Here is a 57,671-nt window from a genome sequence, read left to right as displayed (position 1 = left end):
GGCTCTTAGGCTTAGTAATTTTGCGCAGTGCAGCATAGTGAGGCCGTCGAGACTCAGGTCTCACAATAAAGCCGTCAGTCGAACCGACACGACGGAACCGTGCATGATGTGATGAGCGGTGCGCAACCGCATGGGGCAAGGCGAGTCATGACGAAGCACATTCCCCTCGGGGATATCGATCGTTCAATGCAACGCAAGCGGGTCACTTTGCCGCTGGCCCCGCCGCTCGAACTGCGCCGTCTGCAGATCTATCTTGCTCTCATGCTGGCCGATGCCGCAGCGATCGTCCTTGCCGCCGCGCTGGGCGGAGCGATTTTCGACAGCGCGTTCACCCAGCAGCACTCGATGCTGCACGCGCAATTGCTGGTCCCGGTCTACTGGACGGCAGCCCTCAGCCTGCAGGTCTACAATCTGGGTGCCTTGCTGCGGCCGAACCTTGCCCGGTTGCGCGCGGCTGGCGCACTCGTCGCGGCAGAAACCGTGCTGCTCTACATCGGCTTCGTCACCAAGCGGACCGAGGACTATTCGCGATCATCCACGCTGGTTTCGCTGCTGCTGTGTCTGATGATCCTGATGGCGGTGCGCTCGCTGTTCAGGCCGCTGATCCAGGCGCGTTGCGGCCGATCCGGGGTGAACCTGCTGGTGATCGATGATGGCGGCAGCGCGGTGCAGGCGCCCAACGCCTATCAGATCAATGCCGCCGAACATCATCTTACGCCGGATTTGTCCAACCCGCACATGATGGACCGCATCGGCCTGTACATGACGAACATGGACCGGGTGCTGGTCACCTGCCCGCCCGAACGGCGCGCGGCATGGGCCCTCGTGCTGAAGAGCGCCAACATCCTTGGCGAGATCGTCGACACCGAAGTGGCCCGGCTGGGCGTGCTTGGGGCGCGGCGCGAACATGGCTATGGCGCGCTGGTGGTGGCCAGCGGCCCGCTCGGCTCGCGCGCCCGTGCGGCCAAGCGCCTGCTCGACATCACCCTTGCCGGAAGCGCGGTGCTGTTCCTTGCGCCGCTGCTGGCCACCGTTGCGGTCCTGATCAAGCTTGAGGACGGCGGACCGGTGTTCTTCGTCCAGCAGCGCACCGGGCGCGGCAACCGCTTCTTTCCGATCTTCAAATTCCGCTCGATGCGGGTGGCCCAGCTTGATTCGACCGGAGCGCGGTCGGCGGCCAAGGACGATGACCGCATTACCCGGATCGGACGCTTCATCCGGTCGACCAGCATCGACGAACTGCCGCAGCTGTTCAACGTGCTGCGCGGCGAAATGAGCATCGTCGGCCCTCGCCCGCACGCCATCGGCTCGCTGGCGGGAGAAAAGCTGTTTTGGGAAGTCGACAACCGCTACTGGCTGCGCCACTCGCTCAAGCCGGGTCTGACCGGTCTTGCCCAGGTCCGCGGCTTGCGCGGCGCGACCGACAGCGAATCGGATCTGGCCCTGCGTCTTCAGGCCGATCTCGAATATCTGGACGGTTGGACGATCTGGCGCGATGTGCTGATCATCATCAACACCCTGCGCGTGGTCGTGCACGATCGGGCGTTCTGACCGGTTTTACCGGACAGATTGGCCGATCACTCGGCTCTCGCGGCCTATTTGACCGGCAACTGGCAAAAGTCACCCGGACCGGCAGAGCGGACACGCTCGGCGCGCGCCTTTGGCGAGCGATGGGTGGGAAGGCGCAGAAACCCCAGCACTTCGCGCCGGGCATAGCGGTCGAAGAAATCCGCCGCCTTGTTGGTGTCGTAGCCTGCGCAGCGCAGCAACTGGGCACCGGCCAGATCGGCCGCATCCTCCATGTCGCGCCGCTGGGCCAAGTCGCGCGCTTTGAGATCGCCATGCAGGACGTGGCCGAGTTCGTGTCCCGCCAGCAACGCCAGCTCATCATCGCTTGCGGTAAAGTCCATCAATCCCGTCGAAACCGCGACATTGTGGCCATCGCTGTGCGCTTCGATGGCATCGTTGGCCACCAGAACGAAGCGCGCCGAACAATGATGGACCGGAACAAGCGTGATGGTCAGCGCCTGACCGCCCCGGCGTAGCGCGATCGTCATCGGCTGATCCGGCTTCTGCCCGGCGACGAAATCGGCCAGCGTATCGGCCGCAAGCGCATCGTCATACGCGGCTGCAATGATCGTTTCGACAGGCCGCCCGGCGATGGCCACGACCTCGTCACCCGGCCGCACATCCGCCCGCTCGGCCGGGCTGCCGGTAGCCACGGCGGCGATGACCGGGGCGCTGCCAAGGCCTACAGCCGCAGCAAGTTCCGGCCAGACCGCCTTGGGATAGGCACGCCGGTCGTCGAACGTCACCCCGACGTCTGCGGCCATCGCCGGGCAGCGATCACCCGCAGCCGCACGCAAGCGCCATTCCATCTGGCCCAGCCGGGCAAGATCCTGCCGCAATTGGGATGGCCAGCCCGGCATCGGCGCCTTGGGTGCCGCTGCCACTTGCGTCGCGCTGGCGAGCAGGAACAGGCCGACCGCAGCGCAGCTTGCGATTTTGCCGAAACGCTTGCCGACCGGGCGCGGAGCGGACGGGGATATGATCATTGGCATCAGCATGTCCCGGCAGCGTATCGAAGATGATCATGGACCGCCAGTGGGCCGCGCGATGGTCCCGATCGGGCCTTACCGCTCAATCCGGCGTGGCGACCGATTGCGCCAGCCCCAGTTCCGCCAGCCCCGGTTCCACTAGCCCCAGTTCCGCTAGCCCCAGTTCCACTAGCCCCAGTTCCGCTAGCCAAGGTTCGACGCGGGCGAAATGGTCGTTCCACGTCGGCCCGCGCCAGGCCGTTGCCCCAGCACGACGCTGCATGGTTTCCGGTCCATCGGTCAACAGCATCTCAAGCGCAGCGGTCCAGCCCGCCACGTCGTGCGGATCGAGGAAGATCGGCACATCACCGGCAATCTCGCGATAGACCGCCAGATCGCTGGCCACCACCGGCACCCCTTGCTGCAGTGCCTCGATCACCGGGATGCCGAAGCCTTCGGTGAAGCTGGGCATCAGTACCGCGCGTGCGCCCTCGATCAGGCCGAGCAGCGTCGCATCGTCGCACCGGCCCAACTCGTGCACCCGGTCGCGCAAGGGGCCCTGCCCATCAAGCCGTTCGAACACCGCATCAGCCCGCCAGCCGCGCTGTCCCACCAGCACCAGGTCCGGCGCGGCGTCACCCAGGCGGGCCAGCAGCGCTTGCCACACATCCAGCAGCAACGCGTGGTTCTTGCGCGCCTCGATCGTGCCGGTCATCAGGAAATACGGGCGCGTCCGAGCGGCGGGTCGGGGCTGCGTGACCGGCAGATCGGTTCCCAGCCAGGCCACCAGACCGGGCGGCACCGGCATCCCCAACGCATTGGCAAACGTCGCAAGTTCGTCGAGAGTCGCCTGGGTATTCCCGATCACCCCATGCGCACTGGCCAGCGCCTGAGCCATGCGCTGGCGATGCCGGTCCGCTTCGCCTTCGCGGCAGAATTGCGGATGCGTCAGCGGGATGAGATCGTGGATCAGGAAGACCGGGCGCAGCCGTTTGCGCGCCAACCACTGCGGCAGGCCAGCCGCATCAAGCCCGGTGTGGCCGACGTTGAGATAGATCAGCCCCGCCAGACCACGTTGGGGCCGGTCGAGCGCCGCGCCCGCCAGCAACCGGACCAGTTCCCGCCGGAAGGTCGGTCCGCCCCGGCGCAGCAACGCATAGAGCGCATCGCTGCGCGCAGGCGACAGCACGACGCGCAAGCCCTTGCGCAGCAGCACTGCGCGTGACCGCGAACCGAAGTGATCCATGTAGGCAAGGCACACCCGGTCGATCCCGGTCGGCAGCCTGCCCGTCCACACCCGCCACACCAGCCGGCTGGCATCGAACAGGAACGGACGGTCGACTGAGCGTGCGAGCAAGGGAGATCCGTCCAAATCAGCAGGAAACGTGCCCTAGCGCGCGGCTGGTCAGCTTGACAAGCCATCACCGCAGCGCAACATCGCGGCGCACAGCGCGAACAGCACACCGAACCCGGAGCTTGAAGTCCAGTGATTGCGGCAAAGGCGCGCCAACACCTGATTCTGGCGGTTTTCACGGTTTCGCTGCTGGTGAATCTGTCGGCGGCCTTGCGCAGTCCGCAATGGCTCGCCATCCCGGCGGCGCTGATCGGCTGGTATCTGGCGGACTTGCTGTCCGGGCTGATCCACATGCTGATGGACTATCGCCCCTGCACCCCGGGCAAGCGGCTGAACGACCTGTTCTTTTACGAAGGATCGCGCGAATCCGACCACTATCAGGCGCTGCTGCGCGAACGCATGGCCACGATCGGCCCGTTCGAGCGGATTTCCTATGACTTCAAGAACCATCACCCGCGCCCGGATGCGTTGGGGCGCAGGCCGGTCTGGCGGCTGATCGGATCGACCGTGATTGTCGCTGCGCTGCCGTTGTCGCTGGTCGGCAACGTGGCGCAGGCGCTGCTGCCGGTACCGGGCTGGATCATGGCGGGCCTGGTCACGTTCCTGATCGGCGGCGGCTTTGCCCAATACTTCCACGGCTCGCTGCACCGGGCGCAGAACCCATGGTTCATAACCGCGCTGCGATGGGCGGGCCTGTTGATGACGCCTGCCGCGCACCAGTTGCACCATGATACGCTGCAGCGTGACTTTGCCACCAACTGCGGCTGGTCGAACCCGGCGATCAACCTGCTGTTCAGAACGCTGCGCGCGCGCGGCTATCTGGCAGATGCCGGGCTGGTGCCCTCGGCCTGACGGGCGGCACGGCGGACCGGCACCTTGCGCATGTCCCGGACCGCGGTCTCGGGATCGGCGAGCAGCCGCTCGACACTGTTACGGACCAGAATTCTGACGCCCGATGCGCTGGCGAGCCCGCCACGCACCAGACAACTTGCGTGGAGCACTTTCTTGAACGCGGCATAAAGCTTGCGGTCGGGAACTTCGGGCGCGGTCCAGAAAAGATCCAGTCCGCCCTGATGGGTCACGCCCGGCAGGTCATAAACCGCATCGCCCAGCACCGCCACCGGCAGTCCGGCCTCCAGCGCGAGCGTGCCCGAGGTGCTGTTGACGCAGACCATGCCTTGTGCGGTCTTGGACAGCGATTGCAGATCGCCACCATCAAGGTGCAGCACCCGGTCGCACACGCCCAACCGGGCGCAACGACGCTCAAGATAGGCGCGCCAATTGCGCTTGCCGCTATCCAGCGGGTGTTCCTTGACCAGCAACAAGGTGTCGGCCGGCGCGAACGCGGCAAAGCTTTCCAGCACATAATCCACCGCGACCGGCATCGAGCCGAACGGTGAATGCGCGCGGATCTGATAGTCGCCGGTCAATTGCAGCGGAAACAGGAAGAACTTGCGCCCTGCGATCTGCGCCAGCGTGGCTTCGGCCTGCCGGGCGCGGCGCTTTCTGCGCGCGAACTTCATCAGCCAGCGGATGCCGTCCATGGTGATCGAGCCCTGACGGTGGCTGGTATAGAACGGAAACCGCAGCTTGCCCGTCACCACGTGGTGATAATGCCAGTAACTGTCCCGCGCGCGCCGCTTGAAGGCCGACGTGATCGGCGGCAGATCGGGAATCGGCGGCAACCAGCGCGCGGCGGCCTCGATCAGCGAAGGGTCGCGCGGCAAGGGCGAATGGCCGTTCACCCCGTCGCGTTCCAGCGTCATCCAGTCGGGACGGATATACCCTTCCTCGAACACGTGGATATGGATGCCGCGCAACTGCGCCATGCGCAGCGCAACTTTGTGCATGGGGCGGCAATCGCCATAGACCACCAGATCGGTTATGCCATTGGAGCGTACGAACCGGTCGAATGCCATCGGCCAGCCGCGCTGCGTTCCGCGATAGTCGGTCGAGCCATGCGGCCAATCATACCGGTCCCCCCCGGATAGATTGATGCGGTGAACCCCCAGCCCGTGCTCACGCAGCGCATCTGCCAGCAAGCGGAAGAACGGCCCCGGCGGCCCTTGCAGGAACAGAAATTCCCGCCGGATCGGAGTAATCGCGTTCATCGCTCCCCTCCTGACACTGCCTGCATCGTTCGGTTTAGCCACCCCTGCCAGCGGCGCAACGCGATCAATGGTGAGGCCACATGCGCCTGCCCCGCCGCCATGCGCCGCACCAGCAGTTCCGGCCCACACGGCAAGCGGGTAAGCGGATCGACATAGCGCGGGTAAGCGAGCAGCGTGGCGGCCACCAATTCATCCAGCGAACGCCGGCGGGAACGGCGCGCGGGCACCGGGGCAAGATCGCGGGTCAGCCCCCAGCCCGCATAGAACGGTGTGCCGTGCGTGGTCACATCCTTGCCCCGCAGCAAAGCCTCGAACCCGGCGAGCGATGTAATGACGTGCAACGCGTCGACCGAATTGATGAGCGGCAGAATCGGGGCTTCCTGTGCGATTTCATCAGCCAGACGCATGACGTCACCGATTGCTACCTGCCCTTTGCGGTGACCAGCCTCGACATCCGGATGCGGCTTGTAGATGATCCAGGCATCGCCCTCAATGGCGCGTGCCCGCTCAAGCAACTCCAGATTGGACATACCGGCCCCTCCGGTCAGGATCGAGCGATCATCCTCGACTTGCCCGGTTACCAGCACATGACGACGGCCATCTCTTGCCCGTCCTGTACTGGCGCCGCCCTGCCCATACTTGCTGACGGCGCCACGCACGATCGCCTCGCGCAATGCCGCCGCACGTTCGCGCGTCGCGGGCGAAACTTCCGTCGACTCCAGAATGCTTTCGAGATCGCTTGGCCCGCTCGCGTCGAAATAGATGCCCGACCGGTCGGCGATGATCGACAGTGGCGGTACGCAGTCGGCCCCCAACCCCGATGACCGGATGAAGCCATCCTCGACCTCGGCAATCGCCACCCCGCGTCGGGTCAGATCATCGAGCACTGCCGGACTGGTGCGCGATCGCCATGCCAGCACCTGCTGATCAGGTCGCAAACCGGCCGGCACCTGCCGGGCATGGCGAACCGCGCCGCTGCCGTCCCACAGCAACGGATCGCACGTCACGCGTTTCCAGCGGGCCACGCCGAACACCGCCGCGACATCGCGGTTGCTGTCGATCAGGCGTCGCCAATCGGCAAGCAAGGCGACGGTCCGTGCCAGATCGGACGGCTCATCGGTGAACGGATCGACCCACTCGCGTTGCGCCAGCGTGCGGGCGGTCAGCCCCACCGCATCGGTGGCGCTGGCAACGAAGGGGCCATCGCCGAACACCCGCAAGGCCGTACCGCACAACCCGGCCACCAGCGCCAGTTCCTGCCCGGCCCCGGCCCAGACCTCGCCTGTATGACGCGCCAGCCACCAGGGATCGCAAGTATAGGCGATGCAGCGATAAAGATCCGGCGCCGCCAGCCCCACCGGTCCGTACAGCACCGCCGGACGGTTGCCGAGCGCCTCGAGCATTTCCGCCAGTTGCGCCTTGTCATCGGGCGCCAGCAGCACGCCTTCGGCCGGGTCGAGCGGTGGCTGCGCGCCCCAGAAGGTGCCACCGACCCGCGCCGCAACCAGCGCTGCGACAGCCCCTGCATCAAGCGTGGCGTTTCCATCCCGGCTGATCGCCTTTGCCCGGTGCCCCGGGAAAGGCGGAATACGCAGAAAATCGGCTGGCACGCGCGGCTCAGCCCGTGACCGGATCGGGCGTGGGATACCCCTTGACCACGGCATCGATCGCCACGAGCTGGCGCAGAAACGGCTCAAGCTCGGCCAACGGCAGCGCGCTTGGCCCATCGCACAAGGCGCTGGCCGGATCGGGGTGCGCCTCGACAAACAGACCCGCGATGCCGACCGCGATCCCGGCACGCGCCAGCGCAGAAGCCTGCTTGCCGCGCCCATCGGCACTGTCGCTGCGCCCGCCCGGTTTTTGCAGGGCATGGGTCACGTCGAACACGACCGGCGCCATCGGTTTCATCAGGTCGATCCCCAGCATGTCGACCACCAGATTGTTGTACCCGAAACTGCTGCCGCGTTCGCACAGCAGTACCCGCTGGTTGCCCGCTTCGGCGCATTTGATCAGGATGTGGCGCATTTCCTCGGGCGCAAGGAACTGCGGTTTCTTGACGTTGATCACCGCGCCTGTGCGCGCGATGGCCACCACCAGATCGGTCTGTCGCGCAAGGAATGCGGGCAATTGCAGGATATCGGCCACTTCGGCCACGGCCGCGGCCTGATAAGGCTCGTGCACATCGGTCAGCACCGGCACCCCGAAGCGATCCTTCACTTCGGCCAGCAAAGCCAGCCCGTGTTCCAGCCCGGGCCCGCGAAACGAGCGGATCGAACTGCGATTGGCCTTGTCGAAGCTGGCCTTGAACACGAACGGCACGCCCAATGCCCGGGTCACGCCGACGAAATGTTCGGCCGCTTGCAGCAGCAAATCGCGGCTTTCGATCACGTTGATCCCGCCGATCAGCACGAACGGCCGATCGTTGGCGAAAGTGACCGCATCGGTCAGGCTGATCGAGCTTGCCGTCATCAGCGGATACCGCGCTGGCGCAAGACCGCTTCGATCGCGGGAATATCTTGCGGATTGTTCAATTCGATGCAGTCCCAATCCAGCGGAGCGAATTCGACCACGCGGATCGGCTGCCCGGTTTCGAGGAAGCGCAACTGCTCCAGACCCTCCAACTCCTCAAGCGGCGAAGGCGGCGTCGCGACATAGGCCGCCAGCGCCGCCGGTCGATAGGCATAGACGCCGAGGTGAAGGTGCACGTGCGCATGGCCATCCGGGCGCTCGGGCGCGACATGCGGCACGACCCGCTTGGAAAAGTACAGCGCCCGGCGCTGCGCGTTGAACACCACGGTCGTCCCGCCGACCCGTCCGACCGCCTGATCGCCGACAAGGTGGGCATAGAGCGAGGGTGAACAGCGCACCGCCGGTGTCGTCATCACGGCCTCGGCGTCGGCCGCCAGCGCTGCGACAAGATCGCGGACCACGAAATCGGGCGTCAGCGGCGCATCGCCCTGCAAGTTGACGACGATCGGCGCGACCGGCCCGAGCGAGTCGATCGCCGCCGCGCACCGCTCGGTGCCATTGCGGCACGCGGCCGGCGTCATCACCACCTGCCCGCCGAACCCGTGAACCGCATCGGCGATACGGTCATCATCGGTCGCCACCCAGACTTTTGCCCGATCGGCGATGGCGCAGGCGGCCATCCAACTGCGCTCGATAAGCGGGCGCGCAGTTCCGTCCGCGCCGCGCAAGGGCGCAAGCGGCTTGCCCGGAAAGCGCTGCGAGGCATGGCGCGCCGGGATCAGAATGGCGAAATCGTGGTTCATTGATCAATCACAGGGCCGAACCGATACAGGCCTTTGCGCTTTGCCCACTGTGCGCCATCGCACAATCAGGCCAGACCGAACCGCAAAAGGTCGTGGATATGAATGATCCCCGCCGGCCTTCCCGCGGCACCATCGTTCGGCTCCACCATGACGAAGGCGGCCGTGATCTGGTTGTCGTTCAGGAACATCAACGCTTCGCCAGCGGTCATGTCCGCCGGCAAGACCTTGGGCATCCGGGTCATGACTTCACCCGCGCGGGCGGATTGAAGCACCGCAAAATGGCGCCGCAGATCGCCGTCGGTGATCACGCCGACCAGCCCTCCGCCCGGATCGGTAACCCCGACCAACCCAAAGCAGCCCCGGGTCATCACCGCCACCGCCTCACACATGTCGGCATCGATCGGTACGAGCGGCAAGCGCTCGGCGGCATGCATCACCTCGGCCAAAGGGGTGAGCGCAAGGCCGATGCTACCGGCCGGGTGAAGCGCCTGCAGCCGCTGGCGCGACACGCCGCGAAGATCCATGACGGTCATCGCCAGCGCATCGCCCAGCGCCAGTTGCATGGTGGTTGACGTGGTTGGCGCGCCGCTGGTGGCGCAGGCTTCCGGCACTTGCGGCAGGATCAGCGGAATGTCGGCATAGCGGATAAGGTGCGATTCGCGCTGTGCGGCCATGCCGATGATGGGAATGCCGCGCTTGCGGGTGTATTCGAGTACCGCGCGCAACTCCGCCGTGTTGCCCGAATTGGACAGCGCCAGCAGCACGTCCCCTTCGACCAGCATTCCCAGATCGCCGTGCGCGGCCTCACCCGGGTGGACGTGAATGGCCGGGGTGCCGGTAGCAGCGAAGGTGGCAGCCAGCTTGCGCGCGATGTGGCCGGACTTGCCCATGCCGGTGATGACAAGTTGCCGCCGCAATCGGGCAATGGCGTGGCAGGCATCGACGAAGTGCGCGTTCAGGCTTTGCTCAAGCAGGCCAAGCGCCGCAGCTTCGGCCCGAATGACCGCCCGTCCGCGTTCCAGAACCGGCTGCACGGCAAGATCCGCATCGTGAGCCAACCGGTCGATCAAGCGAAGCCTCCTTGCAAGATATTTCGCAGATGCGAAGTATCAGACGAGCCGGTTTTTAACCACCATCAGCACGCTTGCAACCACAGATGCCACCAGATTGCCAATTGTTAAGCCGAACTACTTAGGGACTGACGGCAGTCCGACCGTTACGTGCGACGAGCCGTCTTGCGCCGCAGCATCCGCAGCAAGATCACCCGCGCCACCTGCCATTCGCGACGCGCAAAGGCCCAGCGCAGCAGTTCGCGGTGTTCGCTTTTCGCCAGAATCCGGGGTTCGATGCCGGCCAGCAAGCGCGCGGATGCTGCACCATCGATCAGGTCGACCAGATTGAACACGCCATGGAAGCCGAAGGGAGAGCCTGTCTTCGGTTCGCGCTCGAAGGCAAAGCGGCGGGCCAGCGCCTCGGGCGCAAAGCGGATGCCATGGGCGGCTTCCAGCCAGCTGCGGGCGGTGCGGCAGATGAGTTTGTCTTCGGTCGCGCCGGAGTCGGCGAACCTTTCCGGCAAAGCCCGGCACACATCGAGCAACCGGCGAGAGCGCAACGAAAATCCGCCGTTCCCGACTCGGCAATCGTCGTCGAAATGCGGCCAGACAGCGCCGATGTAGTCATGATCGAGAAACGACGGCTCCCATGCAGCCGGATCGAGTACATAGCCGTCCCATTGTACCGACAGGGCGTGGCTTGTGGACACGTGGTCGGCCAGTTCGGACAACATGAACCGGGAGTATGCGTCGCGCGTGGTAAGTGGCGCGATCGCGTGCCAGGCGACTGCATCGGCGATTACCGCAGGTGGCGGCTTATCGCTGCACCATACCGCAGCGCCGAACCGCACCCTTTCGAGCGAGCGGTGCATGGCATGCGCGGTGGCCTCGATCGCCACGCTGGTGACGGCAACCAGCGTGACCTCGGGCAGATGCAGACGTTCATCGCTCACGATGACGGTGCTCAAAAAGCCATCTGGCATTGCTCGCTTTGCCAACGGAACAGCGGGCTGAACCACGGATCGCGGTATCCCACGGTCCCCCACCGCGCGCGCAAGGTTGCCGTTTCGCGATCGAACCGCGCCTGCTGCGTGGCATTTCGCGCGATGCCGCGTGTCTTTGATTCATGATGGATCAGCGTGGCGGCAGGCACGACAAGGTTGATCAGCCCCACCTGCTGCAACCGCAGGCAAAGATCGACATCGTTGAAATCGACAGAAAAGCTCTCTTCATCCATGCCGCCTGCCGCAAGATACTTCTCCCGCTCCACCACTAGGCAGGCCGCAGTCACCGCAGAAACCCGCCGCCTTGCCGCGTGCCAGTTCGCCAGCTCGGGTTCGTCGGGGTGCACGCCCTTCTGGACGTGCCCGGCCGAACCGCCAAGGCCGATGGCGATCCCGACGTGCTGGATCGTGCCATCGGGGTAAAGCAGCCGCGCCCCGACCGCGCCGATCCCCGGCGCGACAGCCTCGCGCACCATGCTGCGCAGCCAACTGCCATCAAGCGGTTCGACGTCGTTGTTGAGCAGGCAGACCAGCCGCCCCCGCGCCATATGCACGCCCAGATTGGTCAGCGCGGCAAAGTTGAACTCCCCCGGACAAGGCACCACCCGCGCCCGCCCACCGCGCACCAGTTCGGCAAACAGGGCGTGGGTTTCGGGCTCGACGCTGTCATTGTCGAGCACCAGCACCTCGACCTCGGCAGGATAGTCGAGGCGGCTTATGCCATCCAGACACGCCTGCAGGATGCCCGCCTGATCGCGCGTTGGCACGATCACGCTCACGCTCGGCCAGGGACTGTCAGGCGTGGCCGGACACCGCAGCCCGAAGTCCGTCAACAATTGCTGGCGCACGCGCTCATCGACCAGTGGTCGACCTTCTGCGAGATGGGTCAGGATCAATGGGAGATGTACAGGTGTCAGCGCGCCAAGGCGCTGCACCAGCGCCAGTTGCAGCGCAACGACGCCGCCACCATCGGCCTGCGCTCCGGCCAGAGTCGGGGATGCCAGCACCGCCTGCGCCGCATCGATCCGCACCAGCGCCGCACTTCCGAGCAGATCCAGTTCTTCCAGCAACAAGCTGTCCCAGTCGGGCTTGACGACGGGATCGGTACGCCTGCCCGCCGCCAGACTGTCGCTGTCCCAATAGAGCAGCGGGGAGGCAGCCACGCCCTCGCCCGCAAACGCGTTCGCCAGAATGCCGCCAAACGCGCGTTCAACGCGGTCACCCGCGCGCAACGCCAGCAGGTGGCTGCACCCGGCCTGATGGGCCAGCCGGACTACGCTTTCCAGATCGGCGGGTGCACCCGATTGGCGGCTGAAGATCACCCCATCGGGAAACGCGTCGATGAACGAGGTCACACTGGCGGACCGTCCGGCGCGATCATCGTCGACCACGAGGCAGGCCACCTTGGGCGCGGTGCGAGGGCGGCCATCGACGCCCTGCGGTACCGGCTGCGACCAGTCGGCAAGCAATGCCGGTTCGGCCCGCGCGATCCAGCCGTCATACCAGTCCGGACAAGCCTTTGCCGCAGCGTTGAGCCGGTTCAGCCCGCGCACGCGCCTGCCGCGCAGCATGTCCCACATGCCGCCAAGCGCCAACCGGGGATCGCCGCGCAAAGCCAGCCCCGCGATGGTGCGCAACGCGCGCCAACCGCGGCCACTGTCGCGCTGCGGCCCCGTCAGGGACACGCGGTTCAGGCCGACGGGTTCAGAACCTTGCGATCCTTCCGCACTCACCGCCTGCGCAACCGGCGCAACAGCAACCAGCTTGCGGCCCGATGGCGTCTCAGCATCGGCGTTCGCGACTTCGGCCTTGTCGCCGATGGCCTGTCCGGTCAGGGTCGCCTCAGTGCGCCGTGCCCCACTGCCAAGAGGATCAGGACGCACCAGCGGGCCGATCAGTTCTTCAGCACCTGGACAGCGCTTGTGACGGTGACCAGTGGCGTGAACAGTTGGCTGATGATCTGGATCAGCTTGCTCGGCTGGTTGGCGCGGGCATTGCCGATATAGAGCACGTCCTTGTCGCGCATCTGGAACCGCTGTGCGAGGAAATAACTGCCCGCCTGCATCATGTTCAGATGGTAGACCACCGGCCGTTCGGCCCCATCGGCACCGGTCTCATAGCGGAACACGAACAAGGCGCGCGGATCGCCGACGTTGGGATTGGTTCCGCCTGCCTGCGCGATGGCTTCGGCGAGCGTCACCACGGGAGCGGCGAACGGGATCAGATCGACCCGCCCCGATGCGCCCATGACCGACCACGAACGCGGCGCCCGGATGACAGTGATTCGATCGCCGGGGTAGACGCGCGGCTGCGCGGGGTCAGCCAGCAGATCGCTGAGCCGGAAGTCGGCTTCCTGTGCGCCCCGGCGGACCCGCACCTTCAGATCCTTGGATTCGCCACGCCACCCGCCAGCGAGCGCGATTGCATCGGGCAGCGTTTCCTGGTTGGTCGTCAGCACCAGCCTGCCTGGCTTGGCGATCTCGCCTCCGACGATCACCGAGTTCGTGACCACCTCGCGCAGCGTGACCAGCACTTGCGGGTTCTGCGACATGCCGTGCAGCGACTGGCGGATCAGGCCGCCGATTTCTGCGGTCGAACGCCCGGCCACATGCAGACGGCCGCCATAGGGCACAAGAATGTCACCCCGGTCATCCACCTTGGTGGGGGGAAGCCGCTCCACCTTGACCGCGCTGTCGAACGCTGCCGCCGCAGCTAGCGATGCGGCGGGAGTCGATCCGAACAAGGTCACCCCGGCTTCATAGACCGCGACATCGAGCACATCGCCGGGCCCGACCACATCGGTTGCAGGCGTTGGCAGATCGGCAAGCGTCGGTCCCTTGGGGGGCTGGGCCGCCTGCACCACGCCGGCGTCCGTCACTTCGACGATCTGAATCTGCGGGCCGGTTTCCGCACGGGCAACCGACGCACGAATCTGCGACCCGGTCGGCCCGCTTTCGGGGAGCGAAGCACAGGCGGTGCAAAGCAAGGCAAGACCAAGAACCAGCGAGCGACGCAGCGATGCCGGCCGGGATCGGTTATCTCTGCAGGAATGCATAAAAAATCGGGAGCCTTGTGGTGAATGCGTTCATGAGTCCGCGCCCTACCACCCGAACACGAGTTGGGACAACGCCTGTTTCCCTCCAAATCTGAGAAGACTTGTTCAGCAAGAGGTGGATTCTTGTCAGGCTTGATGCCAAACCCAAACATGTAAGCTGCTCAGATTCCGAGTCATACCCATTAAAGCGCATACCTGTTTAAACACGGCGGCCAAGCTCGCCGGAATTCGCCATACGACTGCCTCGAGCCGGGGCGCTGAACAGGACTTGTCCGGACAAACCCCGATGCGCCGCGTGTTGCTTTTCCTATTAGTGTGCCTGTTGCGTCCGCGCGCCATGGCAGCAGCAGCTTGGTGGTTCGTGTGCGGCCGTCGGGTCCGGGCACGCAACATCGCAATACGGGCAGCGGGCTCAACGGCACTGAGCTACCAGATCTGGCTGGCCACGAATGAGCAGCCTTGCCCGGCAAACCCGGTTGCGGCGGAACGGACGGCCAGTTTTTCCATTCTGCTGCTGGGAGACGCAGCCGACAAGCGCCTCGTTGCAGTCACCCTGCAGTCCTTGCAGCGCCAGCGTGGACCGTACCGATGGGAATTGCTGGTGCGGTCGGCAGGGGATGAAGCGGTACAGCGTCAGCCGCAAGACCCGCGGATCAGGTTGATAGGGGCGAGCACGGCCAGGGACTGGGTCACTGAAGCCGTAACCTGCGCTACGGGCGAATGGGTGATCCCCCTCCACGCTGGCGACAGGTTGGCAGATGATGCCCTGGCGGCACTGGATTCGGCGGCGGCGCAAGCGCAAGCCTCCGTCATCTATGGAGATTGCGATCTCGTTTCGCGGTGGGGACTGCGCAGCCAGCCATGGTTCAAGCCAGCGTTCGATATCGAACGGTTCCTTGCACAGGATACCATTTCGCAGGCATGCGCGATCGCATTGCCGACAGCCCGGGCGGCCGCCACGGCGGCGCACGGCCATGCCGGCTGCACCGCCTACGCGATGCTGCTCGACGCAGTGATCTGCCAGCAAGCGAGCGTGCTCCACATCCCTCGCATTCTGGTCCATGCGGCAAGGCACAGGCACGAGGATGCCGTGATTGCCCGCCAGACGGCCGTTGCCGCCGCCGCCCGGACCGGCGGACAAACCGCCGCCCTGAACGGTATCGCACACGTCACGCCCGGGCCGTTCGGCACCTTGCAAGTGCACTACCCCTTGCCTGAGCCTGCACCGCACGTGACCATCGTGATCCCCACCAGGGATCGGGCGGATATACTGCGCACCTGCGTCGAAAGCCTGATTGCGCTCACCCGGTATCCGGCGTTCGACGTGTTGATCGCAGACAACGACAGCCGCGAGGCCGCTGCGCTGGCGTACCTAGACCAGCTGACCTCTCGGCTCAACGTGCGTGTCATGCACTGGCCAGGTCCATTCAACTTTTCGGCAATCAACAATTTCGCGGTGGCCCAGACCCGGGCCGACTATGTTTGCCTGCTCAACAACGATACCGAAGTGATCGATGCCGACTGGCTTCACGCCTTGATGTCAATGGCAGTTCGGGACCATGTCGGGGCGGTCGGACCCATGCTGCTTTACCCCGACGGCACGATCCAGCATGCCGGAATAGTCATCGGCATGGGTTCTGCCGCAGGGCACGCGCATCGCCATCAGGCCCCCGAAGAGCGGGGATACTTTGCGCAAGCACATGTCACCGGCCGGGTCAGTGCGGTGACAGCGGCGTGTCTTGTCGTCGCCAAGCACAAGTATGACGCTGTTGGCGGACTTGACGCCACCGATCTTCGCGTCGCCTACAACGACGTCGACTTCTGCCTGAAACTGCAGCAGGCAGGCTGGCAGAATATCTACGTCCCCTATGCCCGGCTCATCCACCATGAATCGAAATCGCGTCCGAGTGATCTGTCGACCGGCCAACTGGATCGATACAGGGCCGAGCTTGCGACTTTGCAGGAACGTTGGGGGACCGCCGACTACATCGACCCCGCGCACCACCCGGTTCTGGATCGTGCCAGCGAAATCTACCAGATCGACCTGTCCGCTCACCTTTCAGGCGCACCGCGATGACCCGATTTTCTGATCTTCTGCCCGGCGTTCCCCCGCTGGAGACACCCTATTTCGAGCAATTGCTACCCGAACTGGATCTTACCGTGTCCGAAGCGGTGACCGCACGCGCGCTGCACGAAAAAGGGTACGCCACCATCGACTTTCCCGACCCCGAAATCGCGCAGCGGATCGATCGGATCAAGTCGCACCTGGCACCACAATTCGGCATCGACCCGGCCAACCCTGCCGGTGTCGGGGCACAGGGCCAGCGGGTCCAGGACGCCTGGCAATTCGACGATGACGTGCGGGCGATCGCCACCAACCCGGCCATCATCGATCTGCTATCGCGGCTATATGCGCGGCCTGCCTTCCCGTTCCAGACGCTGAACTTTCCGGTCGGCACGCAACAACCGCTCCATAGCGATTCGATCCACTTTTCCAGCCAGCCAGAGCGGTTCATGTGCGGCGTATGGCTGGCTTTTGAGGATATTCACCCCGATGCCGGTCCGCTGAACTATTGTCCCGGCTCGCACAAGTGGCCGATCATCACCAACACCATGCTCAATCGACCACGCCATGACGAAAAGGGCCCTGATGCCCAAGGCCCTTACGAAGGCGCCTGGAACGCGATGGTCGATACCAGCGGTCTGCCGGTCGAACGCTTTCTGGCGCGCAAGGGGCAAGCGCTGATCTGGATGGCAAACCTGTTGCACGGTGGCAGCCCGCAAGCCGACCCCAACCGGACCCGGTGGTCTCAGGTGACACATTATTACTTCAAGGACTGCACGTATTACACGCCGGCTTTCTCGACCGAACCGCTCGGCAAGCTCGACTTGCGCAGGATTGTCGACATTAGCACCGGTGAAGTGGTGCCAAGTCGCCTGTTCGGTGAAGAGCTTGCCGTTCCCGCGGTGGGAAAAGGCAGACGCATCTGGCCGCTCAGGCGCAGGGCGACCGCCGCAGCGCCCAAGCCTGCAGCTCCCGAGCGTGCCGAACCAGCGCAGCCACAATTGCCAGCCGACTTCGACAGCGCCACCTATCTCGAACTCCATCCGGATGTGGCCGCCGCTGGCGAGGATGCTGCCTCGCATTATGCGCGCTATGGCAGGCGCGAGGGGCGCAAATATCGTTGAAAGCATGGGTGCCTGCGCCGGTCACAGCCACCGGGGCAAACCAGATTGAGGAAGATGACACGATGGCGATGATGGGTCTTGCGCGCAAACTGGTGGGCGCCAGAAGGCGGCCTTTGGACGCATCCCTGGCCTATCAGGATCATCTCAAAGCGATGCTCCGGCTGCACCCGCATGACCGCGACCTTGCCTTTGCCGAAGGTGTCGGATCAAAGACCGTCGAACTGTTCCGGTCACAAGGCGATGGCCATGTCGCCGTGTTGCGCCATCACGGCCTGACCGATGGCATGGCGGTCTACGATCTGGGCTGCGGCTGCGGCCGAACCGCCCAGGCATTGGTGCGGTCGGGCTGGCAGGGCCGATACATCGGCGCTGACATCGTACCTGGCTTCATCGACGAGTTGCGCCGCAAATGTCCCGGCTATGTCGCGCACGTGCACAAGGCACCGACGCTGTGCGCGGACGACGCCACGCTTGACATCGTGTACCACTGGTCGGTGTTTACCCATCTGCCACCCGAGGAATGCTTCCTGTATCTCGAAGATTCCTGGCGAGCGCTCAAGCCAGGCGGGCGCACGGTGTTCTCGTTTCTCGAAATCGGGGAGCCGCTCCATCAGGACGCCTTCATGGCGCGCGTCCGCCTGCTTCGCGCGGGCAAGCCGACCGGGTTGCTCGACACATTCCTTCACCGCGACTGGATTTGCCATTGGGCCAGGCAGCTTGGATTTTCAGAACCCTCATTCACCAACGGCGCGGACGAAAGCCATCACCCGGCCTTCTGGCAAACCCTGGTCGCAATGCAAAAGCCGGCTGCCTGAATTGACCCGGCTTCAGAACGCGGTCCATTCTGTACCATCGCATTTCACGAACGTCGGGCGGGTGCCGCCTCCGGCCCTGATGGACTTGCGGGCGCCCGTCGTCCGTGGGGCATCGGTCACAAATGCGATCATGCCGCCGCCTGCGTTGCCACCACATCGTGGAAGATCGGCAAACCGGGCCGGTGCCAAGGCAAGCACTTGCGTATTGGTCGCAAGATAGCGCGCTCCTGGCGATCCTATGGATCTGCTCAGATCCGAACCTGGCAAAAGATCGCCGCCGACAAATGCGCCATCGGCTCCGCGAATCTTCGCCACATCGACGCCGGCCGGATCCACCACCTCCAGGTAGTTTTTCCAGGTCGCAGGGCCGATACTGGCAATCCGCAAGCCCGCCGACAGACCATTGCCATCGGCCGCCTGCAAGACCAGCCCATATTCGCCACCATCTCGCGGATTGACGACCCCCAGTTGCGTGCGCACCGCGCGCAACGGGCGCCCCGCCTCGTCGGCGGCGAATGTGTAGGACTCGAGCGTCGTCGCAAAGCCGTTACGCACTCCGACATTGGCGAGCATTGCGGCCGTGTCGCCGTGCGCCTGCCGGATCCAGACGCTCAGGCCATCGGCTTCGCCGGTGATGCCAGAACGCGCCCATTCGGGCCGGACATTGACGAGGGAAAGCGCGTAACTGCCGTTGGCGGCAGTCGAAATGCCAGGACCCGATGGCGGCCCTTTGCCGGCATCCTTGACCTCGATCGTGCGCGCGATCTGTGCGGCGCGGCGGACACCGGAAAGCACCACGCAGGTCCGCTCGCGCGCCGTCGCTCCTGTTCCGTCCGGCGCGATGCCAACCAATCCGCCAGAGCGAGCGGGTTCATGTTCCGGCTCGCAAGGGGTTTCCACGGCATCGGCATTGGGCAGATCAGCAACGGTCGTGGGGGTTGGATGCGCCTGCGAAATCGCACCGCCCGTGGCCATGGCAAATACAATCGCGGCAGCGCGCAGCGTCGTCGGCAAGGTGCCCGGAAAGATCAACATTAGGCTCATCCTGGTGGCATTTCGCTATGGGCAGGCACGGCTTTGACGGGTACTTGCACAGCACCCGCTCCTGCCGGACTACTTGCCCTGCCGGAATGCAATCGACTAGTGGGGGACCGTCGGCGAGAGCCTCGGGCTACCCTTGTGCAGTGCATCATTTGATCATAAAGCTCCGAGCGGGGTCAGCCTGGCTCACGAACAAAGTGTCGGAAAAATGGATATTTCTAGCCCCACCCATTTTGTAAAGAGCTCGCCAGCAATCGGCAGTTCGACCATTGGATTTTTTCGCAAGCGCCGTTGGTTCATCCTGTTCGTGATCATGCCGACCTTGTTCGCAGCGATCTATTACAGCGTTATCGCGTCCGACATGTATGAATCCGAAGCTCGGTTCGTCATCAAGTCACCGGCCGCCAAGCAGCCACAGGTCTCGAGCATCGCCAACCTCATCCAGTCGACCGGCCTGTCGTCGGGGTTGGAGCAGACCAATGAGGTTCTAGACTATATCAAGTCGCGTAACGCGCTGCAGGACCTGGACAAGGAAGCCAACGTGAGGGCGCTCTTCACCCGCCCAGACATAGACTGGTTCAGCCGGTACCCGATGCCCCTGCGCCAGGATCGCTTCGAGAACCTGTTCATCTACTATGGCAAGATGGTCTCGGTCCGGATGGACCATGACACGAATTCTGCCGTGTTGACGGTGAAGGCCTTCACCCCGCAGGACGCGCGCGACCTCAACCAGCGGCTTCTGGGCTTGAGCGAGGCGCTGGTCAACCGGTTGAATTCGCGGGCACAGGCCAAAGCCATCGGAGAAGCCGAGGCGCATGTACGCGACGCCCAGGCGCGCGTCCGCAATGCCCGGCTGGCGCTGCGCACCTACCGGAATTCGCAGGATGTGCTCAATCCAACCGCCGAAGCGACCGGCGTGCTCGAGGTGTCGAACAAGCTGATTGCCGAACAGGCGACGTTGCGCGCTCAACTGGCCACGATGCAGCAAGTGGCGCCGCAGAACCCCGCAATCCCGGCCTTGCGCAGCCGCATCGAATCCATCGGCACCCAGATCGCCGCACAAAAGGGGCGCGCGGTCGGGACTGACTCGGGCCTGGCGTCGAAGCTCACGCAGTACGAGACGCTGCAGGTCGAACAGGAGTTCGCGACGCAGATGTTCACCTTGGCCAGCGCCACGCTGGAACAGGCGCGCACCGAAGCCGTCAAACAGCAATACTATCTCGAGCGCGTGGTTGAACCCGACCAGCCCGACATCGCCATGTATCCCAAGCGTTTGCTGAACATCCTGGTGGTAGCCGGCGCATCCATGGCGCTCTACCTTATCGGCTGGATGCTGATCGTCGGCATTCTCGAACACGCCCCCGAAGACTGAGCGGCCGATGGAAAAAGCCCTTAAGGCCTGGAAAGTTCAGCGCCGTGTCATCGTGGCCCTGATGATCCGTGAGCTGACGACGCGGTTTGGCCGCGAAAACATAGGCTTCCTGTGGGTGATGGCCGAACCGCTGCTGTTCGCCTCGCTAGTGGGATTGCTGTACAGCTTCATGATCGGCGATCAGGAACACGGGGTCGGCGTGATCGCATTCATCGCAAGCGGCTACATTCCGCTGACCGTGATGCGCAATTCGTTCGGTCGATGCGTGAACATCTTCGTTGCCAACAGCGCACTGCTCTATCACCGTCAGGTGCTGGTGCTGGACTTCGTGATCGTGCGCTTCATGATCGAAATGATCGGCGGGATGATGGCCTTCCTGTTGATCGGCACCATTCTGGCGCTGTTCGGCCTGTTTCCCATACCGGCGCATGTCGGCGACCTGCTGGCGGGTTGGTGTCTCTACATGCTGTTCGTCTTTTCGGTATGCTTGGTGATTGCACCTGCGTCTGAGCTTTCCGAAGCGCTTGAAAAGTTGCTGCCGGTGACGGTCTACGTGGCTATCCCGCTGTCAGGCACCTTCAATATGGTTTCCTGGTTGACGCCGGCCGCCCGCGACGTCGTGCTCTGGTCGCCATTCGTGAACGGCATGGAACTCATGCGATATGGCCTGTTCGGTGACGCCGTGCGCCCGTACTTCAACATCTGGGTGCCGCTGGGCGCGTCGGCGGGCGTCGCTGCGGTCGGGCTGGCACTGTGCCGACGGGTGCGCCGTATCATGGTGGTCGAATGATCTCCTGCATCAATCTGCAAAAAAACTATCGGGTTGGGCACAGCCAGAAGCGCGTGCTCAAGGGCATCAATTTTACCATCGCGCCCGGCGACCGGATCGGATTGCTGGGCCGTAACGGAGCCGGCAAATCAACGCTCATCAAGTTGATCGGGGGCGTTGAAGTGCCCACGGCTGGCAAGGTCCGGCGTGAAATGAGCTGCTCGTGGCCACTGGGTTTCCATGGCGGATTTCAGGGCAGCCTGACCGGGTATGACAACGCCCGGTTCATCGCGCGCATCTATGGTCGGGATTATGACTCGATGCGTGAATTCGTCGAGGACTTCACCGAATTGGGACGCCAGTTGCGCATGCCGGTGAAGACATATTCATCGGGCATGCGCGCGCGCCTGGCCTTCGCGTTGTCGCTTGCCATCGAGTTCGACTGCTATCTGATCGACGAAGTCATCATGGTCGGCGACAAGAACTTCCAGGACAAATGCCATGCCGAGCTGTTCGAGAAACGCAAGGATCGCGCCATCCTGCTCGCCTCGCACAGCCCGGACTCCATCCGCGAATTCTGCAATCGGGCTGCGGTGCTTCAGGACGGGCACATGCATGAATATGCCGACGTCGACGAGGGATTGACGATCTACGAGCGACTGTGATCGGCTCCGCGCGTGCCGGGCTGCTCTGCGATCAGAGAAACTTGCTCATGGTGCGGGCGATGCCCTCTTCAATAGAGATTTCGGGCTGCCAGCCGAGTACGGCGGCCGCGCGGTCGATGTTCAGGCAACTGCGCGGTACGTCGAACGCACGGCCCATGTCGAAACGGATCTCCAGCGGGGCACTGCCTGTGCTCGAAACGATATTGCACACATCGATCAACGACATTTCCTGCCCCGAGCCAATGTTTAGCACCGCACTGCTGCCACGATAGCAGGCGGCGGCGGCCAGGGCCGCGCCGACATCGTCGATGAACACGAAATCGCGGGTGGCGCTGCCGTCACCCCAGATCACGATGGGCTGGCGCGTCAGCGATGCCTTGATCGCTGCCGCAATGAACCCCAATCGCCGCGTTCCGCTTTGGCCGGGCCCGTATGGATTGGAGATCCGCAATATGACGACGGTGATGCCGTACTTTCGCCCGACCTCCAGCAAAGCCATCTCGGTCAGAACCTTGACCGATCCATAGATATTGATGGGTGCTGTCGACGCGTCCTCCGTTGTCGGGATCGGAGCGGCAGGTCCGTAGACAGTCCCGCCCGACGATATGAACACGAAGGTCTTCGTGCCGGCTCGGGCTGCTCTTTCTGCAATCTGGACGACCGGGAGGATTTCTTCGGTTATGGCACCGTGGACCGTTGCAAGGGTCGTTGCCGGCCCCAGGCTTCCCGCTGCATAGACGACGCAATCCGTACCCTCGACCGCCGCGCGCGCGGCATTGCTGGAAACATCGCCATACGACCAGACGATCGAATCGCCGCCGATTGGGGGAGGCGCGCGGGTCACCACGGTGACCGCAATGCCCTGCCGCTCCATCGTAAGAGCGCCGGCGGTCGCAATCAGGCCACCGCCGATTATGGTGCACGAACAAGGCTGGTTCACACTTCGACCTTCCGTGGATGGCGCAGAACCAATGATGCCAAGCGCCTGAACTGTGCTTCCGAAAATTGCAGGAGATACAATACCATCAAGCGCTGGTTACGCGGCCACGCAGGCGAACCTACCCTTAATGGCGGCAACCACCTCGTCAATCGCGCCGATCTCGACCTCGATGAGGTCGATTTCACCCGATTCGGCAAGGTCAGCCAGTCCGGTGGCGCCCGCAAAAGCGATCACCGGCAGATCGCGCGACGCAGCATCAAGAGCGACATTGGGCAGCGGGTCCAGTCGCGATGTCACCAGAAACACGTCGGCGGCATCCATCAGCAAAGGATAGAGCGGACCGGCCGGCTCGAAGTGGACGGCCATGGTACCGTCGGCGCCACGACTGCGTTCGATCTGGGCGTGAAGCCACACGCCGTACCCCATATCGTGCGCGCTGACCTGCTCACCGATCCACACAGAGACGAACTTTCCGCTTTCGCGCTGCAACTGGTTCCCGACCTGCAGAAAGATGTCGGTGCCCTTGCGAATCTGCACCTGCCCCGCCCCCAGGACAAGGATGGCGCCATCAAGATCGAGCCCGGTCGCTGCCGACACGGCCGCACGCGCCTCAGCCTTGGGCATGGTTCGTGCGTTGACGGAGGATGCTGGCTGGGGGAGGACCATGACCGTTGCTGGATCACGCCCAAGATCATCAAGCATGTATTGCCATGATTTGAGCAACTGCTTTGACGAAAACACCAACAGGTCGCATATGTAGATCACGCTCACCGCATGGATCATGTACTCAAGAAATTCGTGAACGAGGCACGTAATTCTGCAATTTTTTGAGGCCAGCGTGCGAATGAACGGTATGCAGGCGCTACTCGAAAATATTGCCTCATTGACTGCGTACTTCTGTTCGACATAGTCGGCGAAAAAGCGGTTGTCCTCATCCAGGTGGCTTGCCGTGATGACCACAGGGAACAATGCCCGCGCTGTTTCGATCAACGGGCCATCGCGCAACGACACGAAGATCACGTTGTGTGCGCCCTGCATCTCGCGTGCCAGATCGAGCCCCACGATCGGCGCTCCGGTCTTTGACGCTTCATGAACCCCGACCAGCGTGAACGGCCGCCCCTTGGCCAGCACGGCAGTATTGAAGTGGATGCCCGCCATCAGGCTGACATTGGTCACACGCCCTTCGTGTCGACCATGCTGGAGATAGTGCATGAGCGGATGAACCGGGTGGCCGACCAGATCAGGATATCGTTCCAGGTAGAATTTGGCTGAGAACCAGTCCGGGTCTCGGTCGATGGCCCGCAACGCCAAGGCCAGTGCGGACGGATAGCCCGGATCACGCGGCCCCACGGCCGGTGCAGGTATCAACCCCTCTTCGATCGCAACCTCATCAAGCGACGTCGCGATCAGGTGGCTGGCCAGGCTTGCCTGCCGGCCCTCTTGCCGACCATGCGCAATGTAGTGCGCCAGCGGACTGTCGACATTCACCAGATCGGTATTGATGGCCATGTAATAGGCCGGATCGAACAGCCCGCCGGGTGCATGGCCCGAACGCTCGCCAATCTCGACATAGTGCCGCGCAAGGTCTTCGACAGAAAGTCGCGAAGTGCCCTGCACCAGCCCCCGATAGAAATCTTCATCCAGCAAACCAGAACGAATGAGTGCGCGCGCCAAATTTAGATCTTTTGCGATCACCTGAACCGTATCCTGGCTTTTACGGGTACCCACCGGTGCAACACCGGCCTGCCCCCATGGGCATTGTCCATTTGCGGCAGCAGCATCGGGACAAAAGCATCTCGACGTGCAAATTGGATGGCATCGAACGCCCTGCCGCGCAAGGGGAACGCATCCCATTTTCGAGGTAACTGCACATCACTGCTTGTCCAAGTCAGAAGAGCTAGTGCCGCGCGATGCGTGCACTGCGACACAACCCGGCAATCGCGCGCGACGACGATGATCCAGATCGGTAGCAAAACATCGAACTACATTAAATAATTGTTATAGTTTAATTTTATTGCCAGACACCCGCGTCTTCGAGCAAATTATTGCAGTGCGGTAATAGACACGCTGCGCGGCAGTGCTCTATGCGTTGCCGGTGACGACAAGAACTGCGGGACGACCATTCGACCATGTGCGCACTGTTCCGAAGGCCATCCATCAAGCCCGCCGCCGGTGGCCGGCAACCCTGCCAACAGGCATCGCCTCGCTCCCCGGGTGAACCCTCGTCCATCCTGATCTGCAAGCACAAGGAATAGGGGCACCTCATGCACGATACGGCATATCGGATCGGCGGGCTGGTCATGGAAACCTACCTGCCGGCCACCCCCGCAAGCATTCTCGAAATCGGATCGCAGGATGTGAACGGCAGCCTGCGCGACCATGCACCGCGCAATGCCGCGTATGTCGGCTTGGATTTCGAGGCGGGCAAGGGCGTCGACATCGTGGTGACCGGCCTTGATGACTGGACCGTACCGGACGCTCATTTCGATCTGGTCATGGCCTCATCGGTGTTCGAGCATGACAAGGCGTTCTGGCAGACCTTTCTGGTGATGTGCCAGAAGACCAAGCCCGGAGGCCATATCTACGTCAGCGCGCCATCGAACGGCACGGTTCATCGCTATCCTCAGGATTACTGGCGATTCTATCCCGATTCAGGCCTTGCCCTGCAAGACTGGGCACGGGCTCAGGGGTTCGACATCCAGATGATCGAAAGCTTCATCTGCGAGCGTGAACAGGACGTCTGGAACGATTTCTCGGCAGTTTTCCGGATCGGCGGAAGTAACGCGGAACTCAACCGCGATTTCGTCCATGCAAAGGTCAGCGCGACCAACGTGCTTACCTGGCGGACATCGCAGGTGATCAACCCGGTGGAGGATTCGCAAGACACGCGCCTGCTGCGCGATGCGCGTGAGGAAACGCAGCGCTGGGTGCGCCATAGCGAGCACCTGAACGTTCTGCATGCCGGCGAGGCGCAGGCGTGGCAGGAAGAACGCATCCGCCTGCTGGCCGAACAGGCCAAGGCGCTCGAGGTCGAACAACTGGCCGTCGACCGCGAAAGGCAGGTTGCTGCCGCAAAGGTGGCGCAGCTCGAAGAGCAGATGCGCCAGGCCATCGAGCAGGAACGCCAACAGGCTTTCGAGATCGCCAGCCGGCTTGCCCAGCGCGACGAGGAAGCCGCGCAGGCATGGGCTGCCGCCGAGCGTCATGCGCAAGAGCGTGACCAGCTCGCCAGCGAGCGGGAGAAACTGCAGCGGGAGCTGACGGTGGCCAACGGCTGGGTCGAAAGGCTGGCGTTGACGCGCACGCAGACGGAGCGTCAGGCGGAAATCTTCCGGCGGACCCTGACGAAGCTGACCAAGGAGTTCGAGGAAGCAAAGCGGCAGAACCAGAGTCTGGCCGGGCAACTGGAACGCCTTGCCGCCCGCTCTGCGGCGATTGCGGAGCCGCAAACGCCGCCCGCGGTTTTCCAGCCTGCACCTGTCCTGGCAGAACCGCGTGCTGCCCCAGACATCGCCGGCAGGAAGCCGCAGGTCGCACCGACGGAAGACTCCGAGCTCGCCGGATTGCTGGACGAGTGTCATGACGAGATCGCCGCGCTGGGCGACATGCTGGCAAATGCGCAGGACCGGATCGCAGAACTGGAGGGCCAGAATCAATGGCTGCACCAGGTCGGCTGCTTCCTGCTGCTGCGAGGCAAATGGTGGTGGCGGTTCATGCCGCGCCGCTGGCAATTGGCGAAGCGGGATCGGCGGCTCAAACTGCGCAACCTTTTCGACGGCGAAGCGTATGCCACACGCTATCCCGATGTGTCATCTTCAGGCCAAGATCCATTTCGGCATTATCTGCACCACGGACTTTTCGAGAATCGACGGTACGACTGAGCCTCGAGGAGCGCTGCGATGACCACTATGGCGGACGAGATCCGGATTCTCGATGATTCCGGGTTGTTCGATGAGACATGGTATGCCCGACGATACCCCGACGTGACTCGCTCGGCGCTCGCACCAATCGAGCATTTCGTGCGTATCGGCATGCAACTGGGACGCATGCCGCGCGAAGGGCTGGACGGCATGGAGGCGATGCGCGTTGCGGGCCTGCGGCGCGCGACAAGCGTGCCGCAGGCCCGCATAACGGAGGAATTGCGGGCCCGAATCATGGGGACGCGGCTCTTCGATGCCGATTGGTATCGCGCCACCGTCGCGCCCGGCCTGAGCCCCGACGCGGACCCCCTGACCGACTACCTCGAACGCTCGTCGCTCGATCGCTCGATCGATCCGGGACCGATGTTTTCGACGGCTGGCTATGCCAGGGCCAATCCGCTCAAGGACGAAATGCCTCCCCTGATCCACGCCTGCCTGCATGGTATCGAAGAAGGCAGGTCGGTGTTCGATCCGCACAAGGTCGATGACTTTCTTGCCAGTGCAAACCAGACGATAGATCGCAATTTCGCTGCCGTTCTCGACCGCGATCGGCCGGTAGCGATCACGTACTGGAGCACTGGCAATTTCTTTTTTACCGAGATCGCCCAATACCTTGCGGTCGTACTCGGTAGGGCCGGATACGACACGGCCTGTCGGGCCGATCTCCCGCAAAGCGCGGTTCATGACGGACAGGTCGTCATCGTCGCTCCGCACGAATTCTGCGTTCACGGGATCGGCAACACCTGGGAATCGCACCTGCTGCGCGATGCGACCTATCTGAACACCGAGCAATGGCACACGACCTGGTTCACGCTGGCCTACAAGCACATCCTGCTGTCGAACAAGGTCATCGATATCAATCCGGCCTCCGCGGCCGGTCTGAAGAGGCTTGGGGCCGATACGGTGTTCCTGCCGATGGTGCCACTCGAAGGCACGCCGTTCGATGTGCCCGACACGCCGATCAGCTCGGCATTCGGCCGGTCGCGTTTTGTGCTGCCGCTGGGCTATCCGGACGCCTTGACCGATCGGCCGTATGATGTGCTTTTCGTTGGTGCGGCCAATCCGCGTCGCGAGAGCGCGCTTGCGCAACTGGCACCGGTTCTGGCCGACCACACAGCCTTTGTGCATTGCCCTCGGTTCAACGGCCCGGTCGGGCCCGACGACCCGGATATCATGCGCACATCGGACGTTGCGCAGATCGCGCGGAATGCAAAGATTCTGCTGAACATTCATCAGGGGGAGAGCCGTTATTTCGAATGGCACCGCCTGTTTCTTTTCGGATTGATGGAAGGGTGCGTGGTCCTCACCGAACCGAGCCTGCCCAACGCCTTTGTCGAGGCGGGCACACATTTTCTCGAATGCGAGATTGAGGAAATGCCGGGCATGCTCCGCTGGCTGCTGGAAAGCCCGGAAGGAAACGGCGAACTGCAACGAATCCATGGCAACAACGCACGCCTGCGCCAGTCTGCGCTTGAATGGGTCCGGGGGCAGGCATGAAGACCCAGACGGCCAATGTCGTGTTCAGCACTGGGGACCTTGCCCGAAAGGTCTCGGACATCGTGCCTTTGTACAACTACGCCAACTACATCGCCGAAACGCTCAACTCGGTCGCCGGCCAGTCGCTCGATGATCTGGCGCTGATCGTGATCGACGACGCCAGCACCGATGATTCAAGACAGGTTGTCGAAGCGTGGATGCACGCCAAGCGCGCATCCGGCATGGCGATGAGTCTGCTGGCCAATGATGGCAACGCGGGGTTGGCGGTCACCCGCAACACCGGGGTGGCGCACGCCCAATCCGATTACTGCTTCTTCCTTGACGCCGACAACCTGCTGTTTCCCCGCTGCCTGGAAAAGCATGCAAGGGCGCTTGATGCCAGGCCGGATTGCGCCGGAGCCTACGCAATCATCGAGGAATTCGGCAATGCCACCTCCCTGATCGGCGCAAATTCCTTCAACAAGGAGCGGCTGAAGCGAGGCAACTACATCGATGCGATGACGATGCTTCGTCGCGATACGGTGGAGGCATTGGGTGGGTTCCATCCGATCCGCCACGGCTGGGAAGATTATGACCTTTGGCTCAGGCTTTGCGAAGCGGGAGAGGAACTGCTGCTCGTTCCCGAAGTGCTGTCGCGCTACCGCAATCACGCATCGTCCATGCTGCGCCAGCAGACAAACATCGATGAGTCGATTGGGGAGTTGACGCAGGATATGCGGCGACGCCACCCCTGGGTGCAGTTGGAAACACCGATACCGCGGCCGCGTTGGCGTGACCCGTCAAGGCACCGCCGCCAGCGTGCCCTTGGCAGAGCGCCGGAGCGCGCACCGGCGAACCCCATCGCCTCCGGGGCTGCCGTCCCGGCGGCCAAGCCCACACCATACAAGCTTTACGAGCAAAAGATCTTCGCGAAGCTGTCGTCCCTGGATACTCGCCAACCGCTGCCGATCGACGTCGCGATCGATACCGATTTCACGGGTCCGATACATGGCACCCCGTTCGACAGCTTCGTCTCGGCGCGGCAGCGCGAGGACTCGGAACGCCAGACCTTGCGCATGCTGGCCAGCGGCATCGTGGCGATCAATCCCGCACCCGGCGTACATGCATCACGGCGGGCTGATGGCACCCTCATCCGCTTCAGGAGTCTTGCCGCACGGGAAAGCACCATTGTACGGATGCCTTCCGACCTGCTGATCCACATCCATGCCTTCTACCCCGACGTGGTCGCCGAAATGCTCGCGTGTTTCGAGGGCAGAGCCCGCGGTGGCCGCTTCCTGGTGACAACGACGACGCAGAACAACCAATCCGTCATCAGCCGCATGCTCGATGATCATGGATTTTCGTCGAGCAAGACAATCCTGATCGAAAACAAGGGGCGCGACATTGGTCCGTTTCTGGATCACGTCATCGATCAGGCATCGGACAACGACGTTATCTGCCACATCCACACCAAAAAAAGTCCCGATGTTGGCGGCACGTATGGCGAGAAGTGGCGCAAGGCGCTCTATGGCGCGCTACTGAACCAGACGGCTGTCGATGCCTTCCGCGATCCCCGTCTGGGGTTGCTGTTTCCCGATACCCCACGGAGCGTGGGCTGGGGCAAAAATCGCGCATTCTGCGAACAGATCGGCGCAGCGCTTGGACGATCGCTGCCGCCCCACCCGGGGCCGATGCCCGTAGGCAACATGTTCTACGTCAGAAAAGCGGTCGCACTCTCCATGCAACACGCCACGCAAGGGGCAGTTTGGCCCCGTGAGCCGGTTCCCTACGACGGCACGGTTCTCCATGCCATCGAAAGGATGTGGTCCATGGCTTGTGAACATGCCGGGTATGACTGGGCGGCGGTCAGAGCGTTGTAAACCATGCGAACCCACCCCTTTCCAGTCCGGCCTGTTTCATGCTGATCAGCAGCGCCTTGCGCCTGATCATCATGATGCCCTGGAAATGTGCCAGTTCGACATTGCATGCGACCCTGGAACCTTACAACGACAGCAGGTACGATCGCTTCTTCAACTTCAACCCCGTGTTGCAACGGGTCACTCATCAGCACCTGACACTCGCAGACGCCATGATGCTGCCGGAAAGCAAACTTGGCTTTCGCATCGCGACCTTCGTCCGCAACCCCTATGATCGGGCCTATTCGGGCTTTCTGCAGTTGCAGCGTGATTTTCGCGACCAACCCCAGCTTACCTTTCAGACAGAATGGATCGGGGAACTTGTACGGCAGCAGATCGCTGACAACATGGAACTGATCATCCGGGCGGGGTTCGATTTCGACAACTGGCTGCAGCTGCTGCCGGAATGCTGTGTGCTGGATATTGGCCGCAACACCAACATGCCGCTGCACCCGGCCAACTACTGGACCCATCTCGATGGCAAGCAGGTAGCCGGATTCATCGGAAAAGTGGAAAATTTCCCGTTCGACTTCAGGCGCTTGTGCCAATTTGCCGGCATCGACGAGCCGCACACCCGATCCCAAAATGTCACGAGCGGCGAAGTCTTTGATCATGAATACAAATACGCATCCCGTATGAGCAAATATTCGCGATCACGCATAAACGCTTTGTTCAAAGAATATTTTGAATTGTTTGAATACCGAATGCTTGACTGATTGAAAAAGATAATATCTCCTCCATTGATTTTCACTCAAGATTGGGCGGTCACTTTCGACAATCGCGATCTTGTGTCATTTCACTCGGCCCTGCGCGCTCCTGCAGAATCGACCCTACTTGCTCTTGGCACCATGGTGCTTTGCGATCGGGTCATGAACATGAAGCGTTCGCTCGCTCGTTCGCGGCGATGCTGATGTTACGTTTGTGCATCTCTATATTTAAAAAGCGAATACCACGTCGACCGGAAGGCTGAGACCGGCGCGGTGCGGCTTGGCTGCATTGGGCAGAATTGGTGGCATCCAGACTTGACTCGAAAGTTTTATTTGCGAGGTAGCTTTCTCACTCAACTGTTTTTGCCATGAGGTGGCCTTGATGCTGGGAGCTCAAATCGATCGCTGGGACGACAGCGAAATCTGCGGCCGGATTGTGAAAGGCACGCCACGCCGTCTGATCATCGAATTGGCTGGCCGTCGCCTTGCGTCGCTTGAAACCGGTACGGGTGTGGTTGAATTTGATCATGAGCGCTTTCGGATCGACACTGCGTATTTTCCTGCGGCTTGCCTGCAGGACTTGCGCATCACGATCGAGAGCGATGGCGCAGCCCTGACGTTTTCGCCCAATGGCTCTGCACAGCAGACCAACCTTGTGCCGCACAGCCCCTTCGGCGGCATGTGGATCGACCTGCCAAACTGGGACGAGCGTCTGGCCGAGAAGATGGCAAGCGGGGAAATCGACGCGGATACCGCAGCGCAGATCAGGACATTTGTCCGTGATGGCTACATCGTGATCCCTGGCGCAGTCGCGCCAGAGACAGTTTCCCGGCTGAACCGGGATATCGACGATGCCTGGGATCAGAAATACGCAGGCATCGATATCGAGATATTCACACCCCAGAGCATCGTCCCCATCGATCGGGCCTATTACAATCAGAACACGAAGCTGCTTGACGCGTACTTTCACCTGCAATCCGCACGGGAAGCCGCGACAGCACCGAAGGTCGTCGCATTCCTGACTGCAGTTTTTGAAGATCGACCCAAGGCATTTCAGCAACTGTCGTTCATCTGGGGATCGCAGCAGCCGATCCACAAGGATACCGCTTACGTCAAGGTCGATGGCAACCCCATGTCGATGCTGGCGACCTGGACCGCACTGGAAGATATTGCAGAAGGTACCGGCGAGCTGGAATACTTTGTCGGCAGCCATCGTTCGGCCGACTATGTCTTTGGTTCGTTGAGCAAATGGATGGAGGCCAATCCAAGCCAGCACGAGGCCTTCCTGACATCGCTGCACGAAGATGCCGCCAAACTGGGGCAGGCAAAAAGCAGTTTCCTTGCCAAAGCGGGCGATGTGCTCGTCTGGCATGCCGATCTTGCCCACGGCGGATCGGCTGTGACCCGCCCCGGCCACACGCGCAAAAGCATCGTGACCCATTTCACGGCGGAAAAATACAACCCCTATTACAACAGACAATCGCAATCGCGGCCGCACATCCACAATGGCGTGGTGTTTGTTTCCGGGAAGGGCGAGATCAAGGCTTGAGGGCAGAACCCTAGCACGACGGGTCCGAGGCGACCTGAAAGAGCTTGGCTGCCACAGAACCCGATGATGGCGTCACGGTAAGCATGAATTTTGCAACGCCCGAGAGCGTGCACTTTGCAAGCCGTGATGCCACCGGCCCTGCCCCCCCACGGCGTGTGGATTGGGGCCCGGCTTACCCGACAAACCGCCCGACCAGCGCGGCGAGCGGCACGCGGGCCTTCATGCGGACCGACAGGAGGGCGATGCCGCTGATCTTGCGTTGCACGAACAGCATTTCGGCAGGCGGGATGTGCCAGCTGGCGCGATCGGCGGCGACCGGCTGCACGTTGTTGCGGATTTCCTCGACGAAGCTGCGGTCGGAGAAGTCGAAGTCCTGCGCGCGCTGCACCTGCCGCAGAATCACCGCGATCATGGCATCGAGCGCAGGCCCATGGCGCTCGAACTGCGCGGTCGAGGCGAAACCTGCGTTCTGCACCGCCGCCCTGACCCCGGCGTGATCGCCCGCAAGGCCCGCTGTCAGCAGCGCGCGATAGCCTTGCGCAACGTGATCGGGCACCGCCCGCGCTGCGCCGAAATCGAGCAGCACGATCCGGCCCGCTGCGCCCCCCTCACCGGGCAGCCAGCGGTAGTTGGCGAAGTTGGGGTCGGTCTGCATGAAGCCGAACTCGAACAATTCGCGCAAGGTCAGCGTCAGCAGTGCCGCGATCGCCGCGTTGCGCGCCTCGGGCGTGGCGTCGGCCAGTTCGTCGATCGGGCGGGCCGCGATGTAGTCCATCGCCAGCACGGTGGGTCCGGTGAGGTCCGCCAGGGGCCGGGGCACAAGGAACTGCGGATCGTCGGCGAGCAGATCGGCGTAGCGGGTCATCTGCGCCGCCTCACGCAGGTAGTCGGCTTCCTCGTGCAACTGCCGCTTGGCCTCGGTCAGCAGCGGCGCGACGTCGAGCGTCGATGGCAGCAGGCCCGACACTTTGAGCAAAGTGGCGACGTTGTCGACATCGGAATCGATGCTGCGGGCGACGCCGGGGTACTGCACCTTGATCGCCAGCACGCGCCCGTCGCGCAGTTCGGCGCGGTGGACCTGCCCGATCGAGGCGGCGGCAACCGGCCGCGCATCGAACCGGGCAAAGCGCCGCCGCCAATCCTTGCCCCAGTGCTGGGCCAGCACGCTTTCAAGCTGGGCTGGCGGCATGGTGTGCGCAGAATCGCGCAGCCGCGAGAGGATGGCGGTCAGTTCGGGCGGAAGCATGTCGCCCGCATCGAGCGAGATCATCTGTCCCAGCTTCATCGCCGCGCCGCGCAGCCGCGATAGCTGCTCGGTCACGCGGGTGGCGTTGGCCGGGGTGAGCAACAGGTCGGCCATGCGCGGCCGCTCGCCCTGCGCCAGCCGCCGCGCGCCTTCGGCAGCGACCCCGCCCGCCAGGCCAGCCGCCAGTTGCCCGAAGGCGGAGAGCCGCGCGATGCGGCCAGCGGGAACTTTGCGCGAAGATCCGGTCATCGGGCCGACATGGCTATGCGCAGGTGGGCCCGCAAGGTGACCTTGCGGGCCGCAGCCGGTTTGCGCCCGATTTAAGCCGATCAGATCGGGAAATGACCCGGCTGGGTTTCGATGGTGATCCAGCGCAGTTCGGTGAAGCTGTCGATCCCGGCCTTGCCGCCAAAGCGGCCATAGCCCGATGCGCCGACGCCGCCGAACGGCATCTGTGCCTCGTCATGCACGGTCGGTCCGTTGACGTGGCAGATGCCCGATTTGATCTGCCGCGCAACCCTCAGCCCGCGCGCGGTGTCGCGGGTGAAGACCGCAGCGGACAGGCCGTATTCGCTGTCGTTGGCCAGCGCGATGGCGTGCGCCTCGTCGCGCGCATGGATCACGCCGACCACCGGGCCGAAGCTTTCGTCGCGGAACAGCTTCATCTCGGCCGTCACGCCATCGACCACGTGCGCGGGCATCAGCACGTTGTGCGTGGTGGTTCCGCCGGTGAGCAGTTCGGCGCCATGGGCCAGCGCGTCATCGACCAGCGCCTGACAGTGCGCGACCGTCCTGGCATCGACCACCGCGCCCAGCGGCGTGGTGCCTTCGCGCGGGTCGCCGACCGCGAGCGTCTGTACTTTGGCCTTGAACCTGGCGGCAAATTCATCGGCCACGGCATCGACCACGATGATCCGCTCGGTGCTCATGCAGATCTGGCCCTGATTCATGAAGGCGCCGAACGCGGCGGCCTTGACCGCTTCGTCCAGATCGGCGTCCTCAAGCACGATCAGCGGCGCCTTGCCGCCCAGTTCCAACAGGCAGGGCTTGAGGTGCCCGGCTGCACGCGTGGCGATGATGCGGCCGACGGCGGTGCTGCCGGTAAAGTTGATGCGCTTGACCTCGGGCGCGTCGATCAGCGCGCCGACCACATCGGCGGCATCGGCGGGCGCGTTGGTGACGACATTGACGACGCCTTCGGGAAAGCCCGCTTCGGCGAAGGCTTCGATGATCAGGGCGTGGGTGCGCGGGCACTGCTCGCTGGCCTTGAGGATGACCGCATTGCCGCACGCCAAGGGCACGGCGATGGCGCGCACGCCAAGGATGATCGGCGCGTTCCACGGCGCGATGCCAAGGATCACGCCAACCGGTTCGCGCAGTGCCATGGCCAGACAGCCCGGCTTGTCCGAGGGGATCACTTCGCCCGCAATCTGGGTGGTCAGCGCGGCGGCTTCGCGCACCATGCTGGCGGCAAGGCCAAGGTTGAACAGCGCCCAGCCGCGCGTCGCGCCGATCTCGCCCATCATCGCCGCAACAAAGTCCTCGGCCCGCGCTTCAAGCGCGGCGGCGGCCTTCATCAGCACGGCGCGGCGGGCATTGGGGCCAAGCGCGCCCCATGCCGGTTGCGCGGCGGCAGCGCGCGCGGCGATGGCGGGAATGGCGTCGGCCTGCAAAGCGGGCGCGGTCGACGCTACGTCACCGGTGAGCGGATTGATGCGCTGAAATTCGGCCATGGGTCTCTCCCGCATGATTGCTATTTCTTATAGCATTAAGCCGCTCGGCGCGTTCTGGCAAGCCGGTTGCTGCGCGCCCTTATCGGTCCTTGGCGAAGAACGGCAAGGGCGCCCCCGCGCCCGCATCGAACGCGCGCCAGTCCTGACCGAGCGCGACCAGCGCGCTGGCGGCAATCTGGTTCTGGTGCAGGCACGGGCTGCCCACCGGCTGTGCCGCGCGCACTGCTGGGCCCAGCGCGGCCAGCCAGATCTGTTCGGAGCCCGGAAAACCGGCCTTGTCGGGAATGGTGAAGCCCGCCGGGTCGATCTCGACCGAGCGGGCGCTGCCGTGTTCGGTCCACGCCGCGCCGCCAGCCGCGCCGCGCCCGTGGTCGGTCGTGACGATCAGCGTGGTGCGCCCGCGATAGGCGGGGTCGGCCTGCGCCATCCGCCACAGTTCGGCGATGAAATCGTCATCGCGGTTCATCGCGGTCAGATACTGATCGTAGTCGCCGATGTGGGCGAGTTCGTCGGTATCGCCCAACCCGACATAGAGCACGCGCGGTTTGACCGTGCGCAAGGTGTCGAACGCCGCGCGCATCGTCAGCGTGTCGGTGGGGAAGCGCCCGCCAAACGCCGCATTGACCGCGATGCCGCTGCGCTTGTCATTGATGATATAGGGAAAAACGTCCCATGTGCCGATCGCCGCGACCTTTCCGGCAAAGCCGGGACGGCGGTTCAGCCATTCGAGGAAGGTGACGTTGGGGTTGTAGATCTTGTCGTTGCTGGTGATGTGCGCGTCATCGGCGCGACCGGTCAGGATCTCGTTGTAGCCGGGGTAGGAGAACCACATGCCGTTGGCCACTTGCAGGCACTGGCCCGCATCGCGGTTGCCATAGAGCACGCCGCGATGGGCCATGGTGCCGTGCAGGAACGGCATCAGCGCCGCACCGTGATCGGGGCCGGTGGCCCAGGCCTTTTCCACCGCGTCCTTCATGTCGGGATCGGTGAAGCGCTTGTCGGCCAGCAGCGCCGCGTCGGGTCCGCGAAACAGGTCGTGCCAGCGCGTGCCGTCCATCGTCACGAGGATCAGCCGCTGGCCGCCGTCGGCAGGGGCGACAGCATGCGGGGCCGACCTTGCGATCCCGAAAACCGGCAAGGCCAATGCGAGCGCGGCACAAACCTTAAGCAGCAAACGCATGGCATCAACTCCGGTGGCGAAGAGCGATCAGAACTTGCGGCCGACCCGCAGCGAAACCAGACGCGGCCGCAACGGATAGACCACGATCGATTCCGGCCCGCACAGCGCGATCGCGCACGTGGCGGTGCGGGTCTGCTGGGCGCGCACATCGAACAGGTTGTCTGCGCTCAGCGACACCGACCAGGGCCCCGTCGTCACCCCCATCGAGGCATCGATCGTGGTGTAGCCCGGCTGCACCCCGATCAGCGCCGCCTCGGTCACATCGAGCGAGGAACTGACCGAACTGAGGTGCGAGACAGAGGCCTGCACGAACGCGTCCGCGCCGCCTTCGACCGCAAAGTCGTAGCGCGCGCTGGCGCTGGTCTTGAACTTCGGCGCGCCCGAAAAGCGGGTTCCGGCAGGCGCGCGCAAGGCGTTGGGACTGCCGCTGGCGCTGGGGATCGTGCAATCGAACGCGGCATTGGTGTACTTGCACAAGTCGGTGGTGATCTTGGCCTCGGCATACGTCGCCGAAGCCTGCAAGGTCAGCCCGCGCAAGGGCACCAGCGTTACGTCGCCTTCCACGCCCTTGGACTGGGCGCGCCCGGCGTTGACGATATCGGTGATGCCGTTCTGGTCGCTGGTGACGGCGAACTGCGCCTGATCGAGCTTTTCGAGGAACAGCGCCCCGTTGACGCGCAACTTGCCGCCCAGCCAGGTGGTTTTCCAGCCGATTTCGTAGTTGCTCAGCTTTTCCGCCTGATAGGGCGCTGCCGCGGGTCGGCGGTTGATCCCGCCCGGACGGAATCCGGTCGACCAGGTGGCGTAAAGCAGCTTGTCGCGGTCGATCTTCCAGCTGAGATCGAGCTTGTGCCGCACGCCCGATCCGGTCGCCTTGGCATTGATGTTGTCGCACGGCCGCTGCGTGCCATAGCGGCCGACGGTGCCCGGCAGGCACAGCGCCTCGCCCACCGACGAGCGGGTGGCGTTGAACCCGAAGAAGCCGACCACGGTGTTGTCATAGCGATAGCCGCGCAAGCCGCCGGTCAGCGTCAGGCCGGGCACGATGTCGAACGCGGCTTGCGCAAAGGCGGCGTAATCGCGGTCCACGCGGTACTGTATATTGGCGTAGTTCACGCCCGGCAGACCGGTGACCGATTGCGACGCCGCCAACCCCGGCACGATGTACAGGTTGGTCCAGTCGTTGGTCTGGCGCTGGTAGAACACCCCCGCGACCAGCCGCAGCCGGTCCTTTGCCGGGGTGGCGATGCGCAGTTCCTGACTAAGCTTGGTGAAATGTTCGTGCTGGGTGGTGTTCTGCGCCGGATTGATCAGCGTTCCCTGATCGTTGTAGAAATTGTTGCCGAAGTATTCGGGTGTCGCCGCATAATAGCTGTCGTAAAAAAAGGCGTAGTCCGAATAGTCCGAGTTATATTGCGCGGTCCGCTCGAAATAGGCTCCGGCATAGGTCACCGCCAGATTGCTGATCTTGCCCTCGATCGTCAGCGCGGCCTGCCCCCAGCGATCCTTCTGCGATTCGGGGAAATAGCGCGTGGTCCGCAAGTCTCCGACCGAAGGCTTGAAGCCGAAGGTGCCGCGCGATTTCTCGTCCTGCCCCATCACCGTGGCGGTCGCGGTCCAGTTGTCGTCCAGATCGACGCCCAGCGCGGCGCGCCCGCCATACGTATCGATCGGGTTGAAGGCGTGCTCGACCAGCGCCTTGTTGTCGCGCACCGCGCCCGAGGTCGGATAGACCGCCGGGCGACCGCGTACGTTGTCGATATAGCCGCCGTCGTGCTGAACCCAGCCGACCAGCCGCAGCGCCGCCCAGCTTGACAGCGGCAGGTTGACATACCCCTCGCCGATCGCGCCGAGCTTGCCGTTGGCCACCGACGTTCCGGTCAGGTCGATCGAGCCGGAGAAGGCCTTGGGATCGGGCTTGTTGGTGATGATCCGCAGCGTGCCCGCTTCGGAACTGGCGCCGAACAGCGTGCCTTGCGGCCCCGACAGGGCCTCTACCCGCGCGATGTCATAGATGTGGACGTCGACCGTCTCGCCGATCGTGGTGACCGGCTGTTCGTCGATATAGACGCCGACGGTCGGCTGCGATCCGGTCGACAGGCGGTTGCCGTTCGACAGCCCGCGGAAATAGACTTCGGCATTGCCGGGACCATAGCTGGTGAACGACAACGAGGGCAGGAACTTGGCGTAGTCGTTGAAGTTGCGCACGTTCTTGTTGGAAAGTGCTGCGGTATCAAGCACTTGCAGCGAGATCGGGACGTCCTGCAGCTTTTCGACCCGCTTTTGCGCGGTCACCACGATTTCGCCGGGAACCGCGGTCGGTGCATCGGCGGCCGGTGCTTCGGCGGAAGGTGCATCGGCGGCCACCTGAGCCATGGCAGCGGGGGCAAGCGCCAGAAGACTGGTGCCAGCCGCCAGTTCAGCCGCCCGCAATGCCCAACCGGTGCCCTTGAAACCCTGCATGATGCGCCCCTTCGTTGCCACGGTTTCGGTCGCCCGCGTGACATCGTCATGACATGCGCGGCATTCGCGGCAATCGCAAGATGGCACCTGCCCCCGACAAGCAACGGCGACGCCACCGGAACCGGCGAAAAATTAGCGGGCGGTCTGCCGCCTTGCCGTAGGGGAAAGGTCCACTCCGGCAATTTCGCGGCGTTTTCCGCCGAAATGCGGGCCTTGCCAAGCGCTGCATTCGTGCGCAACGATACCGAAAACGACGACCTGTCACGGCCGGAATCGCCCCCGGCGCAGACCGGCGACACCTGCGAACGCGCAGAAGGATTGGGAGCAACGATGGCCGAAGCTGGCACGACTATTCCTGCTGAACAGGCGCCGGACGTAGCGCTTGCCGCGCTGGCGCAGGGGCTTGAGCCTTTGGGCGAAGGGCGCTTCCGGTTGAGCGGCGCGGCGGGGTGGATGCAGGGTCGCACGATGTACGGCGGCGCCTCCTCGTTCATCGGCTATGCGGCGGCGAGCGCCACCTTTCCCGACCTGCCCCCGTTGCGCGCCGGGCAAGTCGGCTTCATCGGGCCGGTCGGCGATGAGGTCGAGGCGCGGGTGACGATGCTGCGCACCGGGCGCAGCGTCAGCCATGTCGAGACGACGCTGCACGATCCGACCGGCGCGCTGGTCCATCGTGCCACCTGGCTGTTCGGCAGCGCGCGGCCCTCCAATGGCGAAATCCCGCCGTCGCGGCTTGACGCGTTCGTTCCGCCCGAGGAATCCGAGACTTATCCGCTGCACAGCATGGCCCCCAGCTTCATCCGCCAGTTCGAGCTGCGCCGCTCGCTGCCGCGTCCCGCACCGCATCCCGGCACCTTGCGCCGCTGGGTCCGGCTGAACGAGCGCGCCGGGCTGGACCCGTTCGGCGAACTGGTCGGCATCGGCGATACCTTGCCCCCCGGCTCGCTGCGGGCGACCGAACGGCGCGGCCCGATCAGTTCGATCAACTGGTCGTTCACCCTGCTGACCGATGCGCCTGCCACGCGCGATGGCTGGTGGCTGCTGGAAACCGCGTCGAACGGGATGGCGCATGGCTTCAGCAGCGAAACGCTGCGGCTGTGGAACGCCGATGGTGTCGAACAGATGCGCGGCCTGCAATCGGTGGCCCTGTTCGGGTGAAAGGAAACGACGCCATGACCATCGCCGACCCTGCCGCGCTGGGCTTCGCTGCCGACCGTCTCGACCGGATCGCCCCGTTTCTGGCCGAACGCTATGTCACCCCCGGCAAGCTGCCCGGAACCGACGTGCTGGTCGCCCGCGACGGCGTGCCGGTCTATCGGGCCACGCAAGGCATCGCGCGGGCCGACGGCACCCCGCTGGCCGCCGACACGATCTATCGCATCGCCTCGATGACCAAGCCGCTGACCTCGATCGCATTCATGATGCTGGTCGAAGAAGGCAAAGTCGCGCTCGACGATCCGATCACCCGCGTGCTGCCCGAATTCGCCCAGGTCGGCGTCTATACCGGCGGCGGCGGTGAAGCGCCGTTCATGCCGGCACGGCCTGCGGGCACGATCCGCATGGTCGATCTGCTGTCGCACCAGTCGGGCCTGACATACGGCATCCAGAACCGCACCAACGTCGATGCCGCCTACCGCAAGGCCAAGCTTGACGGCCACGCCAGCCTGCCGGGCAACGACCACTTCATCGCCGAACTGGCAAAGCTGCCGCTCGAATTCGAGCCCGGCACGGCGTGGAACTATTCGGTCGGCACCGACGTGCTGGGCGTGGTGGTCGCCCGGCTTTCGGGGATGAGCCTTGGCGCGTTCTTTGCCAGCCGCATCTTCGACCCGCTGGGGATGGTCGATACCGGCTTTCACTGCCCGCCCGACAAAGCGCACCGGCTGGCCGATGCGTGGAACTATGCGCCGGGCAAGGCGCCGCAACTGCTCGACAAGGCGGAAAGCTCCAACACGCTGCGCCCGCCCCGCTTCGAAAGCGGCGGCGGCGGCTTGCTCTCGACCACGGCGGACTATCACCGCTTCTGTCAGGCGCTGATCGGTGGCGGTGCGGTGGATGGCGTGCGGCTGATCGGCCCGCGCACGCTGGCGCTGATGACCGCCAACCACTTGCCCGACGGCAAGGATCTGACGCAAGTGTCCAAGGCGCTGTTCAGCGAAGCCAACAATGCCGGGGCCGGGTTCGGGCTGGGCTTTGGCATCACGCTCGATCCGGCGCGCGCACTGGTGCCGGGCAACGCGGGCGAGTATTACTGGGGCGGCATCTTCTCGACCGCGTTCTTCATCGATCCGGTGGAAAAGCTGCACATGGTGTTCATGACGCAACTGATGCCGTCCTCGGCCTATCCGATCCGCCGCCAGCTCAAGACCCTGATCTACGCCGCGCTGACGCAAAGCCGCGCCTGACCGGCGACAAGACCGACACGACAAGACAAGACAAGACAAGACATAAAAGGAGAGGCTCATCATGTCCGACCCCATCCCCGGCGCCAAGGCGCACATCGACGCCGCGCGCGCACAGGCCGCCGTGATCGACGACATTCCTGCCGATACCGCACTGCTGCCGATCGACCGGGTCGGCGTGATCGGCGCGGGCACGATGGGCGGCGGCATCACCATGAACTTCCTGACCGCGGGCATCCCGGTGACGATCGTGGAGATGACGCAGGAAGCGCTCGACCGCGGCGTGGCGACGATGCGCCGCAACTACGAAAACACCGTCAAGCGCGGCAAACTGGACGCGGCCCTTGCCGAAGCGGCGATGGCCCGGCTGACCCCGACGCTCGACTTCGCTGCGCTGGGCGACGCCGATCTGGTGATCGAGGCGGTCTATGAATCGATGGACGTGAAGAAAGAGGTGTTCGGGCGGCTCGACAAAGTGGCCAAGCCCGGCGCCATCCTGGCCAGCAACACCAGCTATCTCGATATCGACGCGATCGGCGCCTGCACCAGCCGCCCCGAAGCGGTGCTGGGTACGCACTTCTTTTCGCCCGCCAACGTCATGAAATTGCTGGAAGTCGTACGCGGCAAGGCGACCGGCAAGGCGCAACTGGCCACGGTCATGGCCTTGTCGGTGAAGATCGGCAAAGTCCCGGTGGTGTCGGGCGTGTGCCACGGCTTCATCGGCAACCGCATGCTGTCGCCCCGGCAGGCGCAGGCCCACGCGCTGATCATGGAAGGCGCGAACTATTGGGACGTGGACGAGGCGCTGCTGGAGTTCGGCTTCCCGATGGGCCCCTGGCAGATGGCGGACCTTGCCGGGGTGGACATCGGCTGGCACCGCGATCCCACCCGGATCGAGACGCTGCGCGATGCGCTGTGCGCGGTCGGTCGCTGGGGGCAAAAGACCAAGAAGGGCTTCTACGACTACGACGACAGCCGCAACCGCACCCCGTCCGAGGAAGTGAAGGCGATCATCGCCGAATTCGCCGCGAAGGAAGGCAAACTGCAGCGCGTCATCGGCAAAGACGAAATCCGCGAGCGACTGCTCTATCCGATGATCAACGAAGGCGCGCTGATCCTTGACGAAGGCATCGCCCAGCGCGCCGGTGACATCGATACCGTCTGGCTCAACGGCTATGGCTGGCCCGCGTGGACCGGCGGTCCGATGTTCTGGGCCGATCACGTCGGGCTGAAGGTGATCGCCGATGCGCTCGCCGGCTATGGCCTGCCGGTGGCCCCGCTGCTGCAGCGCAAGGCGGATGCCGGCGAAACTTTCGCCTGACCTGAAGGAGGGGCGTGACGATGCTGGTCGAGGATATCGCCGAATCCGACTTCCTGCCGCTCAGCGCCATCTTGCGCGCCCATGCCGCAAGGCGGGGCGCGGCGGTGGCGCTGGCCGACGAGAACCGGCGGGTCGGTTGGGCCGAGCTTGACGCGCTGCTCGATCGCGTCGCGGTGGCGCTGCACGGCGAAGGGGTTGCGGCCGATGAACCGGTCGCCATCGCCGCGCTGAATGCGGTGCCGACCGCGCTGGCGTTTCTGGGCGCGATCCGGGCGGGCGCGGTGGCCGCTCCGCTGACCTCCACCGCCACGCCCGAAACGGTGCTGGCCATGCTCGCCGACAGCGGCAGCCGGGTGCTGCTGCTCGATGCCGAGATGGCCGGACGGCTCGCGGGCCTGCCCTTTCCGGCGCATGTCAAACGCATCGCCCTCGACGACAGCGACGCCGGGCTGCCGTTCTCGCAGTGGCTCGCGCCCGAGGGGGCACGGCCGCCCGAACCAGCGCCGCAACCGGGCGATCCGTTCAACATCATCTATTCCTCGGGCACCACCGGCTCGCCCAAGGGCATCGTGCAAAGCCACAAGATGCGCCACGAATATGCCCGGCGCACGATCCGTGGCGGCTATGACGACGATACCTGCGTGATCTGCTCGACCCCGCTCTATTCCAACACCACGCTGGTCAGCTTCCTGCCCGCACTGACGGCAGGCGGCAAAGTGGTGCTGATGAAGAAGTTCGACGCGCGCGGCTTCCTCGAACTCTCGCAGCGCGAGCGGGTGACCCACGCCATGCTGGTGCCGGTGCAGTACCGCCGCATCATGGAGCAGCCCGATTTCGACAGCTTTGACCTGTCCTCCTACCGGCTGAAATCGTGCACATCGGCGCCGTTTGCCGCGTGGTTGAAGGCCGACGTGCTCAAGCGCTGGCCGGGCGGTCTGGTCGAAGGCTATGGCATGACCGAAGGCGGCGCAACCACGCTGCTGGTGGCGCACGAACACCCCGACAAGCTGCACACCGTCGGCCGCGTCACCCCCGGCCATGTGATGAAGATCATCGACGAGGACGGCAACGAACTGCCCGAAGGCGCCATGGGCGAGATCGTCGGCCATTCGCCGCTGATGATGAACGGCTACCACGGCAAGCCCGACAAGACGCGCGAAGTCGAATGGTACGACGCCGAAGGGCGCCGCTATATCCGCCACGGCGATATCGGCCGGTTCGACGAGGACGGCTTCCTGATCCTGATGGACCGCGCCAAGGACATGATCATTTCGGGCGGGTTCAACATCTATCCCACCGATCTTGAGGCCGAACTCGTGCGCCAGAGCGCGGTGCGCGAGGCGGCCGTGGTCGGCGTGCCGTCGGACAAGTGGGGCGAAACCCCGCTGGCCGTGGTCGTGCTGGCCGATCCCGCCGCCGATCCGCCCGCCGATCCTCAGGCCATCCTTGCCGAAGCCAACGCCCGTCTGGGCAAGACCCAGCGGATCAGCGCGATCGAAGTGGTCGATGAATTGCCGCGCAGCCCGATCGGCAAAGTGCTGAAACGCGAACTGCGCGACCGCTTTGGCGGTAACCCCATTCTTGCCGCCTCGACCGGGCAAGACAACCGATAACAGGAGAGAATGCCATGCGTGATGCCGTCATCGTATCCGTTGCCCGCACCCCCATCGGGCGGGCCTACAAGGGCGCGTTCAACGCCACCGCCGGGGCCACGCTGGGCGCGCTGTCGCTGCGCGCGGCGGTCGAGCGCGCGGGGATCGACCCTGCCGAAGTCGACGATGTGGTGTGGGGCTCGGCCCTGCAGCAGGGTACGCAAGGCGGCAACCTTGGCCGTCAGGTGGCTTTGCGCGCAGGGCTGCCAATCACCACTTCGGGCATGACCATCGACCGGCAGTGCTCGTCGGGCCTGATGACCATCGCCACCGCCAGCAAGCAGGTGGTGTTCGACCGCATGGACGTGGTCGCCGCCGGTGGGCAGGAATCGATCAGCCTTGTCCAGACCAAGGACATGCGCGTTTCTCCCGACCGCGCGCTGATCGAGATGCACAAGGCCATCTACATGCCGATGCTGCAAACCGCCGAGATCGTCGGCCAGCGCTATGGCATCAGCCGCGAGGCGTGCGACGTCTATGCCCTGCAATCGCAGCAGCGCACCGCCGCCGCACAGGCCGCGGGCAAGTTCGATGACGAGATCGTCGCCACCGACAGCTCGTCCGCCGTGGTCGACAAGGAAACCGGCGCGGTCACGCACCACGACGTTCACCTGACCAAGGACGAAGGCAACCGCCCCTCGACCACGCTGGAAAACCTGTCCGCGCTCAAGCCGGTGATCGAAGGCGGGATCGTGACTGCGGGCAACGCCAGCCAGTTGTCCGACGGCTCGGCCGCGGTGATCATCATGGAGGCCGCCGTCGCTGCGGCGAAGGGCCTGGCCCCGCTTGGCCGCTACCTCGGCATGGCGGTTGCGGGCACCGAGCCTGACGAAATGGGCATCGGCCCGGTCTTTGCCATCCCCAAGCTGCTCAGCCGCTTTGGCCTGACCATCGCCGACATCGGCCTGTGGGAACTGAACGAGGCGTTCGCGGTGCAAGTGCTCTATTGCCGCGACAAGCTGGGCATCCCCGACGACTTGCTCAACGTCAACGGCGGCTCGATCTCGATCGGCCACCCTTACGGCATGACCGGCGCGCGCTGCACCGCGCACGCGCTGATCGAAGGCAAGCGCCGGGGCGCGAAGTACGTCGTCGTGACGATGTGCGTCGGCGGCGGCATGGGCGCGGCCGGCCTGTTCGAGGTACTGTAACGGCGTTGCGGCCCGGCGGAGCCCCTCTCCCGCCGGGCCGCACTTGCCGCTTGAGCGCGCCGCCCGCCGGGCATACCCTTGAGCCGACCAAGGGAGACGACCATGACCGCCAGCCCCGATCGAGCAGCAGCCGACGTCGACCGCCCCTGGCCACAGGCGGCCCGCGAACGGATGATCTACCCCTCGCCGGTGGGGTGGAAGGGCACCGATTTCGTCGACAACGAGGAAGAACTGCTGGCCCGGCTGAACCCCCGGACGGTGTTCATGATGGGCGACAACCCCGCGCTGCCGCGCATGCCCGAGCGCCCGCAACTGCTCGACTTCTTCGACTTGCGCTTCGGCGGGTTGACCGCGCGGCACTTGCTGGTCAGCGCCAAGCGCGCGCTGGATGACGGGATGAGCGAGCCGGTGGTCATGGCCTGCCTGCTGCACGACATCTCGAACGGCTGCCTGATCCGTTGCGATCACGGCTACTGGAGCGCGCAACTGGTCGCCCCCTATGTCAGCGAGGAAGTGGCTTTCGCGGTCAAGTACCATCAGGCGCTGCGCTATCTGCCCGACCCGGCGGTGGGGTACGAGTACCCGGCCAGCTACGACCGCTTCTTCGGCCCCGATTTCCAGCCGCCCGCCTATATCGCGCGCGACGCCGACTACGCGCGCAACCACAAGTGGTACATGTCGGCCCGGCAAGTGACGCTCTACGACACCTATTTCTTCGACGATTTCCCCGAAGTCGACCCCGCCGAATTCACCGACGTGATCGGCCGCCACTTCCGCCAACCCGCCGAAGGCCTCGGCCACGACGACACCCCCACCTCGCACATGTGGCGCACCATGATCTGGCCGAACAACTTCTTGTGAGGGGGAGGGTGCAGCGCCCCGTCAAATCCGGGCAGCGACAGGCGAAGGCACCGCCCTTGCCCGGCACGGAGCGCTTAGCTATATAGTTAGCCAAGGAGGCGTGCATGGCCCAGTTTTCGGTTCACGATGCCAAGACCAACCTGTCGCGCCTGATCGCCGAAGCGCTCGCGGGGGGTGATGTGGTGATTGCGCGCGGCAATGTGCCGGTGGTGCGACTGGTGCCGGTGGCCCCGCGCGGGCGGCGGCAGTTCGGCGCGCTCAAGGGCAAGATCGCGATGGATGCACGGTTCGATGAGCCACTGCCCGACGACGAACTGGGCGGGTGGCATCTGGCTTGAGGCTGCTGCTCGATACCCATGCGCTGATCTGGTGGCTGGCGGGGGACGAGGCGCTGAGCCCCCGCGCCCGCGAAGCCATCACCAACGAGGATAACCCTGTCGCGGTCAGCGCCGCCTCGGCCATGGAAGTCGCCACCAAGTTCCGTATCGGCAAGTTGCCTGACGCCGCGTTGCTGGCACAAGACTTCGCGGCCGTGGTCGCCGGGCAAGGTTTCGACGAACTGGCGATCAGCGTTCATCACGCCCGGCTGGCCGGGGAAATGAACATCCCCCACAAAGACCCGTTCGACCGCCTGCTGATCGCGCAAGCGCAGGCCGAGGACATGGTACTGGTATCGAACAAAGCCTTGTTCGACGGGTTTGCGGTGAAGCGCCTGTGGTAGCGCCCGCGAGCGCACACTTACCCTTGACAAAACGAACCATATGGGTTATATGCCGCGCCGTGACGGGAGCTGGGGCGTGAGCGCTTCGCCTTTGCGACCCGGCGCGCGGTCGGCGCTTTCCAAGGACGGAGGCGTCCGCATTCGCGGCACGAACGGCGGGGCCTGTTACCCTCGCCGTGGGATCGGGCCCCAAGCCCGCAAGGTAGTCCGGCAAGAGCGCGAGCCCGCCCCGGTGCCTGCGTGCCCGTCAGGGTCGAGCAGTTCAGGTTCCTCAACGCGCCTGTACCGCCATTCGCACAAACCCGCGTCGAGAACCCAAACCAGCGCCGACCGCACCCGTCCGCGTCTGCTTGCTTCCCCCTATCGGCGTTAACCGGACTCGCCACCCGGCCCAGACCCGTGCGCGAATTCCGCGTGCGGGTTTTTTTGTGCTTGCCGGTGAGGCCGGTTACCCCCACCCAACCCTCCCCCGCGCGGGGGAGGGCTTTTTTGTGGGCGGAGGGGAGAAGCCTGCGCGATGGGTTTGCTCCCCTCCCCGGTGGGGAGGGGTTGGGGGTGGGGGTTGGGCGCTTCAGGAACGGCGCGGGGGTCAGCCCCCGGCTTCGACCTTGCCCGGCCTTGCGGCGAAGCCGTGCATGCCCAGCCACCATTGCAGGGCGATGATCGCGCCCTTGGCGGGTTGCAGCATGCCGATCAGCATGACCACCGCCAGTGCGAGCACCCCGGTCATCACTTCCCAGCCCGGCGCTTCGGTATTGCCCGCCAGCACGATGATGATCGGAGCCATCAGGTGGCCGGTGATCAGAATCGAGACATAGGGCGGGAAATCGTCCGCCGCGTGCAATGTCCAGTCCTGCGCGCAGGCGGGGCAGCGCTCCACCGGCTTGAGGAAGCGGCCGAACAGCCGCGCCATGCCGCAGCGCGGGCAACGGCCGCGCAAACCCCGCAGCATCGCCGCCCCCAAAGTGCGCGGCAGAAAGCCGGGCGCTCCGGTCAGTGCGGCGTCGCGCTCGCTCACTTGGGCGCGAACGGGTTTCGGGCGCTGCGCAGCGTCAGGCGGATCGGCACCGCCTCAAAGCCCAGTTCGCGGCGGATGCCGTTGACCAGATAGCGGCGATAGCTTTCGGGCAACTGGTCGAGCCGGGTGCCGAACATGACGAAGCTGGGCGGACGCGTCTTGGCCTGCGTGATGTAGCGCAGCTTGATCCGGCGGCCACCGGGGGCGGGCGGCGGATTGGCTGCCAGCGCATCGTCGAACCAGCGGTTGAGCGCGGCAGTGGGCACCCGGCGGCTCCACGCATCGCGCAAGTCGAATGCGGCGCCGAGCAATTGCTCAAGCCCCTTGCCGGTGCGGGCCGAGACCGCCAGCAGCGGCAGCCCGCGCACTTGCGCCAAGCCATCGTCCAGCGCGGCGCGCACGCCGTTGAACAGGCCGCTGGCGTCTTCGGCAACGTCCCACTTGTTGATCGCGATGATCAGCGCGCGACCTTCTTCCAGCACCAGACTGGCGATCTTGAGATCCTGATGCTCCAGCCCGCGCGTGGCATCGAGCAACAGCACGACCACTTCGGCAAAGTCGATGGCATGGCGCGCATCGGCGACCGAGAGCTTTTCCAGCTTGTCGACCACCAGCGCCTTCTTGCGCATGCCGGCGGTGTCGATCAGGCGGATCGGGCGCACTTCGCCGTTGCGCGGGTCTTTCCACGGCCAGTCGACCGCGATCGAATCGCGCGTGATCCCCGCTTCCGGCCCGGTCAGCAGCCGGTCTTCGCCCAGAAAGCGGTTGATGAGCGTGGACTTGCCCGCATTGGGACGGCCGACGATGGCCAGCTTCAACACCGACTTGGGGTCGTATTCGCCTTCATCCTCGGCGGTGGCGAGGTCGTCGGGATCGGGCTGCTTGTCTTCGAGCAGGGGCAGCAGCGCCTCGAACAGATCGCCCATGCCTTCGCCGTGTTCAGCCGACAGCGGCACCGGATCGCCAAAGCCCAGCGCGAAGGATTCGAACAGGCCATGGTCGCCCGCGCGGCCCTCGGCCTTGTTGGCGACGAGCACGACGGGCAGGTCGTGCCCGCGCAAGTACCGGCCGATCTCTTCGTCCAGCGGGGTGATCCCCGCGCGCGCATCGATCACGAACATCGCAACGTCGGCCCCATCGAGCGACGCTTCGGTCTGCATCCGCATGCGGCCGGGCAGGCTTTCGGGATCGGTGTCTTCCCAACCGGCGGTATCGACGATCGTGAAATCCAGCCCCAGCAGGCTCGCCTGACCAAAGCGGCGGTCGCGCGTCACGCCCGGCTGGTCATCGACCAGCGCCAGCCGCTTGCCGATAAGCCGGTTGAACAGCGTGGACTTGCCGACATTGGGACGGCCGATGATGATGACGGTGGGCAGATTGGGCGCGGACATGGCTTTCCCGTGGCCCTTCGGCGCGCGAAACGCAAGCCGGATGGTGGCGGGGGGCCTGCAATGGTTTCGGCAATCGTTTCACAAGATACGGTTTAAGTGCGATTAACTATAGGCAATTTGCTGCACTTAACCAACTGCAGGGCACAAGCGCTGCATGCAGGGATGGAATCAGCGAATCCTCCTCGGAGGACCGAAACGGTTAAGCGAAGGCCTCAGCCTCGGGTTGAGTCTGGCTGCGGGCACGCTCGCCTCGGCGCTTTGCGCCAGTCCGGCGGTTGCGCGGCCCGCCCCCGTCGATCTGCTCGACGGCGGATTCTACGACAGCAGCCCGGCTGTCCACGGCGCCCCCAATGCCGCCCTTTCCGGCCTGCCCTACCTTGAATGCGTGCCTTATGCCCGCAAGGTTTCGGGCATCGACATTCGCGGCGACGCGCTGACCTGGTGGGATCAGGCCGCCGGTCGCTATGCCCGCGGCTATCGCCCGCGCGTCGGCGCGGTGATGAGCTTTCGCCCCTATGGTCCGATGCAACTGGGCCATGTCGCGGCGGTCAGCCGAGTCGTCGATTCGCGCACGGTGCTGTTGCGCCATGCCAACTGGTCGCCGATCGACGGACGGCGCGGCCAGATCGAAGATGACGTGCGCGCGGTCGATGTATCGCCCGACAACGACTGGAGCGCGGTGCGCGTGTGGTATGCGCCGCTAGGCGACCTTGGCACCACGCACTGGCCGGTCAACGGCTTCATCTACAACCGCCCGCCCGAGCGCGAGGACCGGCTGGCCGCGATCTCGCGCCCAGCGCCTGCACCGATGCGCGCCCAGGCGCAGGAAGCGCGCCCGGTGCGAACGGTTCTTGCGGCAAGCTATCAGGCCGCGCCGTCACGGATCGGCGCCGACTTCCTTCGTGGCATCGTGCTCGAAACGCCGGTCGCGCCCGTTCAGCCGCCAAGACTGACTGTGGCGCGGGTGGGCAAACCGGCCGTCGGCTCAGCCAGCGCGGCCAGCCGACTCCCCGCCAGCCAACTCGCTCCCAGCCAACTGCCGGGCCGCATCGCCACCGCCACCCCTTTGCGCGATGACCCGATCGGCCGGATCATCGCTTCACGGGTGGCGATCGCCAACCGCTGATGCGGCTTATTTCAGGGTGCCGATGATCGCGGAAAAGTCGATCCCGCCGTTCCCGGCCTCGGCAAAGGCGGCGTAGAGTTCTTCGGCGCGCGCGCCCATCGGCACGGTCGCTCCGGCATCCTTGGCCGCCGCCATCGCCAGCCGCAGATCCTTGAGCATCAGCGCGGTGGCAAAGCCGCCCTGATAGCCGTTGTCGGCAGGCGTGACCGGACCGACGCCGGGCACCGGGCAATAGCTCGTCATCGACCAGCACTGGCCCGAGGCCTTGGACGAAATGTCGAAGAAGGTCTGCAAGTCCAGCCCCAGCTTTTCGGCCATGGCGAAGGTTTCGCAGGTGGCGACCATCGATGCGCCAAGCAGCATGTTGTTGCAGATCTTGGCCGCCTGTCCGGCGCCGCTGCAACCGGCGTGGATCACCGCCTTGCCCATGGCCGACAGGATCGGCTCGGCGCGGGCGAAAGCCTCGTCGCTGCCGCCGACCATGAAGGTCAGCGTGCCGCCGTTGGCCGCCGCGATCCCGCCCGAAACCGGCGCGTCGACCATGGCATAGCCCGCATCGCTCGCCAGCGTCGCAACCTCGCGCGCGGTGGTCACGTCGATGGTCGAACAGTCGAGCAGCAGCGCGCTGACAGGGGCATGGCCGATAACGTCAGCGGTGAACACCGCCTTCACGATGGCGCCGTTGGGCAGCATCGCGACGACCGCTTCGGCCCCCTGCACCGCTTCGCGCACCGAGGTATAGGTGGTGCAACCACTTTCGGCAGCCCGCGCCAGCGCCGCTTCGGCAAGGTCGAACGCGTGGACATCATGCCCCGCCTTGACCAGATTTGCGGCCATGCCGCCGCCCATGTTGCCAAGGCCGATGAATGCGATCTTCATAGCAATTCTCCTAGCCCTCTCCCCCGAAGGGAGGAGGGCGTGACGATTTACTTGCCCGTCCAAACGCCCGCGCGTTTTTCGATGAAGGCGGCCATCCCTTCGGCCTTGTCCTGCGTGGCGGTGAGGATCTGGAAGCTGCGGCGTTCGAACAACAGGCCCTGATCGAGCGTTGTCTCGAACGCTGCGTTCACCATTTCCTTGTTCACCTTCACCGCCATCGGCGGCATCGCGGCGATGGCGGCGGCCGTCTTGAGCGCGTCGGCGAGCAAGTCGGCCAGCGGCACCACGCGGGAGACGAGGCCCGAGCGCTCGGCTTCGGCCGCGTCCATCATCCGGCCGGTCAGGCACATGTCCATCGCCTTGGCCTTGCCCACCGCGCGGGTCAGGCGCTGGCTGCCGCCCATGCCCGGCGCCACGCCCAGCTTGATTTCGGGCTGGCCGAACTTGGCGTTTTCGGACGCAATGATGAAGTCGGCCATCATCGCCAGTTCGCAGCCGCCACCCAGCGCAAAGCCGTTGACCGCCGCGATCCATGGCTTGCGCGTGGTCTTGACCAGATGGCTGGTCCACTTGGCGAAGAAGTCCTCGTTGAAGAAATCGGATGCCGGTTTGTCGGCCATTTCCTTGATATCGGCGCCGGCGGCAAAGGCCTTTTCGCCCGATCCGGTCAGCACGGCGCAGCCTTGGCTGGCATCGGCCTCGAACGCGGCGAACGCCCCGATCAGATCGTCGAGCACTTGCGAATTGAGCGCGTTGAGCGACTTGGGCCGGTTGAGCGTGATCAGCGTGACGGCGCCGTGGCGTTCGACCAGAATCGTTTCGTAGACGGGCTCGGTGCTCATAGCGGGGTCCATTCCTCGTTGGCCGGCAGCGCGGCGAAGATGCTGTCAAGCAAGGCCTCGGTCACGCCCTCGGGCGTTGCCGGGTGCCATTGCGGCGCGTTGTCCTTGTCGACGATCACCGCGCGCACGCCCTCGGCAAAGTCGGGCAGGGTCAGCACGCGGCTGGCGATGCGGTACTCCATCACCATGTTGGCGGCAAAATCGGGCAAAGTCAGGCTGGTCGCCAGTTGGCGCAGGGCAACCTTGCAGGTCTGCGGGCTCTTTGTGGCGAGCGTGGCCAGCGTCGCCTGCGCGAAATCGCTGCCGTCGGCCGCAAGCGCGGCCAGAATGTCCTCATAGCTGTCCGAGGCGAACAGCCGGGCGATAGCGTCGGCATGGGCGGCGATCCTGGCGGGCGGCGGCACCGCCGATGCTTCGTGCAGGATCGCAAGGAGTTCGTGCGGTTCGGCGGCAATCCGCGCCTTGGCCCCGGCCACCGCCGCGCCGGGCAGATAGTGCGTGGCAAGCCCCGCCCACAGGCATTCCGCGCCATCGAGCCGCGCGCCGGTCAGCGCCAGATACTGGCCCAGCCGCCCCTTCAGCCGCGACAGATACCAGCCGCCGCCCACATCGGGAAACAGGCCGATGCCGGTTTCGGGCATCGCCAGCCGGGTCGCCTCGGTCGCCACGCGATAGCTGGCAGGGCCCGAAATGCCCACGCCGCCGCCCATCGTGATCCCGTCCATGAACGCGACGACCGGCTTGGGATAGGCCGCGATCAGGTGGTTGAGGCGGTATTCATCGTGGAAGAACTTGCGCCCCGACACGCCTGCGTCGTTCAGCGCCGAGTTGCGCAGGAACGCGATGTCGCCGCCCGCGCAGAACCCGCGCGACAGCTTGGGATCGCCGCCCGGATCGACCGCGTGATCGATGATCACCAGGTCGACCGCGGGATCGTTGCGCCAGCCCAGCAGCGCCTCGGCCATCGCATCGACCATCGGCAGCGTCAGCGCATGGATCGCCTTGGGCCGGTTGAGCGAGATCACGCCCGCAGCGCCGTCGATACGGGTCAGCACATCGTCGGTCATTTCAGCAAGTCCCGTCCCACGATCAGGCGCATCACTTCGTTGGTGCCTTCAAGGATGCGGTGCACCCGCAGATCGCGCCAGAAGCGCTCGATCGGATAGTCGCGCAAGTAGCCATAGCCGCCGAACATCTGCAGCGCACGGTCGACCACCGACGATCCGGTGTCGGTCGCCAGCTTCTTGGCCATGGCGGAAAAGCGGGTCTTGTCGGGCGCGCCCGACGATACTTTGGCCGCGGCAAGATAGAGCAACGCGCGCGCCGCTTCGAGGTCGGTCGCCATGTCGGCCAGCACGAACTGGGTGTTCTGGAATTCGGCGATGGCCTTGCCGAACTGCTTGCGATCCTTGACGTAGCCGATCGCCTCATCAAGGCAGCGCTGCGCACCGCCCAGCGAGCACGCGCCGATGTTGAGCCGCCCGCCATCGAGCCCGGCCATCGCGAAGCGGAAGCCATCGCCTTCGGCACCGACGCGATTGGCCACCGGCACCTGTGCGTTGTCGAACACGACTTGCGCGGTGGGCGAGGCATTCCAGCCCAGCTTGCGCTCGGGCGCGCCGAAGCTGACGCCGGGGGTATCCTTGTCCACGACCAGGCAGGAAATGCCCTTGGCGCTGGCATCGCCGGTGCGGACCATCACGACATAGACATCGTTGACCCCGGCGCCCGAGATGAACTGCTTGGTGCCGTTGAGCACATAGTGGTCACCATCGAGCCGCGCCGTGGTCTTGAGCGCGGCGGCATCCGAACCCGAGCCCGGCTCGGTCAGGCAGTAGCTGGCGATCAGGTCCATCGACACCAGCGAGGGCAGATAGCGCGCCTTGAGCTCGTCACCGCCGAAAGTGTCGATCATCCACGCGGCCATGTTGTGGATCGAGATGAACGCGCTGGTCGCCGGACAGCCATACGACATGGCCTCCATGATCAGCGCCGCTTCCAGCCGCCCAAGGCCGATGCCGCCCGATTCCTCGCTGACATAGATCGCGCCGAAACCAAGCTCGGCGGCGGCCTTGATCGTCTCACGCGGGAACGTGTGATCCTCGTCCCATTGCGCGGCGAACGGTGTGATGGCGTCGGCGGTGAACCGTTGCGCCATCTCCTGGATTGCCAGTTGATCGTCGGTGAGCTGGAACTGGTCGGTCATGATGCCCCTCTCGCAAAACACTTAATCGCGCGATTAAGCCGAGATGGCCGCGTGGAGCAAGATGGCCCCGCGGGTCAACCCCGGTCTGCCCGGCACGATCAGCCGAGGCAAAAACAGGCGGCAGATTCGTGAAAAGTCCGCCTTCCCGATCGCCTCGGCATTTCATGCTGCCATCATCACCCCATGGTCGGGATGACGAAGGCGTTGCCCAGTTCCGCCGAACCGTCGGGCCAGCGCTGCGTCACGGTCTTGACCTTGGTCCAGAACTTGACGCCTTCCATGCCGTGCTGGTTGGTGTCGCCGAATGCCGAGCGCTTCCACCCGCCGAAGGTGTGATAGGCCACCGGCACCGGGATCGGCACGTTGATGCCGACCATGCCGACGTTGACCCGCGCGGCGAATTCGCGCGCGGCGCGGCCGTTGCGGGTGAACAGCGCCACGCCGTTGCCGTACTGGTGCTTGCTCGCCAGCGACAGCGCCTCTTCAAAGCCGTCCGCGCGGACGATCTGCAGCACCGGGCCGAAGATCTCGTTGTGGTAGCTGTCCATGTCGGGCGTGACGTGGTCGATCAGCGTCGGGCCGACAAAGAAGCCGTCCTCATGGCCTTGCAGCTTGAAACCGCGGCCATCGATGATCAGTTCGCCGCCTTCTTCGACGCACTTGGCGATCCAGCCTTCGATCTTTTCCTTGTGCGCCTGCGTCACCACCGGACCGTAATGCGCTTCGGGATCGGTCGAGATGCCGACCTTCAACGCCTCGATCGCGGGGATCAGCTTGGCCTTCAGCCGCTCGGCAGTATCCGCCCCGACGGGCACGACCACCGGCAGCGCCATGCAGCGCTCGCCCGCCGAACCGAACGCGGCCCCGGCCAGATCGTTGACCACCTGATCGAGATCGGCGTCGGGCATGACGATGCCGTGGTTCTTGGCACCGCCCATGGCCTGCACGCGCTTGCCCGCCGCAACGCCGCGATTGTAGACATAGTGCGCGATATCGGACGAGCCGACGAAGCTGACCGCGCCGATCGCCGGGTGATCAAGGATCGCGTCGACCATTTCCTTGTCGCCATGGACGACCTGGCAGATGCCTTCGGGCAGGCCCGCTTCGATGAACAATTCGGCCAGCCGCACCGGCACCGAAGGATCGCGCTCGCTGGGCTTGATGATGAAGGCGTTGCCGGTGGCGATGGCGATCGCGCTCATCCACAAGGGGATCATGCCGGGGAAGTTGAACGGGGTGATGCCCGCACCGATGCCGATCGGCTGGCGGAACGAATAAACGTCGATGCCGGGCCCCGCGCCCTGCGTGAACTCGCCCTTCAGCACGTGCGGGATGCCGCAGGCGAATTCGACGACTTCAAGCCCGCGCTGAATGTCGCCCTTGGAATCGGCGATGACCTTGCCATGCTCGGCCGAGAGCAGCCGGGCCAGCTCGTCCATGTTGGCCTCGACCAGTTCCTTGAAGCGGAACATCACGCGGGCGCGGCGCTGCGGGTTGGTCGCGGCCCAGGCGGGCTGGGCGGCCAGCGCGGCGTCGACCGCGCGCTGCAGCACAGCGGCATCCCCCAGCACGACTTGCGCCTGAACGCCGCCGTTGTTGGGATCAAAGACATCGCCCTTGCGCGGCGAGACAAGGCCGCCGGTACCGCCGGCGATGAAATGGTCGATCAGACGCATCGGAATTCCTCTTGTGGCAAAGGCCGTGCCGCAGCAGGTGCACCAACCATTTGTTGCAAGCAACAGACGAAAATGCGATGCCAACCTGCATAAATGCAGCCACCTGACTGGAACGACTACCAGACCTTCCTAGCGGTCGCGCGCGCCGGCCAGATGGCGCGTGCGGCGGTCACACTGGGCGTCGATGCCACCACCGTGGGCCGCCGCCTGCGCCGACTGGAAGCGCGCGCCGGGGCCACCTTGTTCGAGCAGACCCGCGAGGGTCAGGTGCTGACCGAAGCGGGCGAGGTGATGCTCGCCGATGTCGAGGCGATGGAGCAGGCCGCCAGCCGCATCGCCGAGCACGCCGACGGCGGCGGACCGGCCGGGTTGCTGCGGGTCAGCCTGTCCGAAGGATTTGCCAGCTGGATCGTCGCGCCGGCCTTGCGCGGCTTTGTCGAGGCGCACCCCCGCCTGACGGTCGATCTGGTCGCGTCGTCCGGCTTCCTCAGTCCGTCCAAGCGCGAGGCCGACCTTGCCGTCAGCCTGTCACGGCCGCGCGCCGGGCCGGTCATCGCGGGCAAGCTGTCGGACTATGCTTTGCGGCTCTATGCCACGCGCGGCTATCTGGCGCGCTATGGCCACCCCGCGGGGCCGGGCGATCTGTCGCAAGGGCACCGCCTTGTCGGCTATGTGCCCGACCTGCTCTATGCGCCCGAATTGCGGTATCTTGACGAGATCGAGCCGGGCCTTGTCGCGACGCTGCGCTCGCCCTCGATCATCGTGCAGCATCGCCTGATCGCGGCCGGTTCGGGCATCGGCGTGCTGCCGTGCTTCATCGGCGATGCCGACAAATGGCTGGTCCCAGTCCTGCCAGCGCAAACCATCCAGCGCAGTTTCTGGCTGGTGACGCACAAGGACACGCACAACCTTGCGCGCGTGCGTGCATTCAAGGACTGGCTGACCGCGCTGGTTGCGCGCGAACGGACCAGGCTGTTGCCGCGATAAGTCGGGCTTGCTGGCGCGACGCTCAAGCCCCCCCCCCAAGCCCCCGCCCCCGCACAGCGTTGGGGCCCGCGC

Annotated in this window: 46 protein-coding genes and 1 pseudogene; 23 read left to right on the top strand and 24 right to left on the bottom strand. The window is 64.5% G+C overall.

The window, feature by feature from the left end; all coding sequences use genetic code 11:
• Nucleotides 1–186 precede the first annotated feature (186 nt).
• Nucleotides 187–1,551 carry a sugar transferase gene (locus LDN95_RS23245; protein WP_226018796.1) on the top strand — a complete coding sequence of 455 codons (1,365 nt, stop codon included), beginning with the start codon at nt 187–189 and terminating at the stop codon, nt 1,549–1,551.
• A 44-nt stretch (nt 1,552–1,595) separates the two neighbouring features.
• Here the strand turns inward: LDN95_RS23245 and LDN95_RS17155 are convergent, their stop codons facing one another.
• Nucleotides 1,596–2,561 carry a M48 family metallopeptidase gene (locus LDN95_RS17155; protein WP_226018795.1) on the bottom strand — a complete coding sequence of 322 codons (966 nt, stop codon included), beginning with the start codon at nt 2,559–2,561 and terminating at the stop codon, nt 1,596–1,598.
• A gap of 79 nt (nt 2,562–2,640) precedes the next feature.
• Nucleotides 2,641–3,894: a glycosyltransferase gene (locus LDN95_RS17150; RefSeq protein ID WP_226018794.1), complete on the bottom strand. Its 1,254-nt coding sequence runs from the start codon at nt 3,892–3,894 to the stop codon at nt 2,641–2,643.
• A gap of 129 nt (nt 3,895–4,023) precedes the next feature.
• Here LDN95_RS17150 and LDN95_RS17145 point away from each other — a divergent pair, with 129 nt between their 5' ends.
• The gene (locus tag LDN95_RS17145) at nt 4,024–4,743 is read left to right on the top strand and encodes a fatty acid desaturase family protein (protein WP_226018793.1); all 720 of its coding nucleotides are present in this window, start codon (nt 4,024–4,026) and stop codon (nt 4,741–4,743) included.
• Here LDN95_RS17145 and LDN95_RS17140 read toward each other — a convergent pair.
• The 8 genes from LDN95_RS17140 to LDN95_RS17105 form a co-directional block, all read right to left on the bottom strand.
• Nucleotides 4,707–6,002, bottom strand: coding sequence for a capsule biosynthesis protein (locus LDN95_RS17140; RefSeq protein WP_226018792.1), 1,296 nt, complete (start codon nt 6,000–6,002; stop codon nt 4,707–4,709). The genes LDN95_RS17145 and LDN95_RS17140 overlap by 37 nt on opposite strands.
• Nucleotides 5,999–7,612, bottom strand: coding sequence for a beta-3-deoxy-D-manno-oct-2-ulosonic acid transferase (locus tag LDN95_RS17135; RefSeq protein WP_226018791.1), 1,614 nt, complete (start codon nt 7,610–7,612; stop codon nt 5,999–6,001). The genes LDN95_RS17140 and LDN95_RS17135 overlap by 4 nt, the downstream gene beginning before the upstream one ends.
• Before the next feature lie 7 nt (nt 7,613–7,619).
• Entirely contained in the window at nt 7,620–8,471 is an 852-nt protein-coding gene (gene kdsA / locus LDN95_RS17130) for a 3-deoxy-8-phosphooctulonate synthase (protein ID WP_226018790.1), read from the bottom strand.
• On the bottom strand, nt 8,471–9,274 hold the full coding sequence (gene kdsB, locus LDN95_RS17125; protein WP_226018789.1) for a 3-deoxy-manno-octulosonate cytidylyltransferase: 804 nt from the start codon (nt 9,272–9,274) through the stop codon (nt 8,471–8,473). Before kdsB ends, kdsA begins: the two co-directional genes overlap by 1 nt.
• Before the next feature lie 65 nt (nt 9,275–9,339).
• Complete coding sequence (locus tag LDN95_RS17120) at nt 9,340–10,344, bottom strand: SIS domain-containing protein (RefSeq protein WP_226018788.1); 1,005 nt, start codon at nt 10,342–10,344, stop codon at nt 9,340–9,342.
• A gap of 146 nt (nt 10,345–10,490) precedes the next feature.
• Complete coding sequence (locus LDN95_RS17115) at nt 10,491–11,279, bottom strand: DUF5672 family protein (protein WP_226018787.1); 789 nt, start codon at nt 11,277–11,279, stop codon at nt 10,491–10,493.
• An 11-nt stretch (nt 11,280–11,290) separates the two neighbouring features.
• Complete coding sequence (locus LDN95_RS17110) at nt 11,291–13,213, bottom strand: glycosyltransferase (RefSeq protein ID WP_226018786.1); 1,923 nt, start codon at nt 13,211–13,213, stop codon at nt 11,291–11,293.
• A gap of 11 nt (nt 13,214–13,224) precedes the next feature.
• A complete protein-coding gene (locus tag LDN95_RS17105; RefSeq protein ID WP_226018785.1) occupies nt 13,225–14,208 on the bottom strand; it encodes a polysaccharide biosynthesis/export family protein in 984 nt (327 codons plus the stop codon).
• A gap of 514 nt (nt 14,209–14,722) precedes the next feature.
• On the opposite strand from LDN95_RS17105, the gene LDN95_RS17100 reads away from it, so the two are divergent.
• From LDN95_RS17100 to LDN95_RS17090, 3 genes are all read left to right on the top strand, one after another.
• The gene (locus LDN95_RS17100; protein WP_226018784.1) at nt 14,723–16,462 is read left to right on the top strand and encodes a glycosyltransferase family 2 protein; all 1,740 of its coding nucleotides are present in this window, start codon (nt 14,723–14,725) and stop codon (nt 16,460–16,462) included.
• The gene (locus tag LDN95_RS17095; RefSeq protein WP_226018783.1) at nt 16,459–17,574 is read left to right on the top strand and encodes a phytanoyl-CoA dioxygenase family protein; all 1,116 of its coding nucleotides are present in this window, start codon (nt 16,459–16,461) and stop codon (nt 17,572–17,574) included. The genes LDN95_RS17100 and LDN95_RS17095 overlap by 4 nt, the downstream gene beginning before the upstream one ends.
• A gap of 113 nt (nt 17,575–17,687) precedes the next feature.
• Nucleotides 17,688–18,389: a class I SAM-dependent methyltransferase gene (locus tag LDN95_RS17090; protein WP_226018782.1), complete on the top strand. Its 702-nt coding sequence runs from the start codon at nt 17,688–17,690 to the stop codon at nt 18,387–18,389.
• Between the two features lie 12 nt (nt 18,390–18,401).
• Here the strand turns inward: LDN95_RS17090 and LDN95_RS17085 are convergent, their stop codons facing one another.
• Nucleotides 18,402–19,433 carry a hypothetical protein gene (locus LDN95_RS17085; RefSeq protein ID WP_226018781.1) on the bottom strand — a complete coding sequence of 344 codons (1,032 nt, stop codon included), beginning with the start codon at nt 19,431–19,433 and terminating at the stop codon, nt 18,402–18,404.
• 133 nt (nt 19,434–19,566) lie between these two features.
• Between LDN95_RS17085 and LDN95_RS17080 the strand changes: the two genes are divergently transcribed.
• From LDN95_RS17080 to LDN95_RS17070, 3 genes are read left to right on the top strand one after another with little or no spacing between them, the layout of a single operon-like run.
• Nucleotides 19,567–20,802 (top strand): Wzz/FepE/Etk N-terminal domain-containing protein, encoded by a 1,236-nt coding sequence (locus LDN95_RS17080; protein WP_226018780.1) that lies wholly within the window; start codon nt 19,567–19,569, stop codon nt 20,800–20,802.
• Between the two features lie 7 nt (nt 20,803–20,809).
• Nucleotides 20,810–21,592: an ABC transporter permease gene (locus LDN95_RS17075; protein WP_226018779.1), complete on the top strand. Its 783-nt coding sequence runs from the start codon at nt 20,810–20,812 to the stop codon at nt 21,590–21,592.
• The gene (locus tag LDN95_RS17070; RefSeq protein WP_226018778.1) at nt 21,589–22,236 is read left to right on the top strand and encodes an ABC transporter ATP-binding protein; all 648 of its coding nucleotides are present in this window, start codon (nt 21,589–21,591) and stop codon (nt 22,234–22,236) included. Before LDN95_RS17075 ends, LDN95_RS17070 begins: the two co-directional genes overlap by 4 nt.
• Nucleotides 22,237–22,267: 31 nt before the next feature.
• Here LDN95_RS17070 and LDN95_RS17065 read toward each other — a convergent pair whose 3' ends face one another.
• Both LDN95_RS17065 and LDN95_RS17060 read right to left on the bottom strand, forming a co-directional pair.
• Nucleotides 22,268–23,176 carry an NAD-dependent epimerase/dehydratase family protein gene (locus tag LDN95_RS17065; RefSeq protein ID WP_226018777.1) on the bottom strand — a complete coding sequence of 303 codons (909 nt, stop codon included), beginning with the start codon at nt 23,174–23,176 and terminating at the stop codon, nt 22,268–22,270.
• 96 nt (nt 23,177–23,272) lie between these two features.
• Nucleotides 23,273–24,823 carry a glycosyltransferase gene (locus LDN95_RS17060; protein ID WP_226018776.1) on the bottom strand — a complete coding sequence of 517 codons (1,551 nt, stop codon included), beginning with the start codon at nt 24,821–24,823 and terminating at the stop codon, nt 23,273–23,275.
• Nucleotides 24,824–25,440: 617 nt separating this feature from the next.
• Between LDN95_RS17060 and LDN95_RS17055 the strand changes: the two genes are divergently transcribed.
• From LDN95_RS17055 to LDN95_RS17035, 5 genes are all read left to right on the top strand, one after another.
• Nucleotides 25,441–27,057 (top strand): bifunctional 2-polyprenyl-6-hydroxyphenol methylase/3-demethylubiquinol 3-O-methyltransferase UbiG, encoded by a 1,617-nt coding sequence (locus tag LDN95_RS17055; RefSeq protein WP_226018775.1) that lies wholly within the window; start codon nt 25,441–25,443, stop codon nt 27,055–27,057.
• 18 nt (nt 27,058–27,075) lie between these two features.
• Entirely contained in the window at nt 27,076–28,593 is a 1,518-nt protein-coding gene (locus LDN95_RS17050) for a hypothetical protein (RefSeq protein WP_226018774.1), read from the top strand.
• Entirely contained in the window at nt 28,590–30,452 is a 1,863-nt protein-coding gene (locus tag LDN95_RS17045; RefSeq protein WP_226018773.1) for a rhamnan synthesis F family protein, read from the top strand. The genes LDN95_RS17050 and LDN95_RS17045 overlap by 4 nt, the downstream gene beginning before the upstream one ends.
• A 38-nt stretch (nt 30,453–30,490) precedes the next feature.
• Nucleotides 30,491–31,204, top strand: a complete 714-nt coding sequence (locus LDN95_RS17040) for a sulfotransferase family 2 domain-containing protein (protein ID WP_226018772.1) — start codon at nt 30,491–30,493, stop codon at nt 31,202–31,204.
• Nucleotides 31,205–31,577: 373 nt separating this feature from the next.
• Nucleotides 31,578–32,744 (top strand): phytanoyl-CoA dioxygenase family protein, encoded by a 1,167-nt coding sequence (locus LDN95_RS17035; RefSeq protein WP_226018800.1) that lies wholly within the window; start codon nt 31,578–31,580, stop codon nt 32,742–32,744.
• A 172-nt stretch (nt 32,745–32,916) separates the two neighbouring features.
• Here the strand turns inward: LDN95_RS17035 and LDN95_RS17030 are convergent, their stop codons facing one another.
• The 4 genes from LDN95_RS17030 to LDN95_RS17015 form a co-directional block, all read right to left on the bottom strand.
• A complete protein-coding gene (locus LDN95_RS17030) occupies nt 32,917–34,239 on the bottom strand; it encodes an AarF/ABC1/UbiB kinase family protein (RefSeq protein WP_226018771.1) in 1,323 nt (440 codons plus the stop codon).
• An 80-nt stretch (nt 34,240–34,319) separates the two neighbouring features.
• Nucleotides 34,320–35,723, bottom strand: a complete 1,404-nt coding sequence (locus LDN95_RS17025) for an aldehyde dehydrogenase (protein WP_226018770.1) — start codon at nt 35,721–35,723, stop codon at nt 34,320–34,322.
• Nucleotides 35,724–35,802: 79 nt separating this feature from the next.
• Nucleotides 35,803–36,903 (bottom strand): hypothetical protein, encoded by a 1,101-nt coding sequence (locus LDN95_RS17020; protein ID WP_226018769.1) that lies wholly within the window; start codon nt 36,901–36,903, stop codon nt 35,803–35,805.
• Between the two features lie 27 nt (nt 36,904–36,930).
• Nucleotides 36,931–39,366: a TonB-dependent receptor gene (locus LDN95_RS17015; RefSeq protein ID WP_226018768.1), complete on the bottom strand. Its 2,436-nt coding sequence runs from the start codon at nt 39,364–39,366 to the stop codon at nt 36,931–36,933.
• A 231-nt stretch (nt 39,367–39,597) separates the two neighbouring features.
• On the opposite strand from LDN95_RS17015, the gene LDN95_RS17010 reads away from it, so the two are divergent.
• From LDN95_RS17010 to LDN95_RS16975, 8 genes and pseudogenes are all read left to right on the top strand, one after another.
• Nucleotides 39,598–40,524, top strand: coding sequence for a thioesterase family protein (locus LDN95_RS17010; protein ID WP_226018767.1), 927 nt, complete (start codon nt 39,598–39,600; stop codon nt 40,522–40,524).
• 14 nt (nt 40,525–40,538) lie between these two features.
• Nucleotides 40,539–41,771 carry a serine hydrolase gene (locus LDN95_RS17005; protein ID WP_226018766.1) on the top strand — a complete coding sequence of 411 codons (1,233 nt, stop codon included), beginning with the start codon at nt 40,539–40,541 and terminating at the stop codon, nt 41,769–41,771.
• A gap of 82 nt (nt 41,772–41,853) precedes the next feature.
• Nucleotides 41,854–43,089, top strand: a pseudogene (locus LDN95_RS17000) (3-hydroxyacyl-CoA dehydrogenase NAD-binding domain-containing protein); the annotation flags it as partial.
• Nucleotides 43,090–43,109: 20 nt separating this feature from the next.
• A complete protein-coding gene (locus LDN95_RS16995; protein WP_226018799.1) occupies nt 43,110–44,702 on the top strand; it encodes a class I adenylate-forming enzyme family protein in 1,593 nt (530 codons plus the stop codon).
• 14 nt (nt 44,703–44,716) lie between these two features.
• Nucleotides 44,717–45,892, top strand: coding sequence for an acetyl-CoA C-acyltransferase (locus LDN95_RS16990; protein ID WP_226018765.1), 1,176 nt, complete (start codon nt 44,717–44,719; stop codon nt 45,890–45,892).
• 102 nt (nt 45,893–45,994) lie between these two features.
• Nucleotides 45,995–46,753, top strand: a complete 759-nt coding sequence (locus LDN95_RS16985) for an HD domain-containing protein (RefSeq protein WP_226018764.1) — start codon at nt 45,995–45,997, stop codon at nt 46,751–46,753.
• A 104-nt stretch (nt 46,754–46,857) separates the two neighbouring features.
• Entirely contained in the window at nt 46,858–47,091 is a 234-nt protein-coding gene (locus tag LDN95_RS16980; protein WP_226018763.1) for a type II toxin-antitoxin system Phd/YefM family antitoxin, read from the top strand.
• Nucleotides 47,088–47,474, top strand: coding sequence for a type II toxin-antitoxin system VapC family toxin (locus tag LDN95_RS16975; protein WP_226018762.1), 387 nt, complete (start codon nt 47,088–47,090; stop codon nt 47,472–47,474). The genes LDN95_RS16980 and LDN95_RS16975 overlap by 4 nt, the downstream gene beginning before the upstream one ends.
• 589 nt (nt 47,475–48,063) lie before the next feature.
• Here the strand turns inward: LDN95_RS16975 and LDN95_RS16970 are convergent.
• Together LDN95_RS16970 and der are read right to left on the bottom strand one after the other, a co-directional pair.
• Nucleotides 48,064–48,492, bottom strand: a complete 429-nt coding sequence (locus LDN95_RS16970) for a DUF983 domain-containing protein (protein WP_370631709.1) — start codon at nt 48,490–48,492, stop codon at nt 48,064–48,066.
• Nucleotides 48,489–49,883 carry a ribosome biogenesis GTPase Der gene (gene der, locus LDN95_RS16965; RefSeq protein ID WP_226018761.1) on the bottom strand — a complete coding sequence of 465 codons (1,395 nt, stop codon included), beginning with the start codon at nt 49,881–49,883 and terminating at the stop codon, nt 48,489–48,491. Before der ends, LDN95_RS16970 begins: the two co-directional genes overlap by 4 nt.
• A gap of 223 nt (nt 49,884–50,106) precedes the next feature.
• Between der and LDN95_RS16960 the strand changes: the two genes are divergently transcribed.
• The gene (locus LDN95_RS16960; protein WP_370631708.1) at nt 50,107–51,009 is read left to right on the top strand and encodes a CHAP domain-containing protein; all 903 of its coding nucleotides are present in this window, start codon (nt 50,107–50,109) and stop codon (nt 51,007–51,009) included.
• Between the two features lie 6 nt (nt 51,010–51,015).
• Here LDN95_RS16960 and mmsB read toward each other — a convergent pair whose 3' ends face one another.
• From mmsB to LDN95_RS16935, 5 genes are all read right to left on the bottom strand, one after another.
• Complete coding sequence (mmsB, locus tag LDN95_RS16955) at nt 51,016–51,888, bottom strand: 3-hydroxyisobutyrate dehydrogenase (RefSeq protein WP_226018760.1); 873 nt, start codon at nt 51,886–51,888, stop codon at nt 51,016–51,018.
• Between the two features lie 47 nt (nt 51,889–51,935).
• Complete coding sequence (locus LDN95_RS16950) at nt 51,936–52,730, bottom strand: enoyl-CoA hydratase-related protein (RefSeq protein ID WP_226018759.1); 795 nt, start codon at nt 52,728–52,730, stop codon at nt 51,936–51,938.
• Nucleotides 52,727–53,797, bottom strand: a complete 1,071-nt coding sequence (locus LDN95_RS16945; RefSeq protein WP_226018758.1) for an enoyl-CoA hydratase/isomerase family protein — start codon at nt 53,795–53,797, stop codon at nt 52,727–52,729. The genes LDN95_RS16950 and LDN95_RS16945 overlap by 4 nt, the downstream gene beginning before the upstream one ends.
• Nucleotides 53,794–54,936, bottom strand: a complete 1,143-nt coding sequence (locus LDN95_RS16940; protein WP_226018757.1) for an acyl-CoA dehydrogenase family protein — start codon at nt 54,934–54,936, stop codon at nt 53,794–53,796. The genes LDN95_RS16945 and LDN95_RS16940 overlap by 4 nt, the downstream gene beginning before the upstream one ends.
• Before the next feature lie 176 nt (nt 54,937–55,112).
• Entirely contained in the window at nt 55,113–56,612 is a 1,500-nt protein-coding gene (locus LDN95_RS16935; protein WP_226018756.1) for a CoA-acylating methylmalonate-semialdehyde dehydrogenase, read from the bottom strand.
• A 93-nt stretch (nt 56,613–56,705) separates the two neighbouring features.
• On the opposite strand from LDN95_RS16935, the gene LDN95_RS16930 reads away from it, so the two are divergent.
• Nucleotides 56,706–57,599: a LysR family transcriptional regulator gene (locus tag LDN95_RS16930; RefSeq protein WP_226018755.1), complete on the top strand. Its 894-nt coding sequence runs from the start codon at nt 56,706–56,708 to the stop codon at nt 57,597–57,599.
• Nucleotides 57,600–57,671 lie beyond the last annotated feature (72 nt).

Origin of the sequence: Novosphingobium sp. FKTRR1 (assembly GCF_020404405.1) — a bacterium.
Classification (GTDB): domain Bacteria; phylum Pseudomonadota; class Alphaproteobacteria; order Sphingomonadales; family Sphingomonadaceae; genus Novosphingobium.
Note: the sequence above shows the minus strand (reverse complement) of the source record. Positions and strands in the feature narration are given on the sequence as shown.

Coding starts and splice junctions, on each gene's coding strand:
- LDN95_RS23245 (WP_226018796.1), top strand. CDS start 187: ATGCAACGCAAGCGGGTCACTTTGCCGCTGGCCCCGCCGCTCGAACTG.
- LDN95_RS17155 (WP_226018795.1), bottom strand. CDS start 2,561: ATGCCAATGATCATATCCCCGTCCGCTCCGCGCCCGGTCGGCAAGCGT.
- LDN95_RS17140 (WP_226018792.1), bottom strand. CDS start 6,002: ATGAACGCGATTACTCCGATCCGGCGGGAATTTCTGTTCCTGCAAGGG.
- kdsA (WP_226018790.1), bottom strand. CDS start 8,471: ATGACGGCAAGCTCGATCAGCCTGACCGATGCGGTCACTTTCGCCAAC.
- kdsB (WP_226018789.1), bottom strand. CDS start 9,274: ATGAACCACGATTTCGCCATTCTGATCCCGGCGCGCCATGCCTCGCAG.
- LDN95_RS17100 (WP_226018784.1), top strand. CDS start 14,723: ATGGCAGCAGCAGCTTGGTGGTTCGTGTGCGGCCGTCGGGTCCGGGCA.
- LDN95_RS17095 (WP_226018783.1), top strand. CDS start 16,459: ATGACCCGATTTTCTGATCTTCTGCCCGGCGTTCCCCCGCTGGAGACA.
- LDN95_RS17085 (WP_226018781.1), bottom strand. CDS start 19,433: ATGAGCCTAATGTTGATCTTTCCGGGCACCTTGCCGACGACGCTGCGC.
- LDN95_RS17075 (WP_226018779.1), top strand. CDS start 20,810: ATGGAAAAAGCCCTTAAGGCCTGGAAAGTTCAGCGCCGTGTCATCGTG.
- LDN95_RS17070 (WP_226018778.1), top strand. CDS start 21,589: ATGATCTCCTGCATCAATCTGCAAAAAAACTATCGGGTTGGGCACAGC.
- LDN95_RS17055 (WP_226018775.1), top strand. CDS start 25,441: ATGCACGATACGGCATATCGGATCGGCGGGCTGGTCATGGAAACCTAC.
- LDN95_RS17050 (WP_226018774.1), top strand. CDS start 27,076: ATGACCACTATGGCGGACGAGATCCGGATTCTCGATGATTCCGGGTTG.
- LDN95_RS17045 (WP_226018773.1), top strand. CDS start 28,590: ATGAAGACCCAGACGGCCAATGTCGTGTTCAGCACTGGGGACCTTGCC.
- LDN95_RS17040 (WP_226018772.1), top strand. CDS start 30,491: ATGCTGATCAGCAGCGCCTTGCGCCTGATCATCATGATGCCCTGGAAA.
- LDN95_RS17035 (WP_226018800.1), top strand. CDS start 31,578: ATGCTGGGAGCTCAAATCGATCGCTGGGACGACAGCGAAATCTGCGGC.
- LDN95_RS17030 (WP_226018771.1), bottom strand. CDS start 34,239: ATGACCGGATCTTCGCGCAAAGTTCCCGCTGGCCGCATCGCGCGGCTC.
- LDN95_RS17025 (WP_226018770.1), bottom strand. CDS start 35,723: ATGGCCGAATTTCAGCGCATCAATCCGCTCACCGGTGACGTAGCGTCG.
- LDN95_RS17020 (WP_226018769.1), bottom strand. CDS start 36,903: ATGCGTTTGCTGCTTAAGGTTTGTGCCGCGCTCGCATTGGCCTTGCCG.
- LDN95_RS17015 (WP_226018768.1), bottom strand. CDS start 39,366: ATGCAGGGTTTCAAGGGCACCGGTTGGGCATTGCGGGCGGCTGAACTG.
- LDN95_RS17005 (WP_226018766.1), top strand. CDS start 40,539: ATGACCATCGCCGACCCTGCCGCGCTGGGCTTCGCTGCCGACCGTCTC.
- LDN95_RS16995 (WP_226018799.1), top strand. CDS start 43,110: ATGCTGGTCGAGGATATCGCCGAATCCGACTTCCTGCCGCTCAGCGCC.
- LDN95_RS16990 (WP_226018765.1), top strand. CDS start 44,717: ATGCGTGATGCCGTCATCGTATCCGTTGCCCGCACCCCCATCGGGCGG.
- LDN95_RS16985 (WP_226018764.1), top strand. CDS start 45,995: ATGACCGCCAGCCCCGATCGAGCAGCAGCCGACGTCGACCGCCCCTGG.
- LDN95_RS16980 (WP_226018763.1), top strand. CDS start 46,858: ATGGCCCAGTTTTCGGTTCACGATGCCAAGACCAACCTGTCGCGCCTG.
- der (WP_226018761.1), bottom strand. CDS start 49,883: ATGTCCGCGCCCAATCTGCCCACCGTCATCATCATCGGCCGTCCCAAT.
- mmsB (WP_226018760.1), bottom strand. CDS start 51,888: ATGAAGATCGCATTCATCGGCCTTGGCAACATGGGCGGCGGCATGGCC.
- LDN95_RS16950 (WP_226018759.1), bottom strand. CDS start 52,730: ATGAGCACCGAGCCCGTCTACGAAACGATTCTGGTCGAACGCCACGGC.
- LDN95_RS16945 (WP_226018758.1), bottom strand. CDS start 53,797: ATGACCGACGATGTGCTGACCCGTATCGACGGCGCTGCGGGCGTGATC.
- LDN95_RS16940 (WP_226018757.1), bottom strand. CDS start 54,936: ATGACCGACCAGTTCCAGCTCACCGACGATCAACTGGCAATCCAGGAG.
- LDN95_RS16935 (WP_226018756.1), bottom strand. CDS start 56,612: ATGCGTCTGATCGACCATTTCATCGCCGGCGGTACCGGCGGCCTTGTC.
- LDN95_RS16930 (WP_226018755.1), top strand. CDS start 56,706: ATGCAGCCACCTGACTGGAACGACTACCAGACCTTCCTAGCGGTCGCG.